Source organism: Arthrobacter cheniae, from assembly GCF_003602275.1.
GTDB classification, from domain to species: Bacteria; Actinomycetota; Actinomycetes; order Actinomycetales; family Micrococcaceae; genus Arthrobacter_D; species Arthrobacter_D cheniae.
In genome coordinates this window covers 1-57,671 of the sequence record NZ_QZVT01000006.1, presented here as the reverse complement: position 1 = coordinate 57,671, position 57,671 = coordinate 1, and the positions used below count along the sequence as shown (strand labels likewise).

Annotated in this window: 42 protein-coding genes (1 of these 42 running past the window's edge); 27 read left to right on the top strand and 15 right to left on the bottom strand. The window is 63.6% G+C overall.

What is annotated here, in order from left to right; translation table 11 throughout:
• Positions 1–1,325 carry the 5' portion of a DUF7847 domain-containing protein gene (locus tag D6T63_RS18960; protein ID WP_182976983.1) on the bottom strand. Its footprint begins 355 nt before the window's first position, so 1,325 of the gene's 1,680 nt are visible here — the first part of the coding sequence; it begins with the start codon at positions 1,323–1,325; its stop codon lies beyond the left edge, outside the window.
• Between the two features lie 201 nt (positions 1,326–1,526).
• On the opposite strand from D6T63_RS18960, the gene mtrA reads away from it, so the two are divergent.
• From mtrA to secA, 7 genes are all read left to right on the top strand, one after another.
• Entirely contained in the window at positions 1,527–2,204 is a 678-nt protein-coding gene (gene mtrA / locus D6T63_RS12230; protein ID WP_120149338.1) for an MtrAB system response regulator MtrA, read from the top strand.
• Between the two features lie 97 nt (positions 2,205–2,301).
• Positions 2,302–4,149: an MtrAB system histidine kinase MtrB gene (mtrB, locus tag D6T63_RS12225; RefSeq protein WP_235830723.1), complete on the top strand. Its 1,848-nt coding sequence runs from the start codon at positions 2,302–2,304 to the stop codon at positions 4,147–4,149.
• Positions 4,139–5,902, top strand: a complete 1,764-nt coding sequence (locus D6T63_RS12220; protein ID WP_182976982.1) for an LpqB family beta-propeller domain-containing protein — start codon at positions 4,139–4,141, stop codon at positions 5,900–5,902. The genes mtrB and D6T63_RS12220 overlap by 11 nt, the downstream gene beginning before the upstream one ends.
• Before the next feature lie 61 nt (positions 5,903–5,963).
• Positions 5,964–7,106: a ComF family protein gene (locus D6T63_RS12215; RefSeq protein WP_120149336.1), complete on the top strand. Its 1,143-nt coding sequence runs from the start codon at positions 5,964–5,966 to the stop codon at positions 7,104–7,106.
• Positions 7,107–7,211: 105 nt separating this feature from the next.
• On the top strand, positions 7,212–7,946 hold the full coding sequence (hpf, locus tag D6T63_RS12210) for a ribosome hibernation-promoting factor, HPF/YfiA family (protein WP_120149533.1): 735 nt from the start codon (positions 7,212–7,214) through the stop codon (positions 7,944–7,946).
• A gap of 86 nt (positions 7,947–8,032) precedes the next feature.
• Positions 8,033–9,280 carry a winged helix-turn-helix domain-containing protein gene (locus tag D6T63_RS12205; protein ID WP_235830722.1) on the top strand — a complete coding sequence of 416 codons (1,248 nt, stop codon included), beginning with the start codon at positions 8,033–8,035 and terminating at the stop codon, positions 9,278–9,280.
• A 123-nt stretch (positions 9,281–9,403) separates the two neighbouring features.
• The gene (gene secA / locus D6T63_RS12200) at positions 9,404–12,106 is read left to right on the top strand and encodes a preprotein translocase subunit SecA (RefSeq protein WP_120149335.1); all 2,703 of its coding nucleotides are present in this window, start codon (positions 9,404–9,406) and stop codon (positions 12,104–12,106) included.
• Here secA and D6T63_RS12195 read toward each other — a convergent pair whose 3' ends face one another.
• Together D6T63_RS12195 and D6T63_RS12190 are read right to left on the bottom strand one after the other, a co-directional pair.
• The gene (locus tag D6T63_RS12195) at positions 12,107–12,739 is read right to left on the bottom strand and encodes an Rv3235 family protein (protein ID WP_147394363.1); all 633 of its coding nucleotides are present in this window, start codon (positions 12,737–12,739) and stop codon (positions 12,107–12,109) included.
• A gap of 123 nt (positions 12,740–12,862) precedes the next feature.
• Positions 12,863–13,711 (bottom strand): LysM peptidoglycan-binding domain-containing protein, encoded by an 849-nt coding sequence (locus D6T63_RS12190; RefSeq protein WP_120149333.1) that lies wholly within the window; start codon positions 13,709–13,711, stop codon positions 12,863–12,865.
• 154 nt (positions 13,712–13,865) lie between these two features.
• Between D6T63_RS12190 and D6T63_RS12185 the strand changes: the two genes are divergently transcribed.
• Positions 13,866–15,326, top strand: a complete 1,461-nt coding sequence (locus D6T63_RS12185; RefSeq protein ID WP_120149332.1) for a recombinase family protein — start codon at positions 13,866–13,868, stop codon at positions 15,324–15,326.
• Between the two features lie 242 nt (positions 15,327–15,568).
• On the opposite strand, the gene D6T63_RS12175 is transcribed toward D6T63_RS12185, so the two are convergent.
• On the bottom strand, positions 15,569–16,393 hold the full coding sequence (locus D6T63_RS12175; RefSeq protein ID WP_120149330.1) for a hypothetical protein: 825 nt from the start codon (positions 16,391–16,393) through the stop codon (positions 15,569–15,571).
• Between the two features lie 145 nt (positions 16,394–16,538).
• On the opposite strand from D6T63_RS12175, the gene D6T63_RS12170 reads away from it, so the two are divergent.
• A complete protein-coding gene (locus D6T63_RS12170; RefSeq protein WP_120149329.1) occupies positions 16,539–17,510 on the top strand; it encodes an AbiTii domain-containing protein in 972 nt (323 codons plus the stop codon).
• Between the two features lie 109 nt (positions 17,511–17,619).
• On the top strand, positions 17,620–18,522 hold the full coding sequence (locus D6T63_RS12165; protein WP_182976981.1) for a toll/interleukin-1 receptor domain-containing protein: 903 nt from the start codon (positions 17,620–17,622) through the stop codon (positions 18,520–18,522).
• A gap of 2 nt (positions 18,523–18,524) precedes the next feature.
• On the opposite strand, the gene D6T63_RS12160 is transcribed toward D6T63_RS12165, so the two are convergent.
• From D6T63_RS12160 to D6T63_RS12140, 5 genes are all read right to left on the bottom strand, one after another.
• Positions 18,525–19,190 (bottom strand): recombinase family protein, encoded by a 666-nt coding sequence (locus D6T63_RS12160; protein ID WP_220725932.1) that lies wholly within the window; start codon positions 19,188–19,190, stop codon positions 18,525–18,527.
• A 769-nt stretch (positions 19,191–19,959) separates the two neighbouring features.
• Positions 19,960–22,011, bottom strand: a complete 2,052-nt coding sequence (locus D6T63_RS12150) for a bifunctional DNA primase/polymerase (RefSeq protein ID WP_182976980.1) — start codon at positions 22,009–22,011, stop codon at positions 19,960–19,962.
• Positions 22,012–23,038: 1,027 nt separating this feature from the next.
• Positions 23,039–23,704 (bottom strand): hypothetical protein, encoded by a 666-nt coding sequence (locus tag D6T63_RS18955; protein WP_147394362.1) that lies wholly within the window; start codon positions 23,702–23,704, stop codon positions 23,039–23,041.
• Positions 23,701–24,207: a hypothetical protein gene (locus D6T63_RS18950; protein WP_147394361.1), complete on the bottom strand. Its 507-nt coding sequence runs from the start codon at positions 24,205–24,207 to the stop codon at positions 23,701–23,703. Before D6T63_RS18950 ends, D6T63_RS18955 begins: the two co-directional genes overlap by 4 nt.
• An 86-nt stretch (positions 24,208–24,293) precedes the next feature.
• The gene (locus D6T63_RS12140; RefSeq protein ID WP_120149324.1) at positions 24,294–25,385 is read right to left on the bottom strand and encodes a hypothetical protein; all 1,092 of its coding nucleotides are present in this window, start codon (positions 25,383–25,385) and stop codon (positions 24,294–24,296) included.
• Between the two features lie 188 nt (positions 25,386–25,573).
• Here D6T63_RS12140 and D6T63_RS12135 point away from each other — a divergent pair, with 188 nt between their 5' ends.
• Positions 25,574–26,119, top strand: a complete 546-nt coding sequence (locus D6T63_RS12135; protein ID WP_147394360.1) for a hypothetical protein — start codon at positions 25,574–25,576, stop codon at positions 26,117–26,119.
• Between the two features lie 97 nt (positions 26,120–26,216).
• On the opposite strand, the gene D6T63_RS12130 is transcribed toward D6T63_RS12135, so the two are convergent.
• The gene (locus tag D6T63_RS12130; protein ID WP_120149322.1) at positions 26,217–26,444 is read right to left on the bottom strand and encodes a helix-turn-helix domain-containing protein; all 228 of its coding nucleotides are present in this window, start codon (positions 26,442–26,444) and stop codon (positions 26,217–26,219) included.
• 184 nt (positions 26,445–26,628) lie between these two features.
• On the opposite strand from D6T63_RS12130, the gene D6T63_RS12125 reads away from it, so the two are divergent.
• The 4 genes from D6T63_RS12125 to D6T63_RS12110 all read left to right on the top strand — a co-directional run bounded on the left by D6T63_RS12125 (position 26,629) and on the right by D6T63_RS12110 (position 35,110).
• Positions 26,629–27,285: a hypothetical protein gene (locus D6T63_RS12125; RefSeq protein ID WP_235830721.1), complete on the top strand. Its 657-nt coding sequence runs from the start codon at positions 26,629–26,631 to the stop codon at positions 27,283–27,285.
• Complete coding sequence (locus D6T63_RS12120; protein WP_120149321.1) at positions 27,282–28,559, top strand: AAA family ATPase; 1,278 nt, start codon at positions 27,282–27,284, stop codon at positions 28,557–28,559. The genes D6T63_RS12125 and D6T63_RS12120 overlap by 4 nt, the downstream gene beginning before the upstream one ends.
• A gap of 97 nt (positions 28,560–28,656) precedes the next feature.
• Positions 28,657–33,486, top strand: coding sequence for an NAD-glutamate dehydrogenase (locus tag D6T63_RS12115; protein ID WP_120149320.1), 4,830 nt, complete (start codon positions 28,657–28,659; stop codon positions 33,484–33,486).
• 145 nt (positions 33,487–33,631) lie between these two features.
• Positions 33,632–35,110: a sensor histidine kinase gene (locus D6T63_RS12110; protein WP_120149319.1), complete on the top strand. Its 1,479-nt coding sequence runs from the start codon at positions 33,632–33,634 to the stop codon at positions 35,108–35,110.
• A gap of 120 nt (positions 35,111–35,230) precedes the next feature.
• Here D6T63_RS12110 and D6T63_RS12105 read toward each other — a convergent pair whose 3' ends face one another.
• Entirely contained in the window at positions 35,231–35,479 is a 249-nt protein-coding gene (locus D6T63_RS12105; RefSeq protein WP_055769355.1) for a WhiB family transcriptional regulator, read from the bottom strand.
• A 245-nt stretch (positions 35,480–35,724) separates the two neighbouring features.
• Here D6T63_RS12105 and D6T63_RS12100 point away from each other — a divergent pair, with 245 nt between their 5' ends.
• Positions 35,725–36,147, top strand: coding sequence for a hypothetical protein (locus tag D6T63_RS12100; protein ID WP_120149318.1), 423 nt, complete (start codon positions 35,725–35,727; stop codon positions 36,145–36,147).
• Here D6T63_RS12100 and D6T63_RS12095 read toward each other — a convergent pair.
• Positions 36,110–40,300: an FtsK/SpoIIIE domain-containing protein gene (locus D6T63_RS12095; protein WP_120149317.1), complete on the bottom strand. Its 4,191-nt coding sequence runs from the start codon at positions 40,298–40,300 to the stop codon at positions 36,110–36,112. The two genes, D6T63_RS12100 and D6T63_RS12095, sit on opposite strands and share 38 nt — an antisense overlap.
• Positions 40,301–40,576: 276 nt before the next feature.
• Between D6T63_RS12095 and D6T63_RS12090 the strand changes: the two genes are divergently transcribed.
• The 5 genes from D6T63_RS12090 to D6T63_RS12070 all read left to right on the top strand — a co-directional run bounded on the left by D6T63_RS12090 (position 40,577) and on the right by D6T63_RS12070 (position 47,709).
• The gene (locus D6T63_RS12090; RefSeq protein ID WP_235830720.1) at positions 40,577–42,559 is read left to right on the top strand and encodes an acyltransferase family protein; all 1,983 of its coding nucleotides are present in this window, start codon (positions 40,577–40,579) and stop codon (positions 42,557–42,559) included.
• Positions 42,560–42,889: 330 nt separating this feature from the next.
• The gene (glf, locus tag D6T63_RS12085) at positions 42,890–44,077 is read left to right on the top strand and encodes a UDP-galactopyranose mutase (RefSeq protein WP_120149315.1); all 1,188 of its coding nucleotides are present in this window, start codon (positions 42,890–42,892) and stop codon (positions 44,075–44,077) included.
• Positions 44,074–46,083 (top strand): glycosyltransferase, encoded by a 2,010-nt coding sequence (locus tag D6T63_RS12080; RefSeq protein ID WP_120149314.1) that lies wholly within the window; start codon positions 44,074–44,076, stop codon positions 46,081–46,083. Before glf ends, D6T63_RS12080 begins: the two co-directional genes overlap by 4 nt.
• Before the next feature lies 1 nt (position 46,084).
• Positions 46,085–46,978 carry an ABC transporter permease gene (locus D6T63_RS12075; RefSeq protein WP_120149313.1) on the top strand — a complete coding sequence of 298 codons (894 nt, stop codon included), beginning with the start codon at positions 46,085–46,087 and terminating at the stop codon, positions 46,976–46,978.
• Positions 46,979–46,983: 5 nt separating this feature from the next.
• Positions 46,984–47,709 carry an ABC transporter ATP-binding protein gene (locus D6T63_RS12070; RefSeq protein ID WP_120149312.1) on the top strand — a complete coding sequence of 242 codons (726 nt, stop codon included), beginning with the start codon at positions 46,984–46,986 and terminating at the stop codon, positions 47,707–47,709.
• An 80-nt stretch (positions 47,710–47,789) separates the two neighbouring features.
• On the opposite strand, the gene D6T63_RS12065 is transcribed toward D6T63_RS12070, so the two are convergent.
• The gene (locus D6T63_RS12065) at positions 47,790–48,767 is read right to left on the bottom strand and encodes a glycosyltransferase family 2 protein (protein ID WP_235830719.1); all 978 of its coding nucleotides are present in this window, start codon (positions 48,765–48,767) and stop codon (positions 47,790–47,792) included.
• Positions 48,768–48,987: 220 nt separating this feature from the next.
• On the opposite strand from D6T63_RS12065, the gene D6T63_RS12060 reads away from it, so the two are divergent.
• From D6T63_RS12060 to rfbA, 5 genes are all read left to right on the top strand, one after another.
• Entirely contained in the window at positions 48,988–51,243 is a 2,256-nt protein-coding gene (locus tag D6T63_RS12060; RefSeq protein ID WP_120149311.1) for a hypothetical protein, read from the top strand.
• On the top strand, positions 51,240–51,791 hold the full coding sequence (locus D6T63_RS12055; protein WP_235830718.1) for a GtrA family protein: 552 nt from the start codon (positions 51,240–51,242) through the stop codon (positions 51,789–51,791). Before D6T63_RS12060 ends, D6T63_RS12055 begins: the two co-directional genes overlap by 4 nt.
• Positions 51,788–52,648 (top strand): glycosyltransferase family 2 protein, encoded by an 861-nt coding sequence (locus tag D6T63_RS12050; RefSeq protein WP_120149310.1) that lies wholly within the window; start codon positions 51,788–51,790, stop codon positions 52,646–52,648. The genes D6T63_RS12055 and D6T63_RS12050 overlap by 4 nt, the downstream gene beginning before the upstream one ends.
• Positions 52,645–54,624, top strand: coding sequence for a DUF7657 domain-containing protein (locus D6T63_RS12045; protein ID WP_120149309.1), 1,980 nt, complete (start codon positions 52,645–52,647; stop codon positions 54,622–54,624). Before D6T63_RS12050 ends, D6T63_RS12045 begins: the two co-directional genes overlap by 4 nt.
• Before the next feature lie 72 nt (positions 54,625–54,696).
• On the top strand, positions 54,697–55,587 hold the full coding sequence (gene rfbA, locus D6T63_RS12040) for a glucose-1-phosphate thymidylyltransferase RfbA (RefSeq protein WP_120149308.1): 891 nt from the start codon (positions 54,697–54,699) through the stop codon (positions 55,585–55,587).
• A gap of 40 nt (positions 55,588–55,627) precedes the next feature.
• On the opposite strand, the gene D6T63_RS12035 is transcribed toward rfbA, so the two are convergent.
• Together D6T63_RS12035 and D6T63_RS12030 are read right to left on the bottom strand one after the other, a co-directional pair.
• A complete protein-coding gene (locus D6T63_RS12035) occupies positions 55,628–56,023 on the bottom strand; it encodes a DUF2304 domain-containing protein (RefSeq protein WP_120149307.1) in 396 nt (131 codons plus the stop codon).
• The gene (locus D6T63_RS12030) at positions 56,020–56,724 is read right to left on the bottom strand and encodes a glycosyltransferase family 2 protein (protein WP_120149527.1); all 705 of its coding nucleotides are present in this window, start codon (positions 56,722–56,724) and stop codon (positions 56,020–56,022) included. Before D6T63_RS12030 ends, D6T63_RS12035 begins: the two co-directional genes overlap by 4 nt.
• A 332-nt stretch (positions 56,725–57,056) precedes the next feature.
• Between D6T63_RS12030 and D6T63_RS12025 the strand changes: the two genes are divergently transcribed.
• A complete protein-coding gene (locus D6T63_RS12025) occupies positions 57,057–57,506 on the top strand; it encodes a GtrA family protein (RefSeq protein ID WP_120149306.1) in 450 nt (149 codons plus the stop codon).
• Positions 57,507–57,671: the final 165 nt, after the last annotated feature.

The following is a 57,671-nucleotide window of genomic DNA, read 5'->3' as shown; positions in this document are numbered from 1 at the left end:
CCGAAGGTCCGCCACCAGTTGCCGCGGGTGAGCTGCCATGACCGCTTGATCGAGCTCCACGGACCTACGCCCTCGAGCATGAGGGCAGCGGGTGCGACGACGAGCTTGACGGAGATCCACACCATCAGCACCAGGGCGCCGATCACGAGCGGGACGATCACGAAGGCTGAGTACGTCTCGAGCCCGCTGATGGCCAGCGCCGAGATGCCCACCAGCAGCAGCAGCCCGACGAGGCCTGCCGCGAAGGACAGGAGGCCGAAGCCGAGCAGCGGGAGGATGCGGCCCCTCGCGAGCCGCCAGGCCTGGCCGAAGGACGTCTTCTGGTTGATGACGGCGCGAGCGATCGGGATGACGAGGATCCCCTGCAGGACGAGCAGCGCCACGGCCGACACCACGCCGGCCACGGTGGCGAACACCCCGAGGCCGGCGACAGCGCCGATGATGCTGTCGGTCGAGGGATTCGCCTGCGCGAACACCTCGACCGAGGACAGGAGGTTACCGAGCAGGAGGACCGTCACCAGCGCGACGACGGCCTGCAGGAGGATGGCGGTGCCGAAGGTGGCTACGGGATTCCGGCGGCACGCCTGGAACGCCCCATCCAGGATCTCGCCGAGACCGAGCGGTCGCAGGGGGATGACGCCCGGCTTGGGTGGCGCCTGGTACTGGTTGGCGGGCGGGAATCCCCGGCCGCCGTAGGGTCCGCCACCCTGCCAGGGCGGCGGGTACTGGTTGCCCCAGCCCTGTGTGGCGGGGCGACCGCCGGCGGATGCGGGGGGAGCCGCATCGAGCGGGCCCTGGTAGCCGGACGGGCCCTGGTAGCCGGACGGGCCCTGGTAGCCGGACGGGCCCTGGTAGCCGGACGGGCCCTGGTAGCCGGACGGGCCCTGGTAGCCGGACGGGCCCTGGTAGCCGGACGGGCCCTGGTAGCCGGACGGGCCCTGGTAGCCGGACGGGCCCTGGTAGCCGGACGGGCCCTGGTAGCCGGACGGGCCCTGGTAGCCGGACGGGCCCTGGTAGCCGGACGGGCCCTGGTAGCCGGACGGGCCCTGGTAGCCGGACGGGCCCTGGTAGCCGGACGGGCCCTGGTAGCCGGACGGGCCCTGGTAGCCGGACGGACTCGGGCCACCGCTCACACCGGGGGACTGCCAGGGTGCTGCTGGGGGACCCGCGTCACGGCTGGTCCCGCCCGACGGCTGCGACGGCTGCGACGGCGTCGGGGCCCGGCCGTCAGGTGTGTCCGATCCTGCTGTCGTTCCGTCGGGAGGCACTTCGGCGTCGTCCGGCACTGTCGCGTCGTTCGGCTGACCATTCACCTGATCACTCATAGCGTCCCCTCGGTCGATGCTGCCGGGAGGCATGGAGTCAGCGTCCCCTCCTGCATCATAGTGAGGACCGCCACCCAGCCGGGCAGCAGCACGCCCGGTCGCCACCCGCATCGCCCCGCTTCCAGGCCCTTCTCCTGTGATCCGGCCTCCCTGCGGTGGGGCTGGTGGGACTTTGCGTCCCCGATGGGACAGTATTGGGGTATGAAGGCTCGCATACTGGTCATCGATGACGACGAGGCCCTGTCCGAAATGATCGGCATCGTCCTCCGCAATGATGGGTTCGACCCCGTGTTCTGCGCCGACGGTGCGGCGGCGCTCGGCGTCTTCCGCTCGTCCCACCCGGATCTCGTGCTGCTGGATCTCATGCTTCCCGGCATCGACGGCATCGAGGTCTGCCGCCAGATCCGTGCCGAATCGGACCTCCCCATCGTGATGCTCACCGCGAAATCCGACACGTCCGACGTCGTCCGGGGCCTGGAATCAGGTGCCGACGACTATGTCCCCAAGCCGTTCAAGCCCGCCGAGCTAGTGGCGCGCGTGCGTGCGCGGCTCCGCCCCGCCGAGTCGAGGGCTCCGGAGACGCTGAGAATCGGTGATGTGAGTATTGACGTCGCCGGACACGAGGTGAACCGCGCGGGCACCCGGGTCTCGCTGACACCCCTCGAGTTCGATCTGCTGGTGGCACTGGCACGTAAGCCGTGGCAGGTCTTCACCCGCGAGCTCCTGCTCGAGCAGGTGTGGGGCTATCGCCACGCCGCCGACACCCGGCTCGTGAACGTTCACGTGCAACGGCTGCGCTCGAAGATCGAGCGGGACCCCGAGGCACCCGAGATCGTCCTGACGGTGCGTGGTGTCGGCTACAAGGCCGGGCAGAGCTGACGCGGGGAGCGGTGGCGCACGCGCTTCCGTTCCCGTCACCGCCGCAGTCGACGGACAAGCCGGGCTCCCGGAAGACGCGGAATCCCGTCCCGCTGTCGTGACGGTGCCCGCAGCACGGCTGCCCAGCAGTGCTGCTACAGGAACGCGGGGACTCGTCAAAGCTGACTCCGGTGACGATGGCACTCCGGGCGCGGACGGTGCCACCACGAAACTGACACTCGCGGCACGCCTCACTGCCGCCCGGTCGGGCGCGCGCAACCTGGCGGGCTCGGTCGCCCGCCGCTGGCGTCGGTCCCTCCAGTTCCGGACCGTCGTCGCGACGATGCTGCTGACCTCGGTGTCCTTCGTGGCCGTGGGCGGATTCCTGTCCAACCAGATCACCGGCGCGCTCTATGACCAGCGCTTCGACCAGTTCAGCGCCGAGGCCACGGAGGCCCTGAACCGGGAGAAGGCCGTCTTCAGGAATTCCTCAGCGGCGGACACGGACACCACCAGCCGGCTCGTGCTGGACTCCGTCACGGGATTGGTCGGGAGTGATTCGGACGCCCCACGCCAGGCGATGCTGGTGCCGATATCCACGGCCGAGGGGTTCCTCATCTCGACGACGGTGAGCCAGGAGGGCGCAACGGCACGGATGCTGCCGCAGGACCTGCAGTCGGCCGTTGCAACCGGTGAGGACATCTACTGGGCCCCGTTCGTGATTCCGGTGACGGAGAGCGGAGCGACCGACGCGCCGGGCCTCGCCTTCGGCACGCAGGTGGCACTCCCGCCCGAGCAGACGCCGTACGCGCTGTACGTCTACTACGATCTCTCGACGATGCAGTCGACCCTCGATGACATCCATCGGGTGCTGTGGCTGGCCGGCGTGGTCCTCCTCCTCGTCATCGGCGCGATTGCCTGGTACGTCACTCGTAGCGTGGTCCTGCCGGTCAGCCACGCTGCAGCCGTGTCCGAAAAACTGGCAGCCGGTGAGCTCCAGGAGCGTATGGAGGTGACAGGGGAGGACGAGGTGGCACGGCTGGGAGCCTCCTTCAACCACATGGCCGGTAGCCTCCAAGACCAGATCACCCAGCTGGCCCAGCTGTCCCAGATGCAGCAGCGCTTCGTCTCCGACGTGTCCCATGAGCTCAGGACGCCGCTGACCACCGTCAGGATGGCCGCCGAGGTGCTGCACGACGCGCGTGAGGAGTTCAACCCGGTCAACAAGCGGTCGGCGGAGATCCTCTTCGACCAGGTCGAGCGCTTTCAGGCACTCCTCGCCGATCTGCTGGAGATTTCCCGGTTCGACGCCGGCGCGGCCGTGCTCGAGGCGGAGTCCGTCGACATCGTCCAGCTCGTCCAGCACGCAATGGACGGCGCCCACCCCCTGGCCGAGCGGCTCGGATCGGACCTCGTCATCGTCTCGACGGAGACGATGTGCGTCGTCGACGCCGACGGGCGCCGGATCGACCGCATCCTCCGCAACCTGATCGTCAACGCGCTCGAGCATGGCGAGGGCAGGCCCGTGGAAATCCACATAGCCTGCAACCCGGAGGCCGTTGCCGTCGCCGTGCGGGATCATGGCATCGGCATGACGCCTCTCGAGGCCTCTCGCGCCTTCGACCGTTTCTGGCGGGCTGATCCGGCGCGGGCCCGGACCACCGGTGGCAGTGGACTGGGACTCTCGATCGCCATGGAGGACGCCCGGCTACACAGTGCATGGCTCGAAGCCTGGGGTGATCCCGGAGCCGGCGCATGCTTCCGCTTCACGCTGCCCCGGCGCCAGGGTACCGAGCTGACGTCCTCACCCCTCGCGCTGCCGCCGTCGTCGGGGCCGCACGGTGAGGCGTCGGGGCCGCACCGTGAGGCGTCGGGCTCCCACCGTGACGCGCCGGGCGCGGAGGGTTCCACCGCTCTTTCAGGACACGACATCGGGGATGGAACGAGGCAGGGCAGTGCGAGCTGACATTCTGACAGCGGTCGAAGCCGTTCGGGTACGCGCAGCAGGCAACCGTGCGCAGGAACTCGTCGCCGCGTTGCTGGTGGTCTGCTTCCTCCTGCTCACAGGGTGCTCGGCGATCCCGACGACGGGGCCGGTGGGCGTCATCTCGGCGTCCGAGGGGGAGCCCGACGTCGTCGCCCCCGTGTTCGATCCCGAAGGGCCCGCGCCCGGAGCAACTCCGGAGCGGATCCTGCGCGACTTCATCACGGCAGGAACCGGCGCCAGCGAGGGCTACAGCGTCGCCCGGCAGTTCCTGACCCCCGAACTGCAGGAGACGTGGCAGCCCGAGGAGCGGATCGTCCTGTTCCGTTCCGATCCACGCGTGGAGAAGCGCGAGACCGAGGGTGTCTACCAGATCCAGCTCGAAACGACGGGCACCGTCGACTCCAGGGGAGTACGGACCAACAGTGCGGCCCCCTCGACGGAGACCCTCGGCGTGCGCATGGTGCAGGCCAACGGCGAGTGGCGGATCGACGAGATTCCTGACGGCATCATGATCGCGCAGAGCAGTGCCACCGACCTGCTGATCTCGCACAGCCTCTACTTCTACAGCAGCAACTATCGCTACTGGGTACCGGATGCCCGCTGGTTCGTGCGACGCACCGGCGTGACGGCGCGCATCGTCGGTACCATGCTCGCCGGTCCCGCTCCCTACCTCCAGGGCTCGGTGACCAGCGCCTTCCCCGAGGGCGTGACCCTGGCCCGGGACTCGATCCCCATCACCTCGGGCAAGGCATCGGTCGAACTCTCGCCGGAGGTCCTCGAGAACGCGACCGACCTCGGACTGCAGCAGATGAACCAGCAGCTCCAGGTCAATCTCGTCGGCCTCAATGACGTCACATCGGTCGAGATGACCAGCGGCCAGCCCATCCAGCTCGGAGAGGAGGTGCCCGACCTCATCGTGCCCGAACTCACGCCGGATGTCGGGGGCGAACAGGTGGCGATCGCCGAGGGCGAGCTGGTGCGCGTCCGAAACGGCGCCATCGTCCCGATCGACGGTCTGCCGTCCGTGTCGGAGTTCGAGCCGAAGGCTCCCGCGACGTCCGTCTCGGGAAGCGCCTACTCCTTCGTCAGAGCTGACAGGACCGCGCTGTTCGTCACGGCACCGGGTAGCCAGGTGCGCGAGGTCGTTGCAGGTGCTGCCCTGACGCAGCCCTCGTTCGACCCCGAGAACTGGGTCTGGACGGCGCGCTCCGCCCGAGGTCGGAGCGAAATCCTCGCCCTGCCACCGGGCGGGACGGAGGCAGACGCAGTCACCCTCGCTGCCGGGTGGCTCGGCGACCGGAGCGTCAAGGACCTGCGCATCTCCCGCGACGGGTCCCGAGCGTTGTTCGTGACGGACCGTGGAGGATCGAGCGAGATATTGCTCGCGGGAATCACGCGCTCCGCGCAGGGGGCTCCGCAGACTCTCACCACCCCCCTGTCGCTTCCTGTCACCGGACCCGCCGGTAGGCCCATCGAGACGGCCAAGTGGGCCGGCCAAAGCACGATCGTCGCCTCCTCCCTCGGCGCCGGTGAGGAAGCAACTCCTCTGATCCTTCAGCTGAGCGGCGAGCAGGAGGCAATGGCGGGGTTGGTCGGTGTCCTCGGGATCAGTGCAGGCTCGGATGCCGAGGACACGTTCTATGCCCAGGCCGGTGACACGCTCTACCGGCGGATCGGCACGAGTTGGGTGGACGAGGAACTCAAGGTCGTCGATCCGGCGTTCCCCGGCTGACAATGTCCACATAGAGCTTCCCGCCGTCTCTGCGGCCGTGGAGGCGTGATGATCTGGGCAGATGTCCCCTGATCCCCTTCACCTGCTGGACCGGATGGTGTTCGGTCCGCCATACCGGCGCGTGGCAGCAGCGGTCGCAGCCTTTTTATCCCTCGTGTTGCCGTCCTCGTGCGTGCTCTGTGGCAGATGGGACACATCCCTCTGCCCGGACTGCCTCGCCGCCTTCCGGCGTGCTACCTCGCGGCCTTTTCGGGCCGAGGCCGGCGCTGAGTCACTGCCCGACGTCGAACTGCCCGGCGTCGAACTGCCCGGAGTCGAACCGCCCGGTGTCCACCGGCCAACGACGACGGGCGAACATGTCGAACCCAGTTCGGCTCTCGGACCTGCCCTCCGGGCCCGGCCCAATGCCGGGCCTCACGCCCGGACGACCCCTCCTTCCTTCGGGCCGTTGCCCGTGATCGCCGCCGGACGGTACGGCCGGGCCGTCTCCGGGATCCTGCTCGCGTACAAGAATCACGGGCACGTCGACATCGGATCTCCCGTAGCGGCGGCCCTGGCCGGAGCGTTGCACCACGGGATCGCCGATCTCGCGGGCATTCAGGCATCGGCGGAACACCCCGTCCTGCTGGTCCCTGTTCCCGGCCGTTCCTCCTCCAGGCGCCGCCGTGGGTACGACCCCCTGATGCTGCTTCTGTCACGGCTCGATCGGGCAGATTCTCTGCCCGCAGGTACGGTGCTGGTCCCCGCCGTCCAGCAGGTTCCGGCCAGGACGAGGCTCGGGACCGCGCTCGCCCGGACGAGTGTGCGGGCCGCAGTCCGAGGGGGCATGGCCACGGCCCTTGCGGGCTGGAACGGCGGGCAGAAGGGCCTCGGCAGACGACGACGGCGGACGAACGTCCTGTTCTCGATGACCGCCGTCGAGCGCGGCCGGAAGCGCCTCGCCGGGCGCTCGTGCGTGATCGTCGACGACGTCCTGACCACGGGCGCGACGATCAACGAGGTGTACCGCGTCCTCCATTCCAGCGGTGCCAGCGTACTGGGGGCCGTCGTCGTGGCGGCCACCTCCCCTCCTGCCGGAGGCGGCCGCAGTGCCCTACCCGGACGGAGTCCCGGCTCATTCTCCGCGGCGCCGGAAGCACCAGGCAGGTCCATCGAACTACCCGAAGTTTTGGAGCATGGAGGGGTGAATAAAACCTACCTGTGAACTACCGTGAAGTATGGGTACCACAGTGACGACACGTACCCGTCGGCGGCGGCTCTGCTCTACGCCTCGGCCGCCGTTGTGTCACTTAGCGATGTGGAGGGCACCATGGATTTTGTGATCAATGGCCGGAACCTGGCGGTATCAGACCGGTTCCGTGAGTACGCTACCGAGAAGATCGACAAGATAGAGCAGCTCGGTGACAAGGTACAGCGCATCGACGCGAAAATCACCAAGGAACCCAGTGCACGCTCGGCGGACACCTCGCTCACGGTCGAGCTCACAGTGATGTGCAGGGGACCGGTTGTTCGGGCAGAGGCATCGGCGGCCGACAAGTTCGCGGCCTTCGACCTCGCCTACGGGAAGCTACTCGAGCGGTTGCGCCGTGCACGCGATCGCCGCAAGGTCCACCACGGCAGGCACACTCCGCTCGCCGTCCGCGTCGCGACAGCCGACCTCGAGCCGGCCGATACCGCTCAACCCATCTACCTCGAGACGCCGGCCATCGAACCGACGTCCCACGAGCCGAAGGCGGGCCCGGAGGACGTCGACCCGTACTCCTCCCCGGACGACGTGCCTGCCGGTGATTCGCCGGTCCTGATTCGCCGCAAGGTATTTTCCGGTGAACCGATGACCCTGGACGACGCCGTCGACAACATGGAGCTCGTCGGCCACGACTTCTACCTCTTCGTGGATTCAGCCACCGGAGCACCGTCCGTGGTCTACCGCAGACAGGCATGGAACTACGGCGTCATCACTCTCGACGCGAAGTGCGCGGAGGGCACCGAGGAACCCCACGAGGAACTGCTGGCCTACCGGGCCAAGGAAGCAGCCACAGCCTAGACCCTCCACCGCGCCAAGCACGGACGTACCCGTGCACCCGATCCATCAACAGGAACTGCCTCCGCGTACTGCGCGGAGGCAGTTCCATGCAGGAGACCGCTCAGCACATCATGCAGAACCTCACCACCGCTCAGGCCCGGCGCGTCGTCCTCGCTGCCCAGGGGCTGCATCGTCCGCGGCTGGACGCGCCGACGTCGCGCCGCGCCGTCCGCGCCGCGGTTCAACGACTGCAGGTACTCCAGATCGATTCGGTGAACGTCCTGGTCCGGTCCCACTACCTTCCCCTGTTCTCGCGACTGGGGTCCTACGAGCGGAGCCAGCTCGACGCGATGTCCTCCGCAGATCCCCGCTCGCTCGTCGAGTACTGGGCACACGAGGCGAGCCTCGTCGCTCCGGAGTTGTTCCCCTACCTCCGGGTGTGGCAGCGGCGCACCTGGATGGGAGCGGGGAGTGTACCGGCGGCGCAGAGGGAGGTGCTCGAATTGGCCATTCTCGACCTCCTCGACCGTGGTGCCCCACTGACGGCGTCCGGTGTCCAGCGCCTGCTGGGCGGAGACGCAGAGCGCCCCGCCGACGGGTGGGGCTGGCGGTGGACGGCGGCCAAGCGTGTGCTCGAAGACCTCTTCGCCCGGGGGGAGGTCGGGTCCTCGGGTCGGACAGCACAGTTCGAACGCCTCTACGCGCCGATCGCGGACGTGCTTCCTGATCCAGTGCTCGCGACACAGGCGGTGGGGAAGGTGGAAGCCCTCGCCGTGCTGGCCGAGCGCGCCGCCGGTGCGCTCGGCGTAGCCTCCGCTCGTTCCGTCGCCGACTACTTCCGTACGCCCGTGCAGGAGACGCGGACGGCGCTGGAGACACTCGTCAGGGCGGGGTCCGTGCAGCACATCACCATCGATGGTGGCGCTGAACCGTGGTACCTGCACCCGGCTGCTGCGGTTCCGAGGAAGGCTCTCGGGAGGGCACTTCTCAGTCCCTTCGATTCCCTCGTGTTCGAGCGCGACAGGCTGCACCGGCTTTTCGGCTTCCACTACCGCATCGAGATCTACACGCCGTCGGAGCGTCGGATCCACGGGTACTACGTACTGCCCTTCCTCCTGCGTGATTCCATCGCGGCGCGTGTCGACCTCAAGGCGGACCGCGCGAGCGGCAGGCTGCTCGTGCGGGCCAGCCACGCGGAGGAGGACGCTGCCCCGGACACCGCTCAGGAGCTTGCGGCAGAGCTGCGCCTGCTTGCTCGCTGGCTGGGCCTGGACGAGGTCGTCGTGGAGGACCGCGGGAACCTCGCGTCCGCGCTCGGCACGCAGGTCGGCATGCAGGTCGGCACGCTACCCTGAGCGGACACGCAGTCTCGGGGCCGCCGCATCATGCCGCAGGGGAACCATATCGGGGGACGGAACGTCTCTCCCGTAGACTAGAGACGCCATCTTTGGGCAGCATCAGATTGGGAGCAAATACCAGTGCCATCACTGCTTGAACGAGTACTCCGCACCGGCGACAAGAAGACACTGAAGCGACTCCGGAACTACGCTGACGCGATCAACGTCCTCGAAGACGAATTCCGCGAGATGTCCGACGCAGAGCTGCGTGGGGAGACCGAGCGGCTGAAGAAGCGTCTTGCCGACGGAGCTACTCTCGACGATCTCCTGCCAGAGGCCTTCGCGGCCGTGCGCGAGGCGTCCAGCCGCACCCTCGGACTACGCCACTTCGATGTCCAGCTGATGGGCGGAGCGGCCCTCCACCTCGGTAACATCGCCGAGATGAAGACCGGCGAGGGGAAAACCCTTGTGGCGACCGCACCCGCCTACCTGAACGCCCTCAGTGGTAACGGGGTGCACGTGGTCACGGTCAATGACTACCTGGCCGAATACCAGTCGGACCTGATGGGACGCGTGTACCGCTTCCTCGGCCTGACGAGCGGCTGCATCCTGTCGAAGCAGGATCCCGCGACACGTCGCGAACAGTACGCCGCGGACATCACCTACGGCACCAACAACGAGTTCGGCTTCGACTACCTCCGCGACAACATGGCGTGGAGCGCAGCCGAGCTGGTGCAGCGCGGTCACAACTTCGCCATCGTCGACGAGGTCGATTCGATCCTCATCGACGAAGCCCGCACGCCGCTCATCATCAGCGGCCAGGCGTCCGGCGACGTCAACCGCTGGTACAACGAATTCGCGAAGGTCGTCCAGAAGCTGACCGTCGAGGCCGACTACGAAGTGGACGAGAAGAAGCGCACGGTGGGCGTGCTCGAGGACGGGATCGAGAAGGTCGAGGACTACCTGGGCATCTCGAACCTGTACGAGTCCGCCAACACGCCCCTGATCGGGTTCCTGAACAACGCCATCAAGGCGAAGGAACTGTTCAAGCGGGACAAGGACTACGTCGTCCTCAATGGTGAGGTCATGATCGTCGACGAGCACACCGGCCGCATCCTCGCGGGCCGACGCTACAACGAGGGCATGCACCAGGCCATCGAGGCGAAGGAGGGTGTGGACATCAAGGCCGAGAACCAGACCCTGGCCACCGTCACGCTGCAGAACTACTTCCGGCTGTACGAGAAGCTGTCGGGCATGACAGGCACCGCCGAGACCGAGGCCGCCGAGTTCATGTCCACCTACAAGCTCGGTGTCGTGCCCATCCCGACCAACAGGGAGATGGCTCGCACCGATCTCTCGGACCTCATCTACAAGAATGAGGTCGCCAAGTTCGACGCCGTCGTGAAGGACATTGTCGAGCGCCACGAGACCGGCCAGCCCGTCCTCGTCGGCACCACGAGCGTGGAGAAGAGCGAGTACCTGTCGAAGCAGCTTGCGAAGGCCGGGGTGCGCCATGAGGTGCTGAACGCGAAGAACCACGCGCGGGAAGCGGCAATCATCGCGCAGGCCGGGCGCAAGGGTGCCGTCACCGTCGCTACGAACATGGCCGGACGAGGCACCGACATCATGCTCGGCGGCAATGCCGAGTTCAACGCCGTCGCGGCCCTCGAAAAGCTGGGGCTCGACCCGGCGGACAACGCGGAGGAGTACGAGGGCAAGTGGCCGGATGCCTTCGAAGCCGCGAAGGAAGCAGTCCGGACCGAGCAGGAGGAGGTCCGCGACCTCGGCGGCCTGTACGTGCTCGGCACCGAACGCCATGAGTCCCGGCGTATCGATAACCAGCTGCGCGGCCGTTCCGGTCGCCAGGGAGATCCCGGACGATCGCGCTTCTACCTGTCGCTGACGGATGACCTCATGCGCCTGTTCAACTCCGGCGGAGCCGAACGCATCATGAACAGCGCCACCATGCCCGATGACGTCGCTCTCGAATCGAAGCTGGTGTCGAAGGCGATCGAGAGCGCCCAGGGCCAGGTCGAAGGCCGCAACGCCGAGCAGCGCAAGAACGTCCTCAAGTACGACGACGTCCTCAACCGCCAGCGGGAAGCCATCTACGGTGACCGCCGAAGGATCCTCGAGGGCGGCGACCTCAAGGAGAAGGTGCAGTTCTTCCTCGAGGACGTCATCACCGCGATGGTCGACGAGGCTACCGAACAGGGTCATGGCGATGACTGGGACTACGAACTCCTGTGGACGAACCTCAAGACGCTGTATCCGATCACCCTGACGGCGGACGAGGTCATCGAGGAGGCCGGCGGCACGTCGAAACTCACGCGGGACTTCCTGCACGACGAGATCCTCTCGGACGCCAAGCTGGCCTACCAGGCGCGTGAGGAGGCCCTCGGTGAGCAGACCATGCGTGAGTTGGAGCGCCGCGTGGTCCTCTCGGTCATCGGGCGCAAGTGGCAGGAGCACCTCTACGAGATGGATTACCTGAAGGAGGGCATCGGTCTCCGCGCCATGGCCCAGAGGGATCCGCTCGTCGAGTACCAGCGGGAGGGCTTCATCCTCTTCCAGGCGATGATGGAGTCGATCCGCGAGGAGAGTATCGGTTACCTGTTCAACCTGGATGTCGAGGTGTCCGCACCTGCACAGACGGGGCTGCCGGGTGTGAAGGACGGACGGGGAATCGTCCAGACACCGACCATCAAGGCTGCTGGACTCGATGCGCCCGCGAAGCCCGCCACGCTCAGCTTCACGGCTCCGAACGCCCAAGGCGACGCCGAGATGCATGTCGAGCGCGAAAAGGCGCAGGCCGCGCCCGGTAAAAAGGCTAAGAAGAAGTAGTCAGCCGATCTCGAGGGCGGTCACCCGCCACACTCCGCGCCGTTGCTCGATTCGAAGAGCGACGGCGCGGACTCGTCTCTGGTCGAATGCGACGACGGACGCCTCAAAGACACCCGGGCTGATCGGACACACCCGGGCCGAGCGCACCACGACTTGACGTAGAGCACTCACCCGCGGTGTCTGCCCCGTGGTGGGGGTGCTGGCGATACACCGTGCGAGGTTGGTGCGGAGTTGCAGGCGTTCATAGTTCTCGGGGTCGAGCCAGCGTGCCATCTGCTGCAGGGGACGCGCGCCGCCCAGGACCTCCAGAGCGCCCTGGGCCACCGACCGCGCGATACCGGAAATACGCAGGGTGGTGTCCGCGTCGGATCCTTCCGCCACGCTGAATTGCTTGACCGGCAGATCCGGATTGCACAGCGGTCCTGTCAGCAGTGGATCCGCCTGCTGCGGTATCGATGCAGGAGGACGTCCCGGGGCCACCTCCGGTTCCGCCGCCGGTCTCAAGGGAATCACGGTCGCTCCGCCGGACCTCGCAGACCGGACTGGTGCGGACACCAGGGGTCGCGGCGCTCCGCTGGCCTCGGCGAGCTGGCGGGCGGCGGTTATCTGTCGGAGTTGGGTTACGGCTGACATGCGATTCCCTTTCCATGGGCGGTGAATCGGCGAGCGAAACTTCCTGCCCATAGAAGGGCGCGTCGGAAGGAGAGAGGTCGAAGACAGGGCCGCGGCCTTGGTGGCGCCGGAGCTACCGATGGGTCAGGTCTGTGGAACTTTCAGGACCTGACCCGGGAGGAGGAGTGATGGGTCGTCGCCGATGGTGGCCATGTTCGTGTCGTACCAGGCGGGCCAGGCTTCCGCTATATCAGTCGCCGTCGCCAGAGGTCCCAGTCGATCAGCGGCGATCGACCAGAGCGAGTCGCCCGGTGCTACGACCACTTCACCGTCGGCGATGATGGTGCGGGTCGGTGAACGGAGCAACGCACCACCGTGAGCGGGCATCGGAGCCGGCTGCCAGGCAGGCGAGACCGGCGATACCTGCTCCTCCCGGGGATCGTCGCGCTCGGTCACCCCGTTGTCCTTCGAGGCGCCCGGGGAGTCGCCCGTAGGCATGGCCGCGGAGACCGCAAGCGGGGACCAGTATGGAGCCTTCGAGAAGGACGCCGCTTCGGTCTGGGCGGAGACGGACGAGTAGGACTGCTCGGTAGTGCAGATCGCGGTGGCCCCGGCGGATACGACTGCCACACACACCGCGTCGGGTCCGCCGGATGCTGCCTGGGCTACCGATGGCACCACGATGAGGTTGAGGCCGAGGAAGGCGGCGGCGAGGCGGCGCATCAAAGCTGGGGTACACCGCTGGGCACGACGAGCCGCAGTCGAAGGTCCGCGTCTCAGCACCACTTCTGCGACGACAGCAATGAATAGCGTCAGCACCCACCATCCGACGAGGGTGAGTCCGAGAGCGGACATCCCGAGTCCGAGGACGCCTTCAAGGGAACCTGCTCCCGTCCCACGATGGAGGGCTTGTCCGGCGCGTGCCATGACGGTCGCGCATCCCAGGATCACCCCGGCCAGCAGCGCATCGGCAGTTTTCAGCTTTGCTTCCATTCGATCAGTTTGAGCCTGTTCGACGCAATTTGTCTACGTTTGATTGTTTTAAGTCTTTTTGGTTTTGATTGACGAGGTGGAGTTTCAGTCCTACGTTGGGACGATGCGCTGGGATGCCCTCTTCAATAACGTCATCTCCAAATACAATTGGTAGATGGAAGCAATCATCTACACCCGCCAGTCGGTTGCCAGAGAAGAGACCATCTCGCACGAGATCCAGGAGTCGGCTTGCCGTCGCTACGCCGAGACTCAGGGCTACAACGTGTTGAGGGTGGAAACAGACCCCGGATTCTCAGGGCTAGATATGTCCAGACGGCGCGCGCTGGGACGTGCCGTAGAAGCCATAGAACACGGAGAGGCGGAAGTCCTCCTTGTCTGGCGGTGGAGCCGTCTTTCGCGGAGGCAGTTCGACCAAGCGTTCCTGCTGGACAAGATCGAGCGCGCTGGTGGGCGTGTGGAGAGCGCGCTAGAGCCGGTGTCTGCAACAGCTGCAGGGGAGTTCAACAGGGACGTGATGCTGGCCATGGCGTCGTTCGAATCCCGGCAGAAGTCGGAGACGTGGAAGCAGGCGCAGAGTCGTCGCGCTGACAAGGGGCTGCCAACGCAGGGCCATAAGTATTTCGGGTACATCAAGAGACACGAGTCCTACGAGATCGATCCAGCGACCGCGCCCTTTTTGCGTGAGGCCTACCAGCGGTACATCTCAGGGATTGGGTTCAATACAGTGGCTGCCTATTTGAACAGCGAAGGAGCTTCGTCTATCCGATGGCTCAAACAAGACGGCACCGCTGCTAAGTTGAACCGTCACTGGGACAGCAGCTCAGTACGAAAAACGCTGGACAACCCGTTCAACGTTGGGAAGTTCCGGAGGAACGGCACTTTGGTCGTCGGCGCACATTCGCCTGTCATCAGTGAGTCGACGTGGCAGGCGTACTCAAGGGTACGGTCGGAAAAGGCAGGATTGGCACCGAGAACCAAGGCTAGCGATTGGTATTTGGCAGGCCTCGTCCGGTGTGCGCTATGCGGTGGGTCAATGGGCAAGAATGCGAGCGGCAAGAACAACTACCTCATGTGCACGCGACAGCGTAAGGGCGGCGGATGCACAGGCGTGACGGTTCTACAGGAACACGTTGAATGGGTGGTCACTCTATGGTTCGGAAGCCATCTCGAAGATTGGGCTGCTGCCTTGCCGTCCGACGATGCGGCTATGAATGCTTCCGAAGAGGCTGTAGGCCTCGCAGAGCATGCCGTTGAACAAGCGACTACAGCTGTCACGGATCTCCAGCTAATGGCTGTACGGCAGGGCTGGAAGGACAGCCAGGTGGCCTCGGCAATGGCAATCCTTCAGATGGAATTAGACAACGCATCGGCAGGGCTTGAGACTGCGCAAGCGAACCTTGGCGCATTCGTGCCGGCCGGTTCCGTGCTGGAGCAGATTAGACGCGGTATCGAGTTACGCGGCTGGTGGGGAGATGACGACGATGAGAAGCCGACCGAGCAACAAGCTCAAGAATGGAAGGCGCTCGTTGGTCAGATCATCAAAGTGGTTCGCTGCACGCCGCGTGTTAAGAACGAGCCATTCAGTCAGGAACAGATTGAGGTGGTGACGAGGTGAGCGAATGGAAGAAGTCGGTGTACGCCAACTGGGGCGAGTGGTTCCGCTCCGTGGAGATGGCCCACATGATCACAGGAGAGCCTTTGGACGAATTGGTGCAGAGGCATCCAAGGTACCTACGCAACATGCCACGGCCTCCTTGGAAACCTAACCCTGCGGTCGCAATGGCGGTGCGGTTCGGAGCATCCTTCGACACTATCCTCAGAGATCAGTCCGAGTACTTAGGTCAGCAGTAGGCGGAGTCAGCCGAAAAGCCACTGCGGAAGGAATATGCCGCCGACCCAACCGCCGAAGGTGACGAGTAAGCCAAGAACTAGACTTCCTCGGACTTTTCCTCCCGGTTCGGTGAGCTCGAACGCAGGCACTACATACTGCAGTAGCGCCGCCAGCAAGCCCCCGACAAAGACACTCACAAAACTGAAACTAGTCGCGTCCGCCGTAGCGTCCTGAGCGTTTGCAAGAAAAAGGATTCCGATGAATACCGCAATCGTGAAAGACAGATGAGCGACATACCACTGGCGCACCCACCAGTACCAAGGTCGGTTTCTAAACAGCGCTCTTTCCAGTTCTGTCCGGGCATGACTAACCCACTGCTGCTCAGTGCTTCGAACGGTTACTCGAGCGCCGTCGCTCCGGGAGAAGTAGATTGTTAGGCCGGTGGAGGATTGCTGGAATAAAGATCCAGTTGTTATGGTGACGTCGGTAGTTCTCCTAGCATCGATGTCGGCCAGCACCAGGTCAGGCTCTCCGCTTATCTCTCTGTCTCGCCGCATCTTCACAGTTAGTTCCGGTCTGACGCGAGCAAGCGTTTGTTCCAGATCATCGCGATAAACTTTCTCCAACGCAACACGGTAGTGATCGGGCCAATTTCTGGTCGTTTCGCTGGTGCCCGGTTCCGCTTTTTCAAGGAGTTGCTCGGGGTACTCTGCCCTATGTGCATCAACTATTTGCTGCCGAACCTCATCCATCAGTCCATCGCAGACAGCCACCACCCTACGCATGTCGTCCAGCGAACCGGCCCAAGCTCGGACCTTGAACTTTTCTGATGATGTGCGTTTGCCTGCCATTCGACTCATGCTACTGAGAGGCGCGGACATTCGGAGCCGACACGCGCCGGAGTACACACCGGCGGCGGGAGCCTGACGCGGTCAGTCGGAGGCCGCGGATACTCTTGAAGGACAGAAGGCTGATCGCGAGCAATGGGGAGCTACGTTGAACCACGAAGAACAGGGAGAGGCGCTCGCTCTTGCGAAGGATCTGCTCGACGACATCGAGTTGAGCCGTACACCTCTTGACCGGCAGATCTTGAAGGCGTCGAGGCTCGCACGAATGCTCGGGGATGAAGAGGTTGCTCATTGGCTCGGCCAGGAAAAGGGCGGCTACTACGCCAACAGTGAGAAGACGGATGAGTACTTCAAGCTCACTGGGAGGCATGGCAAGACCGCAGGCGAGAATATCTACTCGGGAGCGAACCAACTAGAAGGAAGTATTCGGACTTTCAAGTTGCAGCTGGCGCAGCTGACGGTGCCAAACGTATCGGGAGATATGGCTTTACTCGCGACCAGGGCGGTCACCGATACCATTATCGGTTACGGCAAGCTCGTAGAACGGTACACGCGAATTACAACGAAGGTTGAGGCACTACTGCACAACTTCGTTGCTAAGAGTTATCTATCGCTCAAGTTCAGCACGAAGCAAGACAGTATGTTCGAGAAAGCGAAGAAGGAAATTGACACTGAACTGCTTCGTTTAGATGAATCGACGCTCCGCAAAATCGACTCGGCGTACTCGAGTCTTCGGGTTGGCGACGCTGAATCTATATCGGCAGCGATGAACAGCGTTCGCCGCCTGATTGTGAGTTTTGCCGACCTAGTGTTCCCGGCGACGGACGAGACGCGCCCTAACCCTGGTGACGGGAAGCCGATGAGGCTCGGCTCTGAGCAATGGCTGAACAGGATCAAGGCATTCATCGTCGACAACGCTCAGAGCTCGGGGCGCCAGACGCGACTGAGGCAGGGTATCCAGGGGATATCGGATCGCGTGTCCACTGGAGTGCACAACGAGGTGTCGAAGTCTGAGGCTGAGTTCTTGTACATTTCTGCTTACATCCTGCTGGGTGAGATGCTCTCGCTTCGCACAAACAACGATGAAGAACTGGTCACGGCCACGGTGGGCGAGGCATAACTGGTTGGGGGTTCTGTAGCCTGTAGGAAACTACCTGCAGTCCAGACAGCGTGACGGCTCCTCGAGCACTCCATCCTGGTTGGACATTGGACCCAAGGCAAGGATGACCATGAAGGTTTTTGTTAGCTGGTCTGGAGGCACGAGCAAGGCTTTCGCCAAGGAGGTCGTGTGGTGGCTGAACTCGGTTTTGTTTCCCGTCGAGCCGTGGATGAGCGACAGCGACATCTCGCCGGGGGATCGTTCCCTAGCGGAAATCGAGGCAGGGCTGAATGGTGCTCAGTTCGGCATCCTATGCGTGACCGCAGAAAACCAGACCGCTCCTTGGCTGAATTTTGAGGCTGGTGCCATTTCGAAAGAGGTCAACGGAGAAACAGGCAAGGTCGTACCACTGCTTATCGATATGTCCCGTCCCACTCAGCTCACACAATCGACCTTGTCACAATTTCAGGCGGTTGTCGCGGACAAGGCTGGCTTTGAGAAGTTGGCGCATGCGGTCAATAGTGCGATGGGTGACCACCATCGAACAGTCGAGCAGCTGAATAGTGCGCTAGAGACCTACTGGCCGCAGTTGCAGAAACGACTAGCCGCAGTTCCAAAGGGGACCGCACCTGTAAAGCCGCGCCGGAAGGTCGAAGATATGGTGGAAGAGGTTCTAGAGATTGTTCGAAAACTCCAGCGGGAGGAGGATCAGATACCTTCGTCTCCTTTCCTACAGGGCGGGTCTGCGCGTGCAAAGCTTCACGCAGTAGATGACTTCCTGAATCTTCATCCAGACGGAGTTGAAGAGATTACGAACGTAGCGCGAAGTGCATTGAATGAGACGGGTTACCCAGGAGAAATCGTCAGCATAGAATTAACGAACTCTGGACATGGCGCTTATGTAATGGTGGTGACGACGACACCCTTGCCAGAAAGGGTCACGAAACTAGTGAGAAAGCGACTACTAAATGCCTTCCCCATGCTCGGAGGAGGTATGTTCTTGCCTCAGCCATCAGGCTTCGAGGGCCGATAGGCTCAGCCCATTATCTTCGCGATATTCGCACTCGTCCATAACGTGCCCGATCTATTCAGCAGACTGTCAGCATTCAGTCGGGTGGCAACCTCTGGCCAACTTAGACCGTCAAGCCGCCAACCCTGGACTCGGGCTAGGACGTCCTGTTCGGCAGGTACGGGTCCCTGCTTATTCCAGCCGTAGGGGTAGCTGCCGCTAGCTTTCCCGCCTGCTCTGGCCTTGGCTGAGCGTCCATCCTTCATGCGCTTGATGACCATTGCTCGATCAAGCTGCGCGAAGATGCCGGCCATCTGCCGCATTGCCGTTCGCATGGGATCGTCAGGGTCGTCCTGCTTCCATTCCCCGGCATCCGCTGTGTGCATCGCCGCCTCGGTGTTCCAGACCTCGGCAAGGATCGCTTCTTGTGTGGTGAGGGCGCGAGCCAAACGGTCCAGCCTCGCGGTGACCAATGCGTCAGCATCGGCAAGCAGAGACAGCGCATCGGTTAGCCCTGGTCGTTCATGGGCTGGCTTAGCTCCGGACACTCCTTCATCCCGTCGCACTGCGTAGATCTCCATGCCCTGCGCTGTGGCGTACCTCGTGCAGTCGGCAAGCTGCGCGGCCAGCCCGTAACCGTCGGTCGCCTGGGCGTTCGTTGATACGCGGAGATAGACAACGGCTAGCACCATGACTGAGACCTCCTGCAACGGGCGCAGGTGACGTTGTCGTCACCGGTCGGATCAATGCTGAGTAGCTGACCAGCAATCGTCTCAGCGAAGCCCTCCGTGCCACAGAGGGCCCGACCTGCCAAGTCCTCGGCAAGAAGATAGGGGAGTGCGGCGTGGACTACGTCCGAGTCGGTCGTGAGGATAACGAGTGGCGTGGAGTTGCTGGCTTTCTGGGTTGGGATTGCAGAGTGATTCATGTTCCTGCTCCTTGTCCTATTACCAGGGACCCCCTGGCGATCGACAACTAGAACAGGCAGATGAGGTTGTGTAAAACCTCTTTTGTAGAAGAGGTTGGATGAGGCTGAGCGGCCATCTAAAGCCCTTGGTTACGACGGCTGATAGATTACCCAACTCCGGTCTCAAAGCTTCTGGGGGCCTGAACTGGCACGATTCGGCAGGGTTGTAGCCGTTGCGGCCTGGTGCCAGAAGTTTCTAGGGGACGTTGGTTGCGGGTGGGACTACAACGACAGCCTCTTCTGGCTTGCTGTTTCCTGGCATCTACCGTACTCAAGTAGTTCCTCGAGCTCTGTTGTTAGGTACGAGAATTCGAGTACATGCTGCCAATTCATCTACTTAGCGAATTGAGCTGTTCGCCGTTCTGGATCAATAGAGTCCAGAACGGCTAGAACTACTAGCTCGGACTAAGACTAGAATGGCTCAGAATGACTAGAACGGCACAACCTCAACTAGCCTCTGACTAGGGCAATCATCTGTACTAAGTCATTCTGTGTCATTCTGGCTTGATCCCTGCGAGCCGTTCTAGATCCTCCGGAATGACTACGTCTCGGGCGTGGATTGATCGAACCCAATCCGTGAGGTCCTGGCCATCAGATAGATAGTGCTGCACGCTATTTCTCGCGCCGGTTTCGGTCCTAATCAGGCCTTTGAGCTTCGCCATCGCTATGACGTCACCGAGGCGTTGACTCTCGCCGATTCCCGTAGCGCTGGTGATGCCCTTCTTAAGCGCACCGACGATGATTCCCGGCGTTTCCTTCACCAATCTGTACACGGCCAGGCATGCTTGAATGTCCTGTAGGTCCTCTCGGAACTGGGCTGCAATCCGTGCCGGCGGGTCGACCGATATAGTGATCTTGCTCGCTTGTGTAGAGTCGACAAAGACAGTAGCGATTTCCTGGGTCTTGTCTCCCGCGCGCCAATTATCACCATGTGGCCTCACGCCACCCGGCCGGTCTTTTGCAACACGAATTAGGATTGATCCTTTCTTCCCGGGTGCTAACGGCTCACCTGTCTCGAATGTAAAGGCCGCTCCAGTTATAGCGGCGAGCTTTGCTTGGGCTCCCAGTGCGTACCTACCGCGGCCTTCCCTGGACTTGGTCACATGATCCACCATGACAACTGCAGCGCCGGTTTCTTCGCCTATTCTGCGCGGAACCTGACGAATCCACTTAGTGACTTCATCATTGTCGATCGACTTCACGTTTGATTGGCTAAGCGCCTCCGTCACGCCGTCCACGACTGCCAGGGCGTATGCGTGGTTTAGCAGGGTCTTTAAGCCTCTGTTAGGAGCGGCATCCGGACGAAGATAGACGAAACCTCTTCGCACTGCCTCTTTATCTACCCCCATGAGCAGTAGGCGCTCGACAACTGTGCCCCGATCCGACTCGTAGTCCAGATAGAGCACACTGCCACCATCTCTGAGAACTTCGGCAGCTGCCCATTGTGCGACGAACGACTTACCCGACTCCGGCTCTCCGTAGAAAGCGTGGATTAGGCCCGGATACAGCATTGCCACGCTGTCACTCCGGCGGAGAATGGCCGGCTGAGGCGTCAGGTACTGGCCGCTCAAGACATCGTCAAGATTCTCCGGGACCCATGAAGGGTCAAGATCTTCGTCACTTACAAAGCCGTCCGGGTCATAGATCGGCAGTGTCTCATCCGGGTGATCCATCTTGAAGGCCTGCTCAACCTTGATGCGAGCTTGGTTCTCGGGGAAGCCGGAGTTGTTCGCAGCCTCCAGTACAAGGAGCGTGACGACTCTTCGACCCTTGTCTGCGTCCGTGGAATGTTGACGACGCAACCTACACGCCCAGCGGAATAGCACGTCGTCGCGCTCACCTTCTGGAATGCCCTCAAGGATGCTGAGACTGTCCTTCAGGTCGGTTGAATAGTCCTTGCGGGTGGAACTACCACGGATAGATTCGATAAGCCCTAGAGGCGGTTCTATGATCTCTACTTCCTCGTTCTGCCACGAGTAGCGTGCACCAGAACTGTGCAAACTAGGCGCTGCGACGACGTAGCCTCCATCTGATCGGACGTCGACACCTCTGAGCCAACCGACCTTGTTACCCAAGCGGACGCCATCAGCGGGGTACTTAAATAACAGGTGCTTGCCGCCACCCCCGGTGATGACGCTGAGGGTCTCAGGAAGTTGTCCGAATGCGCCGATGCTTTCGAAGCCGCCGCTTTTTGCATCAACATCCACAGCGAAGAAGCCGGACACTTGGCCGCAAGCTAGACCAATGTTTGCGTCGGGCCACTGCGTCCACCAGGCCCTTACAGTTTGCGGATCGGTAGTTGCACCGTTGACGCCATTCGACGTCCTAGGATGCTTACCAGCGTTGTCGCATTTGATGCCGTCTTTGCACGTGCAACGTCCCTGGACAATGCCATATACCGGGAATACTGGCCAGCCTTTTGCTGCGTACTGCAGCGCATAGTGCAGGGCTTGAGGAGGATCTACAGTGCTTGACGCCAGGCCCTCTGCGAGGGTGGGGGAACCAGTCTCAGAACTTGTTTCCGAGATACAATTGCTATTGCTCATGTTGTTCGACCCTTGGAACTGCAAACCAAGACCGGAATCGCCCTCAGCCTGTACCCGCCGGCTGGGGGTTTTTTCGTTCGTTGAATCAGGCATCGTGGGTCACCCCAGGAAAGTTCTCTAGGGCCGGGTTGAGCCAATCTTCCTTTGGGCGCTGTTTTCCACCCGGGCCGCGGCGAGGATCATACTCAGCGGCGAGTGCACCTTTCGTGAACAGATCGTTCGCGTCTACCGATAGAAGGACTGGTAGACGGTCGCGAACTGGTTGAGAAGGCGCTGTACGTCCATATAGGACTGCATATAGATGCAGCTCGGGGACGCCTATCTTGTCAGCCGCTTTCGCGATACTCCATCGCTGTGACCGAAGAACTTCTCGTGCTGGCTGAACACCAAACTTTGTATGCATGACTAAACTCCAGTGAGTAATCTCAAACCGGAGTTTCTTCCCGCCAGCCACTACTGCGGGGTGCTGAAACTCGTGCGCCTAGCTTGTGTTAACAAGTTGCGCTCGCCTTGCTTCGGTAATTACATTATATCCTATAATTGTCCTTCTTGACAATGACTTGCAATTACATGGGTTTGCAGCAATGAAGGGTCGCGCACAGGCTTGCTTCCATCAGCTTCTAGCATTGAGGGGAACCGATGGATCATGTTGGGCCGACACGGCCACGGAACCGTAAGTGGTTCGACGTAATTGTTCATTGCCTGTCTCCCGGCGAAGACCAGCGGTTCCTCGAGTGGATCAGTGACAGTTGGAAGGATGACTCGATGTCGGTGATCCTAGGGAAGCTGCTGCCGGATGCGAAGGTGAAACTTCGGATTCAGTACGACGTAAGAGGTGGTCACCCTTCAGACATACGTCGGAAGCTGGGGAGGGCGCTCTGTGTTGGGCGTGCCGCAAATAATGATGAAGTGACGATCACGTACCTAGGGAAGGCTCGATTACCAGACACCGGGTACCAGGACTGGCTTAGGACTGCAGACGGTGTGCTGATTGGTCCAAGACAGGCGACCCTGCCGGGTGTCATACCTAACGGTGGTTCTTCGGAGGATTCTTTGAGCCAACGATCCTCGTAGGTATTACGTCACCGCCGTAAACTTCTTCTTCGAAGTGCTGATAGGTCAGTTCTGCGGCTGAGGCCTTCTCGTCATCGAGGTCTTGACCTGCGTCGAGTGCGGGCTGTTCAACAGTCTCGCCCATGTCTACGAGAAGGCCGTCAACCATGTTCTGCCAGGGCTTGAGTTCAACCTCTGCAATGACGCCGCTGGTCGCATGGTTACCCGTCCGGTCCAGCACCATCTGGATCGCTCGCAGCCGGTCAGAGTCACTGGTGGTTTCCTTGCTTAGGATCTTCTGTAGCTCTGCCAGCGCGGGATTCAGAAGCTCGACCATGCGTTCTTTAGCCTTCGCCCTCACGTTCGGCAGGCTGCCACCGTGCGACCTGCAAACGAAACTGCCTTTGATGGCGTACTTCTTGCACCGTTCACCAGTCGATCGCACCGCAGTGCATCTCTGCGCTGGATTGATAAGGCGGCGCTGCACGGCATCTGGGGTTGTAGTCAGCTCTATCCCGCCATGCTTCACGCAGAAGTCAGCACCGTGGACAGCAGGACGCTGACACGGCTTGCCGAAGTTCTCATATTTCGCCGTTGTCACCGTCGCTTGGCATGGGCGCTTGACCGTATAGCTGCTCACTCGACTCGTCCCCTACCGAAGACAAGCGGGCCGAAGGATTCATCGAGGTAGTCCGCGCACTCGGGGCAGAGGGAGAAGCTGACGATGATTGCTCCCGCGTTCACCCATAGAGTCTTCGACTCTTCTGACCTGTGAACTCCTTGGCCGGATACATTCCACCTACTCCAGCACCGATCGCAGCATGTTGTCCCGGTATCGGTCGGGGCGCCGTACTGAGTTGTCCCTACGTACTCGGCAGGGGATGCAAAACTGCCGGCTGGGACGACTTTTACCTGGAACTCGGTCGGAACTACAGCGGGTAGATATACGCCCGTCTGACGGGCATTTACGGACATTTCGATCAGTTCAGACAGGATGGGGTCGTTCACAACGGTGTCGTTGTGCGGCCAAGCTTCGTCAGCATCGGCAATGACTTGGAGCACCCCGTCAGCCATGTACCCTGCGTGTACGTCAGGGTTAGTCCCTCGGCGATTGGGGTCCAGAATCCAGTTCCACTTGTTCATGAAGGTTCTTCCTTTGCCAGCGGCATAGCGGCTTTTGAGCGGTGTGCTGACAGAGCCGCTGAGAACTGTCAGCACACCGCGGTCCATCAGATGGCAGGGCTGGTGTAGGCCACGTTCGTGGTGACCTGCATGACAGCAGCCGCGCCACGGTTTGCGGCACCGACTCCGAATCCGCGTGCGTAGTACGAATTCATGAGGGGGTAGTCGGCTGCGCCGGGGATCTGCCGTAATCCCTGGAACTCGGGGCGTGGGTGTTCGCGAAGCGCGAGGGGGTTCCGCGGTGAGCCGGGACCGCCCGATGCAAGAGAGATGACGTACCCCTGAGGAACGAGGTACGACTCAACGATCCACGCTTCTCCGAATCCGCCGAGCACCTTCAGCCCGTTGAATTCGGCAGGAGGACGGTCACCGACAAGTACCTCATTGGTCAGGTAGGACGGTGCCCCCGCGCTGGGGATGAAGTCGAACGGAGAACCGTTGGCTACCCGGAGGTTTTGGACGGTCTCGCCCTCAATCGGGTTGACCAGAATCAGCATCTGGTCGCCCTTGGGGGAGCCGTAGCCGTGATGGGTTACGTGCCGGATGAGGTCGCGCAGATCGACGCCGTCAATGGTGGCGGACTGTGACGTGAGGTAATGCGTATGACCTGCCGCATGGTTGTTGCCTTCGAACTTTGGCGGGACAGAGTCAGCTGCGCCGTCCCACAACGCGTAGATCGGGGTCCCGTCCTCATTCTTTGCGCGGGTGGCTACGGTGGTCTGCACCAGCAATGCTCGCAACACTGCTTTGAATACGAGCCGGTTGTCCGACTCCAACGCGCGAGCGTGAACAGCTTCGACCTGCGCAGCGGGCGCGTCTCGGAGAAAGGCAGTGGTGAATCGGGTAGCAGCGTCGAACCAGCGGAGCGGGAAACCCACCTTGATGATTTCGCAGCCGTTCCTGATTGCCTTCGGGACGCCGAATTCGGAGGACTCCTCGAAGTCGTCCTCGCTGCCCGCCGTCTGAGCAACTTCCTCAGCTGGTGCGTTCGTCGTGTAGGTGAACAACGAAGCAAGACCGCTCCGCTGTGTGTTGACGATGGACAGAGTCTCTTGGAACTCTCTCCAAATCTGGTTGAGGTCTACGCCGTCGGTCGTGGTCTTCACGATGTCGGCGAAGGCGTTATAGCCACGTGCCATTTTGAGCTCCTTATATAGGGAGGGAATCTTGAGTGGGGGAAACGCGCTGTAGCCGCTGGCCTGCGCGATCTAGGTTCCGCCGCTGGCGGGACACCTGTAGGGCTCCGCATCCTCTGGATCCTGGCAACCTCTGAGATCGATAGTAGACACAGGGGAGGACGCTCGTTGGCCTGTGTACTTTGGGGACGTTGTCCAATGACCTCGAGTCGCAACTTCACTCCGCGACCACTGCTCAGCAGGAGAGTGAGATCCGGGACCGGACGCGCTCCGAGCAGGCCCGGCTTACCCTCGTGCAGCGACTGGTAGGGCAGGTCGGCCGGCCGCTGGGGTTGACGACGCACGGGGGGAGGACCATTACGGGAATCCTGACGAATGTCGGGTCCGAGTGGATCGCGGTGGTTGTCGACGACCGCTCGGTCATCGTGCCGCTTTCCTCGCTACTGGTCCTTCGAGGTCCGAGTCGGAATGTGGGCCAGCCTCTGGCCGGAGTCGCGGCAAGGCTGGGTCTGGGATCAGTCCTGCGCGTGCTATCGAGGGACAGGGCGAATGTGTCGCTCTGGTTGGCAATGGCGCCTTCGCCTCATGCGGGCTTCATCGAGAGGGTGGGCGCAGACTTCTTCGAGCTCGGGCTGGTCGCTCCCGGTGATAGCCGGCAGCCGTCGTCGAAGCGCGATGTCTTGACGGTGCCCTTCGATTCCATCGATTCGATCGACTCTGCGCGGTTCGCGGACTAGAAGGAGTACGTGTTCACGGGCCCATCACGAATGGGCGCTCGCGGGACAAGCGTCCGCGGAGTCGGCTGACGCCCGAGGGCTAGGAGTCAGGTGCTGGTCAGGTAAGACTCGAGCTCCCGGTTTCTGCCTTGAGCGCCGACGCAGTCTTCTCGTATGCCTTGGCGATGTACTCCTCGAGCACTCGCGTCTCTACCCGCCACTGGCCCCGGCCTCCTACCTGGATGGCTGGGAGCTCGCCGGACCGGACGAGCGCATATGTCTGCGACGAGCTGATGTTGAGCACCTCGCCGACATCCGCGAGGGTGAGGAAACGCCGTTCGGCCATGGGTGCGCCTTTCCTGTCATGTCCGGTACGAATCCATTCTGTCACCGTAAGTGCTCCTTGATGGAGGTATCCACAGTTTGAGGCAATTTGTGGCTCTTCGGTTCCCTTCGCGCTCCCCTTGCACGAGACTGGCTGTCGGACGTGCGATCCGATCCGGACCGCGCCGTGTGCATGGGGGACGACAGTGAGCATCGACACGCGCGCGGCGCAATCGCCGACCGAGGCACTGCGGCTGAAGAAGCCCTCATGGAAGGACCCGCGCCTTCTCACCGGCTTGTTGCTGGTCCTCGCATCGACGGCCGGTGTCATCGCGCTCCTGCAGAGCCAGAACACGACTACACCGGTATATTCGGCCCGGGAGAACCTCGCCGTCGGATCCACATTGACGGCCGAAGACCTCGTCGCCATATCCGTGAGGCTCGGCGATGCTGCGGATTCATACCTGCTGGTCGCCGACGGAATACCCGAGGGTGCTGTCGCGACCAGACTCGTCACCCGCAGTGAACTGGTGCCCGCTGCGGCCGTCGGTGCTGCCGATGAGCTGGACCGGAAGCCTGTCGGGCTGACGGTCGAGGACCGCCTGCCCACTGGTACGGCAGCAGGGGACCGCGTGGATGTCTGGGTCTCGCTGCGCACCGACACGAACACCTACGAGGAGCCGCAGTTGCTTCTGGAGGCAGCCGAGGTGGCCGAACTGACGCTGGGGGAGTCCGCCCTCGGCGCGAACTCATCCACCCTTGTCCAGGTGCTCGTCGACGACGCCGCGATGCCCGAACTTCTCAACGCCCTCTCCAATGACGCCCGGATCGCCGTGGTCCTGAATCCTGGCGCCGGTTCGTGAGTATTCCCGTCATCACGTTGGGAGCGATGGCAAGCGCCTACGTCCCGGGCCTCGAGCAGTTGCGCGGGCCGGTCACGGTGGTGCGCCGCTGCGAGGAGCTTTCCGAACTCATCGCTGCGTGCCAGACGGGGCTTGCGAGGGCTGCCATCATCGCCCCCGGCGCGGCGGAGCTGACGGCGTCCCTCGTCGACCGGCTTCGCTTCGCCGGCGTGGTGGTCGTCGCCCTCTTCGACGGGTTGCCGGACTCGCGGACAGCCGAAGTCGACGGCGTCGACTACGTGGAAGCGTCGATCGAGCCTGCCGCGCTCGCCGACGCGGTGACCCGGGCCGTCGAGCGGTTCGAGACCGCGTCCTCCGGCCTGCGGACCTCGCTCGCCTACGCCGATCCCCTCGACGTGCCGTCCAATGTTGCACCACCGCCCGCTGAGTCCGTCGATGCTCCCGGGCACGGGCGCGTCATCACGGTCTGGGGCCCGACCGGTGCGCCGGGCCGCACCACCGTGGCCATCAACATGGCGGCGGAGCTTGCTGCGCACGGTGTGTCCGCCCTTCTCGTCGACGCTGACACCTACGGTGCGAGCATCGGGGCGTCGCTCGGGCTTCTTGATGAATCGGCAGGCGTGGCCCAGGCCTGCCGGATCGCCGACCAGGGTGGTTTCAGCGGCGCGGCCCTCGGCCGGATTGCGGTGGAAGTGGCCATCAAGGGGGGCCGGCTCCGAGTATTGACGGGTATCACCAGGCCGGACCGCTGGCCCGAGCTACGTCCTCCCGCCCTGGGTCACGTCCTCGAGGCGGGCCGGTCGCTCGCCGACGTGACCATCGTCGACTGCGGCTTCTGCCTCGAGGCGGATGAGGAATTGAGCTTCGACACCCTGGCTCCTCGGCGGAACGGCGCAACACTGCGCTGCCTCGAAGCTGCCGACGCGGTGGTAGCCGTCGGCGCGGCGGATGCGATCGGCGTTCCGCGCCTGGTGAAGGCGCTCGCGGAGCTCGCCGAGGCCGTCCCGACGGCGGCACCTCGCGTCGTGTTCAACAAGGTGCGGTCGGCGGCGGTCGGGCGAGCTCCCGAGACCCAGTTAAGGGAGGCCTGGGAGCGCTTCGGACCGCCCGCCCGCATTTCCGCCTTCCTTCCCGCAGACCCTTCTGCGGTGGATCAGGCCCTGCTTGCCGGGACCGCCCTGCTCGAGACCTCGCCGGAGTCTCCACTGCGGATCGCCATCGCGCAGCTCGCCGATGTTCCGGTCGTCGTCGGCAGGCGCCGCGGAGCTCGATAACGCCGTGCGACATGAACTTTCCGGGCAACACCGATAGGCTTCCTCGGTAAGAGGTCGCAATGGAGCGGCCTTTCATTTCGTTACGGAGGCCCTTCCCATGTCGTCTGGATCCAGGACAACGGATCAGTCAAGCTCGGACACGTCAGGGGAGGATTTCGTAGGGCACTACTTCGAGCACCTCGCACGCGAGGATGCCGTCGGATATTCCGCGAGCGACCTTCGCCAGCGGGCTCTCGCCCATCGTGACCTCGCCCAGGCCCGCGAACCCGGTACCGCTGCTATCGGCGTGATGGATCAGGGGATGTCGAGCATCGTGATGATCGTCACCGACGACATGCCCTTCCTGGTGGACTCGGTCACCGCGGAGCTCGTCCGGCAGAACGCCGCGATCCATCTCGTCGTCCATCCGACCTTCCTTGCGGTGCGCGAGGACGAGTCGCATGCTCTGGCCACGCTCACGCGTGTTCCGTCGACGGCGGGCGCGTCCAGCGGAGACACCGCTGCGCTACCGAACGTCGGCGAGCTGGTAGGCCTCGCGGGAAGAACCGCTCACATCGAGTCCTGGATGTCGGTCGAGGTCACGCGGCTCCCGGACGTCGCGGCCAAGGAATCGATCATCGACGGCCTTCACCGCGTCCTGGGAGACGTCCGGGCGGCCGTCGAGGACTGGCCCGCGATGCGGAACACCGTCCGCTCCATCGCAGCATCCCTCGATGCCATCGCCGATGCCGCCGAGATACCGGACGTGCGACAGGCACAGGAACTGCTCCAATGGCTCGAGAACGGCAACTTCACCTTCCTCGGCTACAAGGAATACGACCTCGTAACGGACGAGGAGGGCGCCGATGCACTTCGTGTGCGCGAGGGAAGCGGCTTGGGACTGCTCCGCCACGGGAGTGCAGGGGGTCACCTGCAGCAGCTCACGGCGGCCGGGCGCGCGAAAGCGCGGGAGCGTCGCGCCCTCGTGATCACCAAAGCGAACTCGCGGTCGACGGTGCACCGCGCTGCGTACCTCGACTACATCGGCATCAAGAGCTTCGACGCCCAAGGGAACGTCAGCGGTGAGCGACGCTTCATCGGCCTGTTCGCGACCAGCGCCTACACGGGCTCGGTGCGCAACGTGCCGCTGGTGCGGGACAAGGTGGCAGAGGTGCTCCGCCGCTGTGGCTTCCCGTCCGATTCCCACTCCGGCAAGGACCTGCTGTCCATCCTCGAGACGTACCCGCGCGACGAGTTGTTCCAGATCGACGTCGCCGGTCTGGTCACCACCGCGCTCGGAATCCTGCGCCTGCAGGAACGACGCCGCACCCGGCTGTTCCTGCGCCCCGACGTGTACGGGCGCTTCATGTCGGCCCTCGTCTACCTTCCACGCGACCGCTACACCACCAGTGTGCGATTGCGCATCGAAGACGAGTTGCGGACCACGCTCGACGCCGACTCCATCGACTTCGAGGCCCGAATGAGCGAGTCCGCCCTGGCGCGCCTGTTCTTCCGCATCCGGCTGCAGCGCGGGGCTGAAATTCCCGAGATCGACGCCGGCCAGTTGGAGGAGCGGCTCGTCCGTGCTGCCCGCTCGTGGTCGGAGGGGATCGTCGAGGTCGCCCAGGAGCGGTTCGACCAGGACTCGGCGCAGCGCCTCGCGACGTCGTGGGCGGAGTCCTTCCCTCCCGGCTACCGGGTGGATTATGAGGTGGAGGATGCTCTCGAGGACATCTCACGGTTCGAGGAACTCGCCGCATCAGGTGGCGGGGTCCCTCAGCTGCACGTCTACGTTTCGAGGAGGCAGGACGCCGAGGACGCGCGCCTCAAGCTGTACCTCATGGAGGCGAAGAGCCTCACGCAGATCCTTCCGTACTTCCACAACCTCGGGCTTGAAGTGCTGGACGAACGCCCGTTCGAGATCACCCGTTCGGACGGTCGATCGTTCTTCCTCTACGACCTGGGACTGAAGTACCCCAGCAGCATCTCGGCGCTCGGCACGGCCGCCTTGCTGCAGGATGCCTTCCAAGCGGCAGTCTCGGGGAACAGCGAATCGGACGCCTTCGATCGCCTCGTGCTGAGTGAGGAGCTGGGTTGGCGCCAGGTGGTGATCCTGAGGGCCTACGCCAAGTACATGAGGCAGATGGGCAACACGAACTCCTACGGATTCGTGGCCGACACCCTGCTGCGCAACGCCGGGGTGACGCGCGCCCTCGTGGCCCTCTTCACTGCTCGCTTCGATCCTGACCTCGAGGGTGACCGGGACGTCGCCTCGGGTGCCGCGCGTACAGCACTGGATGAAGGACTCGAGGGGGTTCCGACGCTCGACGCCGATCGTGTCCTGCGCACCTTCGCCAACCTCATAGAGGCGACGCTCCGGACGAACTACTTCCAGGACAAGCGCCACGTCAGCTTCAAGTTCGACACCGCCAGGATCGACGGCGCGCCCTACCCGAGGCCGAAGTTCGAGATCTGGGTGTACTCGCCGCAGGTCGAAGGTGTCCACCTCCGCTTCGGCAAGGTGGCCCGTGGTGGACTCCGCTGGTCCGACCGACGAGAGGATTTCCGCACCGAGGTGCTCGGGCTCGTCAAGGCGCAGACCGTGAAGAACGCGGTCATCGTGCCGACCGGCGCCAAGGGCGGGTTCTTTGCGAAGCAGCTTCCGGATCCCTCCGTCAACCGGCAGGCGTGGCTGGCGGAGGGCCAGGCCAGCTACCGGACCTTCATCCGTGGACTACTCGACATCACGGACAACGTGATCACGAACGGTGTCACCGAGACAGTGCTGGCACCCGCCCGGGTGGTGCGGCACGACGACGACGACACGTATCTCGTGGTCGCCGCGGACAAGGGAACGGCGTCGTTCTCCGACATCGCCAACGAACTGTCGGCGGAATACAACTTCTGGCTCGGTGACGCCTTCGCTTCAGGAGGTTCCGTCGGCTATGACCACAAGGCCATGGGCATCACGGCCCGCGGTGCCTGGGAGTCGGTGAAGCGGCACTTCAGTGAACTCGACGTCGATACGCAGACCACGGACTTCACCGTTGTCGGTGTCGGTGACATGAGCGGCGATGTCTTCGGCAACGGCATGCTCCTCTCCGAGCACATCCGCCTGCTCGCCGCCTTCGACCACCGCCATATCTTCCTCGACCCGAATCCCGACGCGGCACGATCCTTCGTCGAGCGGCGGAGGCTCTTCGACCTCCCTCGTTCGAGCTGGGAGGACTACGACAGCACACTCATCAGCCAGGGTGGCGGTGTGTACCCGCGGCAGGCCAAGTCCATTCCCCTCTCGCCGGAAGTGCGTCGGTCGCTGGGCCTCGATGATGGCATCACCAGATTGAGCCCTCCCGAACTACTGCGGGCCATCCTGCGGGCGCCCGCAGACCTCCTGTACAACGGTGGCATCGGAACCTACGTCAAGGCCACCGACGAGACGAATGCCGATGTCGGTGATCGGGCGAATGATGCGATCCGCGTGAACGGCAGCGAACTGCGAGCGCGTGTCGTCGGTGAGGGCGGCAACCTGGGGATGACGCAGCGCGGTCGTATCGAGGCCGCCCTGTCCGGTGTCATCCTGAATACCGACGCGATCGACAACAGTGCAGGCGTCGACTGCTCCGACCACGAAGTGAACATCAAGATCTTCGTCGACCGGATGGTGCGCGCCGGTCGCCTGCAGCCCGAGGAACGAGCCGCATTCCTGCACTCGATGACGGACGAGGTCGCGCGCCTCGTACTGCAGGACAACATCGACCAGAACGTCCTTCTCCTCAACGACCGTCAGCGAGTCATCGAGTGGAGCCCGAGCTACGAGCGCATGATGGACTGGCTCGAGAAGAAGGTCGACCTGGACCGGGACCTGGAAGCCCTGCCGACGACGGCCGTACTCCACAAGCGGATCGAGGCCGGCCAGGGCCTCACCTCTCCCGAGCTGTCGGTGTTGGCCGCCTACGCGAAGATCGAACTGACCAGGGTGCTGTCCGCGAGCAACCTCGCTGATGACCCTTATTTCAGTGGGACGTTGCGGCGGTACTTCCCGCGCCAGCTGGTGGAGCGGTTTGATGACCTGCTCGACACCCATCCGCTCCGGCGGGAGATCATTTCTACAGTCATTGCCAACGACATCATCAACCTCGGTGGCATCACGTTCGTCTTCCGCGTCATGGAGGAGACATCGGTGCCGGAGCCGGTGATCGCTCGTGCCTTCGTTGCGCTGAGGGAGATCTATTCCTTCGATGAGACCGTCGATGCGCTCGCGGCGCTGCCGGCAGATTTCCCGACGGATCACTGGACCACCGTGCACCTCGACCTGCGCCGGCTCCTGGATCGTGCCGTGCGCTGGTTCGTCAACCATGTGGAGCAGGGGACGCCGGTGAAGGAGGATATCGACGCCTTCAAACCGCTGGTCACCCCGTTCCGGTCCCGCCTCTCGGAATTCCTGCGGGGCTGTGACCTCGAGAGGGCACGCGTCGGCGTAGCAACCGCGACGACGTGGCACCTGCCGAAGGAACTCGGCCGTCACTGGGCCGAGCAGTTCGAGTCCTTCGCGTTGCTGGACATCGCCTACAGCACCCGGCGGGTGCAGGAGCCGGTCGAGAATATCGCCAAGGTGTACTACGCGGTCTACGACAGGTTCGAGGTCGACAACCTGCTGGAGCGGATCACCAAGCTGCCGCGAACGGACCGGTGGCAGGCCCTGGCCCGAGCAGCGCTGCGCGACGACCTGTATTCGACCGTCGCAGATATCACGGTCGCTGTCATGCGAGCGTCGCAGGACATGCAGGACCACGATGCGGGGGAGCGCCTGCAGGCATGGCAGGAACAGAACGCGGACCAGCTCCAGCGGGCGAGCAATATGTTCGCCGAGGTGAATCTGCTCGAGCAGGACGACATCTCGTCGCTGTCCGTGGCGCTACGCCTGCTGCGTTCCATCGTCCGGTAGTCCCTCGCTCCCGGTGTCACTCCCGGTCGGCGTGAGCCGGCCGGGAGTGACAGACTCGACATCCGGTATCGCCGCCGCAGCGCCGGACCGACCAGGGGCGGCGTCGACCGCACTCTGCGCGGCTCCCGAACAACAGAAAGTTCTGATGGCAATCTTCACTGATCCGATTCGCGAATACGCGGGTTTCGAACCCGGTGATGCAGAGTGGCTGCATCTTCTGGTGGGGGACTGGCAAATGGTCGCCGATCTCGCATTTGCCGACCTCGCTCTGTGGTTCCCACTCGACGGCGGGGGATACGTGGCTCTGGCGCATGCTCGGCCGTCCACGTCGCACACCGTCTTCCACAGCGACTTCGTCGGTGAGCGTATCCGGGCGGACCTGCAGCCACTGGTCGACGTGGCGTGGGAGTCGCAGAAGATCGAGCGCTCGGGCGAGACGAACTGGACCACCGAGATGGCGATGCGGGTCGAAGCCGTACCCATGGTGCGGAACGGCCGGACACTCGCCGTCGTAACGACACATATGGATCTGTCCAGCTCCCGCATGCCTTCACGGCTCGAGCTGACCTACCGGCAGTGCGCCTACGATCTCCTCCGCATGGGGACCCTCGGGCTGTGGCCGGACTTCGCGACTCCTACGGGCTCGCGGCGCGGGGCTCCCCGTGTCGGTGATGGGCTGATCAGGCTCGATGTCGACGGAATCGTGCAGTATGCCAGCCCTAACGGAGTGTCTGCCTTCCGACGCCTCGGCGATGTGGAAACCCTGGAGGGCCGCCCGCTCGCGGAGATCACGACAGCTCTCCTCAAGGACCGCAGGATGGTCGATGAGACCCTTCCGCTGGTCGTCACCGGCCGAATGCCGTGGCGTACCGAAATAGGGTCGCGCGGCGTCAGCCTGTCGCTCCGCGCCATCCCGCTGCGGGACGAGAGGGAGCGGTTCGGCGCCCTTGTCCTGTGCCGGGACGTATCCGAGCTCCGGCGCCGGGAGATGGAGCTCGTGTCGAAGGACGCGACCATCCGCGAGATCCACCACCGAGTGAAGAACAACCTGCAGACCGTCGCGGCACTTCTTCGCATGCAGTCCCGCAGGATGGTCAGCGAGGAGGGGAAGCTCGGTCTCGAGCAGGCGATGCGCCGGGTGTCGACCATTGCACTCGTGCACGAGACCCTCTCCCAGGGCCTCGCCCAGAGCGTCGATTTCGATGAGCTCATCTCCCGCCAGTTCCGGTTGTCCGCGGAGGTCGCCTCGCCTTCGCAGGCTGTGCGCACAGAAAGGAGCGGCGACTTCGGGGAGCTGCCGAGTGATCTCGCCACTCCGCTGGCCCTTGTGATCAACGAACTCGTCACCAACGCCGTTGAGCACGGGCTCTCCGGGCGGACGGGAACTGTCTGGCTGATGGCGAACAGGCGCACCGAGGCCGATGGCGAAGATACTTTGCGCGTGACGATCGCAGACGATGGAGTGGGGCTGCCTGCCGGAGGACACGCTGAAGGATTAGGTCTCCAGATCGTGAGGACGCTCGTCACGAGCGAGCTCGGCGGAACGATCGAATGGAGCACGCGCCCCGGAGGCGGTACATCGGTCACGCTCGAATTGGGATTGCGCCTCAACCAGGGGAGCTGAGCCGCTGGTTGAGCGCTTCAACGACGAAGGGCCGCCCGGTGGGCGGCCCTTCGTCTCTGTTCCGGCTCCTCGATCCTGCGGGTCCGGCCGGGCAGCGCTCTCAGCCCGGCTCGGCATTCGTCAGGATGCGCGTCGTGCCCTTGCGGCCCGACGCTTGAGCGCCCGACGCTCGTCCTCACTCAATCCGCCCCATACCCCGGCATCCTGTCCGGATTCGATCGCCCACTGCAGGCAGGTGTCCTGCACCTGACAGCGGCGGCAGACGCTCTTGGCCTCTTCGATCTGAAGAAGTGCCGGTCCGGTGTTGCCGACCGGGAAGAACAGCTCCGGGTCCTTATCCAGACAGGCCGCACGACTACGCCAATCCATGGTGATCACATTCTCCTTCGACCTCACACACGTGCGTTCTGTGAAAACGTTCACGAGGGGGCTCATAGTAAAGGGGGCCGATCTCGGCCCCCCGATTTGCACTGCTTTTAAGGCTGTCACGTTACCCACGGGTAAACAAGGGTTTTACAGGTCTAATTGGCAAGCAGGGTGAGGGTTGTGTCACAGCACGACCGTCATCCTGAACCGGCATGTGACGCCGTTGGGCAGTCGGGTAGGGTTCGAGAGTGGTCCCTGATCCTGTCACCCAGCATCCCCAGCGCCCGCGGGGCGTCCTCGTCATCGCCGCTATCCTGGGGCTCGAATCGGTGGCGCTCGCGCTGCTTGCAGCAGCGTCGGTGGTCACGATCTTCAGCGCGGAGCCTGTCTCGGTCGGTGGTTCGGTCTTCATGGCGGTGCTTTTGCTGTTGGTGGCCGCAGGTCTGGGCGCATTGGCGGTGAAGCTCGCGGGCGGCTTCCGGTGGCCGCGTTCGCCATCCCTCGTGGTCCAGCTGTTCCTTGTTATCCTCTCGTTTCCCTACTTCTCGTCGGGGAACCCGATCGTCGGCTTCCTGCTCATGGTTCCTGCTGCCGTCGTGATCGTCCTGCTGTTCTCGAAGCGGGTCCTCGAGTTCACGGTGCGGACGGCCGCCCCCGAGAGAATGCTGTAGGAATCGGCCGCAGTGCGTGGATCGCGGTCGACGATCCGCCCACGTCACAAGGAGCATGTGCGATCTGCACCTCCTTCACGCCGAACGGTCCGCAGGCGTGTCCCCGTCCGGGTATCCCGGCCGCGTCAAGGTCCAGCCGCACCCCGAGGAAGTCGCCGTCCGCCGACGACTGAGGGGAAAGGATGAGGCCGCGCCCCGTCCCTCGGGCCTGCAGCGACAGGGGCACGCGCGTCATCAGCGAGGCGCTGGGCGCAGCTGCCAATACCGCAGCAGCTCCCCGGGCGACGAGCCCCGACAGCTTCTGTTGCACGTCGGCCGGCAGCTGGTCGGCGTCGTCCACCAGGAGAAGGCAGCTCTGCAGGTCGGCGCCGGACGGGTTCTCGGACACCCCACGCCAGTACGTCGTGGCCTCCGACACCGAAACACCATTCGGCGGTGCCAGCAGGTTCGGGCGAGGCAGCAGACGAGCGGCCGAGCTTCGGAGCACGCTCAGCGCGTTCGTCCGCCCTGACGCCGCGTGCCCCAGGAGGAGGAAGACCTCGCCACTACGGAGCGCGACGCAATAGGGCAGCAGATCGTCGCCGTGCAGGCCCAGGGCAAGTGTCATCCCGTCCAGGCCGGCGGCACCGAGTCCCGACAGCGCGGCCTGAAACTCGTCGGCGCTGACAGACCGGGGCAGGGGGTAGACGGGAAAGGGCGAAAGGGCGGGGGCGATCACCGGTTCGTCCCCGGCTGAGGAGCTGATGACGAGTTGACATATTCCGTCACCCGCGGCGCCCGTGACAGGGCCTTGAGCAAAGCCCCGGCCGATCGCGGCGTCTACAGGCGGCAGCTTCGGCCATGTCATCGTGGTCTCCTGATGTGCCCCGAGGGGAAGATATATCCGATTCGGGATCAGGGCGAAAAACCGTGACGCGGTCAATTCACGGTCGCCGTCGATGAGGACGGTCACCCCGCAGCCGGCACCGTCACGGATGAGCGCGTGCAGGTCCTCCTCCGCACGCGCCAGGCGACCCTGCCGGAATTGGCTGCACCATCGTCCCCAGCCCGTGACAGCCAGGACGATGCACGTTGTTCGGTCGGACCGTCGAGCTGGCAGCGCTGCCAACCGCTCGAGGACACGCGCGGCCCGTTTGGACTCACCGGCTTCGACGTATGCCCCGACGTGTGGTCCCGCTGCACAGTCCGCCAGGGTCCTGTCCCCGTCGAGGAGGTACAGGTGGATGTCGGGATCGGCTGCAGGCAGGCCCCTGATCACGGTGGCCAGTGCTTCGGCTGCACCGCTCCCGGAGAGACCGACCAGAGCCAGGTGGGAGTGTTCACCAGGATGCCAATCGAGGCTCCTCTGGTCCTGGCGCTCCGGCAGATCGATCACGCCGAGGGCGATTGCCGGGTTATTCAAGGCGGACGAGCCCTCGGTGCCGGGCGCGGAAACCGGCGGGAATGCACGACAAGCCGCGGACGTGAGGAGTGCGGGCAGGGGCGCCAGAACGGGCCGGCGTGGTCGGTCGACGCCAGAACCGCCGGCGACATCGACGAGTGCTGCCACCGCCCGCTCGAGGATGTTGCCCTTCGACCCCGGTCCTGGTGCGGTCGCTGTAGTCCTAGATCCGATAGGGAGTGCTATGGGGTTCGAGCCTTCATGGGAAGCCGAGCGGGGATCGACCAGATGCGTGTCGCTCCGATGGGGCACCGACGACGACTGCGCACCGAGGTAAGTGGCGAAGTCCTGCCACCCAGGCGTGTCAGTGGGGACAGGCAGACTCGACGAGGTGGCGATCTGGAAGGCGATCGGCACCTCTGCGCCGCGACGCAGATAGGCCCTTCCCGGACATTCGACCGGTATGGCGGCCGCCACGCCGGAACCCAATAGGTCGTGCGATTCCATCGCGGTCTGGACCCGCAGGAGAATCGACGATGTGATGTTCGTACGCAGGTCCGGAGTGACCGCTCCCTGCACTCTCTGTGTCGCCAGCACCAGATGGACGCCCAGGGAGCGACCAAGTGCCGCCATCTTCATGAGGTCGGAAACCGCCGTCGGCACATCATCACTCAGGATCCTGAACTCGTCGATAACGACTACCAGTCGCGGAGGGCAGGAGGATGGGGACACGCGACGCAGCGCGTCGAGGTCATCCGCGCTGGATGCGGCGCACAGTGCCTCCCCGCGTCGCAACTCGGCGCGGAGAGAGGTGAGGGCTCGAGCTGTCGATTCGGAGGACAGGTCGGTCAGAGTACCTACGCAGTGCGGAAGTGACGCGAGCGCGCCGAGCCCGGACCCGCCCTTGTAGTCGATCAGAAGGAACGTCAAGTGTTCCGGTGGCTGGTTCAGAGCGAGACCGAGCACAAGGGTCCTGAGGAACTCCGATTTTCCTGAGCCTGTGGTGCCGGCCACCACGAGGTGAGGCCCGTCCTTGACGAGGTCGATCGACAAGGGCCCGGCCGCCGATCGGCCCAGGTGCGCCGTCGGACGCTCGGGGTCAGCATGTGCCCACTGGTCCGGAACAAGGCTGCGTAGCGTGTCCGGAGAGAAGTCTCCCGACCACATCGACGCGGATGCGGGTGGAAGGCTGTGGGGCGCGGCCCCAGCAGCCGCGTCGTTCCGGCGGTGGGTAGAGGGCGAGGTCTTGACGGCTGTACGTGCCAGGGCGCGTGCTGTGCGCTCGAATGTCCTCTCCGAAACTCCATCAGGGATGGCCTCGTACTCGATTCCGTCGAGACGCACCAGGGCGGTAGCGGCGCTGAGCATCAGGCAGGACTCTTCCCCCGTCGCGATGCTCGCTGACGGTCCAGGTGTCGCCCGATCTCCTGGCAGGAAACGCACCGCAACCACCGTCGACGCTCCAACGAGTTCCGGGACATCGTCCGAGACGTGGAAGACGAGGAGCACCCCTGCCTGACGGGCGAGCTGCGCGAGCACGTCGGGGTCATGCGTGAGAAGGACGTTCGGCAGGAACCGGGCGTGGTGAGGGAGATCGTACGCCGCTCCCCAGCACACCACGCGCGGTGTTCCCGAGCGAGGATGAGCGGCCTGAAGCAGCAGCGCACGCATGAGCCCCCGCACCGCGTCGGGTTCGCCCGCGACGGTGAACGCGGTGGTTCCACCGCGTTCTGAGGGCGGGCTGCACAGAAGGAGGGGCACATCACGAAGGAGCGGAGGTGCAAACGTATTGTCGGCCCGCTCGACGGACACGCACGCAGGCTGGTGGGCCGTGCCGAGCCGGAGGAGGATCACGTCCGGCCGAGGCTGTCCTGTCGGAGCATCCGCCGGTGACGGCTGGTCCGCAGTGCGAAGAGCATCCAGAGCGGATTGCCCGGGATCGGGCGTTGCCACCATGCGTCGGCATCGATCGTGCTCGGCAGAGTCCTTCAGAGCTGCGGTGAAGCCGATGAAATTGCGGCGATAGGTAAGGAGGGGAACGAGTCCGGTGACCGCAGACAGGCCACTGAAAGCCAAAAAGAACCACATACCGGTCGTCAACGCGAGGACGACGCCGAGCACCAACGGGAGGAGGGCCGTGAGCACGAGGATCTTCGAGGGCCGCTTCGGTAACTCACAACCTACAGGCACGGGTTCGAGGATCTCCTGCGGTACCCCTGGTATCCAGCCCTGCTCGTCGACCAGTGCGACACTGCATCGGCTGGCTCCGAACCGAAGGCAGGATGAGACGCTGATCGACGCTTCGGTGATCGCCTCACCATCGACGAACGAACCGTTCACCGATCCGAGGTCTTCGATGAGTATCGAGTCCTCACCTACCGTCAGAAGCGCGTGGTCGCGGGAGAGTCCTGGATCGGACACGATGATGTCGTTCGAGGCACGACCGATGGTGTAACTACCGCGCGTCAGCGGAACCACTTGGCCGGCGTCGGGTCCGGAGTGGACCACGAACACCAGATGGGGGAGCCGTGTCCGCTTGGAAGGGCGCTCAGGCTCACCCGACACGATGACCGAGCCCGGCGGGAAAGCAGCGCCGTATGGAGTTATAGCGCCCAGCGGCGTCCCGTCGACCGTGAAGGGGCCGGCGTAGCCGGCCACCTGCAGCCGTTCGACCAATGCCGCGCCGGTAGGGATCGTGGTGGTGTCGACGACGATCTCCCGCACGGGGAAGGCCACCGGCGGTGCGGAGGCGAGCGTGACGTGCAGATCCACAGATGCCTCCAGAGGTGATGACTGGGTTCGAGGCTAGAGCGGATCGCGGGTGAGCGGGCTCGGTGGCTGAGGTATGTGGACAACGTCCGGCGCGGTGACCGCGGGTACCGCAGCGTGCGCGGTGACCCGACCCACGTGCCGGGCCCTGGCAGGTGTTCCCGGTAGAATCAGTCAACGTGTCTACCCAGAAAGCTTCTTATGGCGGTCGTTGAATCGAGTCGTGTGGTTGCTCCACGTAGTGGAGTCATTGCCGCAGATCGGGGTTTCAGACCCGAAGTGCAGGGACTGCGCGCTCTGGCCGTGCTGATGGTCGTGACGTACCACGTGTGGTTCGGACGGGTTTCCGGCGGCGTCGACGTCTTCCTGCTGATCTCCGCCTTCCTCCTGGCCCTGTCCTTCCTCCGCAAGGTCGAGTCGGGGAAGCCGCTCGATCTCGCTCGGCACTGGTTGCACCAGTTCAAGCGGCTTCTACCCGCCGTCGTCGTCGTCATTCTGGCGACCCTCGGAGCGACCTACCTGCTCGTTCCGCAGTCCCGGTGGCAGGACATCATCGAGCAGGCATGGGCTTCGCTCTTTTACGCGCAGAACTGGATCCTGGCTTCCAACGCCGTCGACTATTACGCCGATGACCACAGCCTCGCAAGTCCTCTGCAACACTTCTGGTCCCTCTCCGTCCAGGGCCAGGTCTTCATCCTGTGGCCGTTGCTGTTTCTCGCCAGCGCCCTGCTGGCGCGCCGCTTCCAGCTGAAGTTTCGCGGCGTCGTCCTGCTCGTGTTCGGCGCGCTGTTCATGGGCTCACTCTCCTTCTCCGTCTGGGAGACCTCCACGAACCAGGCATATGCCTACTTCGACACGCGCGCCCGGCTATGGGAATTCGCCGTCGGCACCTTGCTCGCGCTGGCTCTTCCTTTCATCCGCCTGCCACGCTTCTTGAAGGTCGTGGCCGGTTGGGTGGGTCTTGCGGCAATGCTCAGCGGTGGCTTCCTGCTCGACGTCCAGGGTCAGTTCCCGGGATACGTGGCGCTCTGGCCACTCCTTGCCGCCGCGCTCGTGATCATCGCGGGGCAGACCGCGAGCCCCTTCGGCGTCGACCGTTTCCTGTCCTCGAAGCCCTTGGTGCGGGTAGGCGACCTGTCCTACGCGCTGTACCTGTGGCACTGGCCTGTCCTGGTGCTGGCACTGATCTGGCAGGACAGGGCGTCGCCGGGCCTCGTGGGCGGTCTGATCGTAATCGCGGTGTCGCTTGTCCTGGCCTACCTGACGATGCGCTTCGTCGAGCGGCCGATGCGGGCCCTGGCATGGGCTGACCGTCGTCGTCGGCGCGCTGTGATCGTGCTGGCCGTGTGTGTCGCGCTGGTTGCCGCACCCCTGACCGGATGGCAGCGAGGACTACAGATTGAAGCCGAGCAAATCGCTTCGCAGGTGGACCGAAACAATCCGGGAGCGAGCATCTTCGAAGTCGGCTATGTCGACCAAGCCGACACCGATGCCCCCCTGATCCCCGCGGTCAGCTCTGCGAGCCGAGATTACGCCAACATTCTGACTCCATGTATTGACCGATTCTCGACTGATGCGCCCTCCCTACAGGGTTTAGGGTGCTCAGTCATCGTCGATCAAGAGGATCCGGTTCGGACAATCGTCGCAGTAGGAAATAGTCACGTTCAGCAGTGGCTGGCCGCGATGAAGCCTCTGGCCGAACAGAACAACTGGGCGTTGGTGGCGCTTATCAAGGGGGGGTGTCAGTACGTCGGCTACGTGGAGCAAGTAAGCGAAGACTGCAACGAGCGGAATGCACAGGCGACTGACTACATACTCGATATCGATCCAGATCTCGTGTTCACCACGGGGACCTACTCGATACCTGAACCGCCCTACGAGCTGCTTGCTGGCGGATTCACGCAGGGAGCGATGGCGCTGATGGCTCAGGGAGTTCCAATGGTGGCGATTAGAGACAATCCACGTTTCGATCGCAACATGATGGAATGCGTCGAGGAGCACGGAGAATCAGCCGAGGAGTGCAACGTTCCCGAGGATGAGATTCGGGACATGAGCGAGGTCTCCCCGATCGAGCAGCTGGCAGCAGCCACGCCCGGTCTCGCAACAATGGACCTCAATGAATACATCTGTTCTGGTGGCACATGCCCGTCCGTCATCGGTAACGTGCGCGTCTACTTGGACGATAATCATTTGACTGCTACATACGCGCAGACGTTGAGCCCCTACTTCTACGAGCAGCTGATTGCTGCGACCGAATGGTAACCGTTCTCTGCAACGACGAGTGCTGATCATCACATCGCATGGCAGGCAGTCGCATCACGTAGTGAAGTCACCGGCAAGGATCGGGATCATGGCCCGAAGTGCAGGACTGCGCGCTGGCCGTGCTGAGGGGTCGGGACGTGTGAGACACCAATTACCTCTCTGGCACATATGAAGTCCATGATGCTGGCGTTTACGGACCGGTTTGATGCCGCCACAAGCCTCTGAGCCTCAGTGAGCGGAGCCTGTTTAGGTCTGTGCCGTGCTGCGCCGGTCCATGCGAAGCGGCGCTCTACGGCATAATTGGGAGTCGAGACCACTCCAGGAGATATTTTGAGCGTAGATCTAGTCGTCGTCGGTTCGGGCTTCTTCGGGCTGACCATTGCCGAGCGGGCCGCAAGCCAGCTCGGCCTCAGAGTGGCAGTCCTCGACCGCCGCCACCACATAGGGGGCAATGCGTACAGCGAGAAGGAGGCCCGAACGGGCATCGAGGTGCACCGCTACGGTGCCCACCTGTTCCACACCTCGAACGAGCGCGTTTGGGATTACGTCCACAACTTCACCGAGTTCACAAGCTACGTCCACAAGGTCTACACCCGGCATAAGGGCGAGGTTTATCCGATGCCAATCAACCTCGGAACGATCAACCAGTTCTTCCGCACCGCTCTGGGGCCGGCCGAAGCCCGCGCACTCATCCAGGAGCAGGCCGGAGAACTCGCCGGGACGGATCCGCAGAACCTGAACGATAAGGGGATCCAGCTCATCGGACGGCCCCTGTACGAGGCGTTCATCAAGTACTACACGGGCAAGCAGTGGCAGACGGATCCCAAGGACCTACCCGCGGAGATCATTTCGCGGCTCCCCGTCCGGTACACCTATGACAACCGGTACTTCAACGACAAATACGAGGGGCTGCCCGTCAACGGGTACACCGCGTGGATCGAGCGGATGGCCGACCACCCGAACATTGATGTCCACCTCAACACGGACTTTTTCGACGAGGGCCACGAGTACTCGCGGTCGACGACCCTCGGTCAGGTGCCCGTGGTGTACACAGGTCCGGTGGACCGGTACTTCGACTTCGCTGAGGGTGATCTCTCCTGGCGCACTATCGACCTTGAGGAGGAAGTGCTGCCGATCGAGGACTTCCAGGGTTGCTCGGTGATGAACTACCCGGACGAGGACGCGGCCTTCACGCGCATCCATGAGTTCCGCCACTTCCATCCCGAGCGCGATTACACGAAGGATGCGACTGTGATCATGCGGGAATATTCCCGGTTCGCGGAGAAGGAGGACGAGCCGTACTACCCCATCAACACCTCGGAGGACCGCGCAAAGCTTCTCGCCTACCGTGATCTCGCTCAGGGAGAGAAGTCCGTATTGTTCGGTGGGCGGCTCGGCACGTACAAGTACCTCGACATGCATATGGCGATCGGATCCGCCCTGTCAATGTTCGATAACAAGATCACGCCGCACTTCACGGGCGGACAGAAGCTCGAGAGCGGCGGAGTAGACGCATGACGCAGAACGCAATGGTCAGGACGGCCCGGGACCAGGCCGACGGCGAGAGCCGGCAGTGGCACGAGCTTCAGCGCATCATCCTGCCCCAGCAGAGCCAGATGGACACGGCGGGGCTGTATGTCGACACCGGAAGTGCTTTCGGTATCCAGCTGAACACGACCGACGGAACCGCCGTGAGTTCCCCGGCGGGTTCCACGGCCGATTCCACCCGGGAGCTGCATGTCGAGGACTTCCGGTCCCGCCGGTCGACGTCCGTCCGACCCGGCGAGCGCGTGTCCTTCGGCACCTACTTCAATGCTTTTCCTGCGAGCTACTGGCGCCGGTGGACGAATCTCCGCGAAATCCGGCTGCAGGTCCTAACTGAGGGATCCGGCGTCGTCACCGTGTACAAGTCGAATGCTCGCGGGTCACTGCAGCACGTGGAGACCGCGCGGGTCGACGGCACGACGACCAGTTCCTTCGACCTCTCCCTCCAGCCCTTCGGCGACGGAGGATGGTACTGGTTCGATCTTGTCGCCGGTAGTGACTCCCTCGTCCTCGAGGAGGCGAACTGGCTTGCCGGCGGTGAGGAGCCGCCACGAGGCAGCATCACCCTGGAGATCACGACCCTCAACAAGCCGGACTTCTGCCTGAACAACCTGCGAATCCTCGCAGGCAATCCTGGCGCCATCAAGGACGTGCAGGAGATCCTGATCGTGGACCAGGGCACCCAGAAGGTGGCCGCGCAGCCGGGCTTCGACGCGGTCAGGCAGCAGCTCGGCGACAAGCTGCGCATCATCGACCAGGACAACCTTGGCGGGTCGGGCGGATTCGCCCGCGGCATGTACGAGGCGGTCGAGAACGGCAGCGACTTCGCGCTGCTCCTCGACGACGACGTCGTGGTGGAGCCCGAAAGCATCCCGCGCCTCCTGTCCTTCGCGACGCATTGCAAGACCCCGACTATCGTCGGCGGGCACATGTTCGACCTCTACAACCGGACGGTCCTGCACACATTCGGCGAAATCGTGAATCCCTATCGGTTCCAGCCGGACCAGCCCGTCGCGGAGCAGGTCCTCGGACATGACTTCGCGCGCGCCAACCTCCGTCACACGCCCTGGCTGCACCGGCGCATCGACGTCGACTACAACGGCTGGTGGATGTGCCTGATCCCCACGAAGGTGATCCGGGACATCGGGCTGTCGCTGCCGATCTTCATCAAGTGGGACGACGCCGAATACGGCCTTCGCGCCAAGAAGGCGGGATACCCTACGGTGTCCATGCCCGGAGCGGCCGTGTGGCACGTATCCTGGATCGACAAGGACGACATGGTCGGGTGGCAGGCCTACTTCCACACGCGGAACCGGATCGTTGCGGCGCTGCTCCACAGTCCGTACGAGCGGGGCGGCCGCGTGGTGCGGGAATCCGGCTACTCGGACATCAAGCACCTGGTCTCCATGCAGTACCACACGGCGCGCGGGCGCGTGATGGCGATGCGGGATGTGCTGAAGGGGCCGGACCAGCTTCACGAGATCCTCGACACGAAACTACCGGAGATCAGGGCCATGGCCAAGGACTACCCGGACGCACAGTTCGAGTCGGACCCGGATTCCTTCCCCACCCCGAAGATGGACAAGCCGCCACGCCGCGGACAGGGCTTCAAGGCCCCGTCCTACACGACCCTGGTTCCGTGGGCGGTCAAGACGATCGTCCGGCAACTCAGTGCACCCATCTCCTCCGCGAGCCAGAAGCGGCCGCAGGCGTTCATCGCGCATCAGGACAACAAATGGTGGCGCATGTCCCAGTACGACAGCGCGATCGTGTCCAATGCCGAAGGGACGGGGGCATCCTGGTACAGGCGCGACCCCCGCGAGATGCGGGAGCTCCTGACCGAGGCGGCGCGTCTCAATGCGGAGATCCTCCGCCGCTGGCCTAGCTTGCGCGAGCAGTACCGCGACGCGCTGGAAGACATCACCTCCTTCGAGTCATGGAAGAAGACCTTTGAGTCCCACTCGTCAAAGAGCCAGTGACGTGGCCGGTGCTGAGCTGACCACGCCGGGCTTCGGCGGCGGCCTGCGGGATGTCCTCCGTTCGCGGTATCTCCTGCGCCTGCTAGTCGCGAAGGAGCTGAAGGTACGGTACCGGGGCTCCGTCCTTGGTCTCCTTTGGTCCTATGTGAAACCGGGCGTGCAGTTCGTCGTGTTCTGGTTTGCGCTCGGAATCTTCCTCGGCATGAACCGGAACACCGAGAACTACCCGATCTACCTGTTCTCGGGCATCGTTCTCATCAACTACTTCAACGAGGCGCTCGGCAACGCGGCGCGCTCGATCGTGGGCAACGGCGGGCTGATCAAGAAGATCTACCTTCCACGCGAACTCTTCCCGATTGCGTCCGTCTGGGTCTCTGCTGTTCATTTCGTGCCGCAACTGCTCGTGCTGCTGGTCGCCTGCTTCATCGGCGGATGGTCTCCCGGGTTCGTGCAGATAGCAGCGGCGGTGGTCGGATTTACGATCGTCACGCTGCTGGCGGTAGGTCTCGGTCTGTTCTTCGGTGCGGCGAACGTCTACTTCCGCGATTCCGAGAACTTCGTCGACATGCTACTCATGATCGCCACGTGGGCTTCGCCCGTCCTCTACTCGTGGGTCATGGTGCGCGACGGCTTGTTCGACGCCTTCGGCGCCGGCACCGCGCAGGTGCTGCACACGATTTACCAGACGAACCCGCTCACGATCGCCGTTGAGCTGTTCCACTTCGCCTTCTGGATGCCGACGACGAGCAGTCCGCGTACCGACCCGCTGTTGGTGGTTCCGCCGAACCTGCTCGACGTCTGGACGCCGATAGGTCTGGGCATCGCCCTCGTGGTGATCCTTGCAGGACAATTCACCTTCCGGCGCCTTGAGGGCCGATTCGCACAGGAGTTGTAGGACCAGTGGCCATCGCAGTCGACGTACAGTCGATCTCCAAGCAGTTCGTGCTCCGGCATACCCGATCCATCAAGGAAGCCTTCGTGTGGATCGTGAAGGGCCGCAAGGGCGACCTCGCCCAAAAGTTTCACGCCCTCAACGGTGTCTCCCTGCAGGTCGAGCAGGGGGAGGCCGTCGCGTTGCTGGGTCTGAACGGCTCCGGCAAGTCGACCCTGCTGAAGCACATCTCGGGCGTCATGCTGCCCGACAGCGGCACGGTGCAGACACGGGGGAGAGTGGCGGGCCTGATCGAGGTCGGCGCCGGATTCCACCCGGACCTCAGCGGCCGCGACAACGTGTATCTGAACGGGGCCATCCTGGGGATGACGGAGGACCAGATCAACGAGCGCTTCGAGAGCATCCTCGACTTCTCCGAAATCGGGCAGTTCATCGACACCGAGGTGAAGTTCTACTCTTCCGGCATGTACCTCCGCCTCGCTTTTTCCGTCGCCATCCATACCGACCCCGAGATCTTCCTCATCGACGAGATCCTGGCCGTCGGGGACGAGCCGTTCCAGAAGAAGTGCCTGGCGAAGATCAAGGAACTCGGTGCTGCAGGCAAGACTCTCGTGGTGGTGAGCCATGACCTTGATCTCGTGTCGAGGGTGTGCAAGCGGGGTGTCCTTCTGGAGCACGGCCAGGTCGTCATGGACGGCGACGTCGCCGACGTCGTCGCACGCCTTAGGAGCTGACAGGTCGTCGGAGCTGACAGGTCGTCCGCCGCCCGACGGCGGGGGCCGGCCTGCAGCGATCCGTCGTCGCCCGGAAACGACTAGGCGGCGTCGTCCTTCGCGCGCTGGATAGGCAAGTGTTCGGCGGCCTTCCTGCTGTCGTAGCCGATCAGGTACAGCGGACGATTGAGCGTGCCCGAGAAGATTCTGCCGATGTATTCGCCGAGGATGCCGAGGCAGAACAGCTGGATCGCGCCGATCGCGCCCACGATCAGGACCGTGGATGCCCAGCCAGGCACGGTCTGCCCCGTGAGGACTCCGAAGAAGACGAAGACGCCTACCAGCACGCACAGCAGCGCGCTGAGGACGCCGAGCCAAGTGGCGAATCGCAGCGGACCGCCGGAGAAGGTGACGATGCTCTCTGTGGTGAGCAGGATCATCTTCGCCACCGGGTACTTGGACGTTCCCGCCACCCGGCGTTCCCGTTCGTAGGTCACCGTGGCACTCGGGAACCCGAACCACGGGATGATGAGGCGATAGACGCGTCCTTCCTGTGGAAGGTCATTGACGGCGTCCAGCACCCGCCGGCTCACGAGCCGGAAGTCGCCGGCGTTGGACGGTACGTGCGGACCGGCCACCTTGCGCATCAGCCAGTAGTAGCCGGCGGCGGTATTCCGCTTGAAGAAGGAATCCGTCGAACGGTCGGATCGGACGCCGTAGACGACGTCGACGCCCTGGTTGACCGCCGTTGCGAGCATCGCCGCGATGGCCTCGGGGGGATCCTGGAGATCTGCGTCGATGGTGACCACGTAGGCGCCCTCGGCGGACGTCATCCCGGCAGTGATCGCGGCCTGGTGACCGCTGTTGCGCAGGAGTCGGATGAGACGGAGCTCGTTCCATCCCTGTTGGAAGACCTGGACGAGCCGGGCCGTGGAGTCACGGCTGCCGTCATCGACGCAGACGACCTCGTAGGGCACGCCAAGGCCGTCGAGGACCGGTCGCAGACGGCTGAACAATGGTTCGAGCACGTCCTCCTCGTTGTACATCGGAACGACGACCGAGAGCGTTACCGGCTTCACAGGGGTTCTCCTTGGGGGTATTGGACTGATCGAGCATACCAAGCGGGGTCATGCGGGCGCGCCTGCGGACCCACCGCCACGGCACGATCCCGGGTCGCCAGCCTGCTAGCCTAGTAGGCTGTCGATGGCTTGACAGAAGCATGCTGCGCCGACGGCGCGCCGATCTTCAAGCGCCCCGGACGAAGGATGACGAAGGCCGATGCAGGTACTAGGACCCCCTATGAAGGAGGAGCGCCGCGTGCCCTCGCTCGGTGCATCAGTGGCGGAGGAACGCGGCCGGCGGCAGGAGCCCACCTTTCTATGGCCCTTGCTGACCGCGGTGGCGACCATCGTCGCAGCCCTCATACCGCTTCTCTTCAACCGACGGTTCTACTTCTTCGATGACACCCAGGCCGGCGCCTACGGGATCTGGGTGGAAATTGGCGAAAAGCTGCGTGCCGGCGACTGGCCCCTATTCAGCATCGAGGGCTGGGCGGCAGGCAACTACGCCGCTGAGGGTCAATGGGGCATCTGGAACCCGATGATCATGGCGATCGGGCTCGGTGCGAGCACCGGGATGAGTGCCGTGCTGTTCTCGTCGATCGTCAAGATCGTCTTCCTCGTGATCCTGGCGCTAGGGGTCTTCAACGTCTGCCGTACCTACCGAGCGACGCCGGAGTGGTCGGCGGTCGCCGGTGTCGCGACGACGTTGACCGGCTTTACCACGTATATGGACGGACCGTCATGGGTCACCGGTCTGATGGTCTTCGCCCTCCTGCCATGGTGCTGGTGGGGATTGAAACGCCTTGCCGACGGCGGCAACCCACTCTCCGCACTCATTCCCGCGTACCTCCTCATCACCATCGGTTACGTGCACGGGACCATCATGCTGGTGATTCTCTTCATCGCCCTCCTGGCCGAGGCGCTGCTGCTGAGGACAGGGAAGGGTGCCCTGCGCCTGATCGTCGCGGGAGCGCTGTGCGGCGCGTTCGCGCTCACCGTGTACTTCCCCGGTGTGGCCACCGCGCCCGTGACCGCCCGGGGAACGGTAATCGGCAACAGTGGCTTTCTGGGCATCGACATCACCGGCCTGGCCAGCTCGCCGATCCCCAGCAGCCTGCCCCAGATCACCGGCTGGTGGGGGGCCTTCGCCCCCGTGCCCGTCCTCTACATCGCCTGGTTCCTGCCCCTGCTCCTGCTGACCCGGCCCACCGTTGCGCAGCTCAGGCCGGCCGCGGCGCTGCTTGTTTTCGGTGCGGCCTCCCTCCTGCTGACGCTCGCGCCCAGTGACCTGGGTCCGCTGCGGTTCCCGGTGCGCCTCATGCCATATTTCGCGATGTCGGTGCTCATCGTGTTCGCGGTGCTGATGTCAACCGTGCTCGTTTCCCGCCTCACCCGGCTCAGGGTGGGTGCGGTGATCCTCGCGCTCGGTTTCTCCGCCTACCTGGCATGGAGCCAGAACCCGGATTTCGTCCGCCTGCATGTCCTGTTCACCGGGCTCGCGGGTCTCGCCATCCTGCTGGTCCTACTCGCCCTGTTCGTCGACCGACCGGTCCTGCGGCGTCATGGGCTGCGCATCGCCGCTCTGATTGCCGTCGTGTTCTGCCTCGCGACCGCTGTGGCCCAGAAGAAGTATTTCCCTGCGGCGCCGCTGCCCGACTTCCAGCTCCCTGCCGAGCCCGGCGCCTACGACGACGTCCTGCCGGATTCGAAAGGATCCATCTTCGTGGTCGGGGAGCCGGCGCAGCTCGGCGAGCAGGTGTGGGACGAGACCCTCGTGTCGAACAGCTGGTATCTTGCGGACAAACCCGTGCACAACCTCTACAGCCCCATCATGTACACGGCCTACTCCGAAGATCTGTGCATGACGAGCCACGGCTGGACCTGCGCGGGAGCGATATTCAAGCTGCTGTCGGTCGACGAGGCGACCGGCAAGACCGTGGCCGAGCTGCTCGACGTCGACACCATCCAGATCCTGCGCGAGCCTCAGGACAGCGACGGCGCGATCCTGCGTAGTCGCGTCGCTCCGGCCGGTTGGACTGAGGTCGAGCGCACCGAGAACTCCGCGACGTGGGTCCGTGACGATGTCGAGGGTGCGGTGGGCGAGCCAGTCGCCACCTCGGCGGGAACGGAGGTCGAGGTCATCTCCAACGGCGAGGAGAAGGTGTCCTTCGAGGTTACGCGCACGGGAGCCGACGGCGGATCCGTCGTCCTCAGCCGGCTCGACTGGCCGGGCTACTCGGTGTCGAACGGCTCAATCGGAGATTCGACGAGAGGGTACCTTTTGACCGTCGACGTCGGACCTGAGTCCGAGGGGCAGGTCGTCACCGTGTCCTTCGAGCCTCCCGCCTGGAATGTCCTCGTACCCCTGATGTGGGTCGCCATCTGTGCGTCGGTACTGTGGGGCGTCCTCGGGGGACTTCTGGCTAGAGTCCTGGCGGGTCGCCGCCGCTCCGCTTCGCGCCGGGAACCGGCCGCCGAGCGGGAGAGCAGGTGAACGTGGAGGACGCCAAGCCCTCGGCGGCCAGCCCGGTCGCGCCAGATAAGGCGATGGGAGCGGACGAGTCGCCGCGGGGGATCGTGGTCGGCGAGCCCGGGATCCTCCTGCGGCTGATCAAAAACCAGAAGGTGGCGTTCCTCGTTGTTGGCGGCGTCAATACGGTGTTGAGCACGCTGCTCTTCGTTGCACTCGAGCTGACCTTTGGCCAGTACGTCTCGTCGCCCGTGGTGCTGTTCGCGGCATGGCTCATGTCCTTGGTCGCGGTCTTCTTCGTCTACCGGAAGCTCGTCTTCAGGGTCAAGGGTCACGTGCTGCTCGATCTCGGCCGCTTCGCGCTCGTGAATCTCACATCCCTCCTGATCAACATGGCACTGCTGTTCCTGATCGCCGACATCCTCGGCTATCCGAGGATCCCGTCCCAGATCGTCATCACCTGCTGCACGGTCTTCATCAATTACTTCGGGCACAAGTACTTCTCATTCCGTCGTCCCCCTCCCGAAGGCGACGCTGCAGCCGTGGCCGCCGACCAGAAGAAAGCTCTATGAATCCGCTTGTATCGATCGTCATTCCCGCGTTCAACAACGAAGACCACATCCGCGAGACGTTGCGCTCCGTCACGGCGCAGACCTACGAGAACGTGGAGATCATCATCGCGGACCATTCCTCGACGGACGGGACTGCCGCGGCGATCGACGAGTTCTCGGCGGATCCACGCGTGCGTGTCCTGTCGCCCACTCCGCGCGGCGGCGGTGCGCCGGCAAACTGGAACCGGGTCACCCAGGAGGCACGCGGGGAGTACGTCAAACTAGTGTGCGGTGACGATCTCCTACGCCCTGATTGCGTCGCGGCACAGGTCGAGGCAGCTGTCGCATACCCGGGCTGCGTGATGGTCGCAGCGAGGAGGGACATCGTCGACGACGCCGGTGAGGTCGTGCTGGGGAGCAGGGGACTTGCCGGGATGCGCGGTGTGATCTCCGCGGGCGTCGCCGTTCGTGAGACCGTTCGCAGCGGTACCAATCCATTCGGTGAGCCCGCGTGCGTCCTCGTCCGTCGGCATGCGCTGCTGGAGCGGGGATGGGACGATACTCACTCCTACATGCTGGACGTCGCGTCCTACATGCACGTGCTCGACCACGGGGACGTGTTCTGCATGGAGGCCAGCTTGGCCAGCTTCCGCGTGAGTGCAGGGCAGTGGAGCGTCCGTCTCATGCGCTCCCAGGCGACGGAAGCGAAGCGACTCTATTCCGAACTGGCAGCCTCGCGGCCTACCGACGTCAGCAGGGGTGACGTGCTCAGAGGATCGGTCCTCGCGCACTTGAACGCGTTGGCCCGTCGTGCCTTCTACATGAAGCTCAAGGTACGGAGTCCGAGGGCGGAGAGTGCGCAGGGCGGTACCGCGTGACGCAGGCCAAGCTGCCCGGGTCGTCGGCGCGAGCGGGCGTGGCCCGCCTTTCGCCGATCGAACGTTTCCTGCGACCGGGGTCCGACCGTCTCGCGACGGGTGCCGTTGTCGTCTCCTACGTTTTACTGGTCCTGCTCGGCGTCACCACCTCGTCCATCGGCATCGACCACCTGCGCCAGGACCCGTCCCAGCCGCTGGGCCTGCAGTTCGGCGAGGCGAATTCGATCAGATCCGACGAGTACAACGCGTACTCTCCGATCGCCCTGTCGGTCATCGCCACGGGTGGGGCTCCGACCCTGAGCCTCCTCGGCGCGCAGGCCGACGTCGTCCACCGGTTTACCTCAGGCGGCTTCTTCGAGTCGTTCGTCTTCTTCGACGGCACGCTGCTGCGGACCGCGGCATTCGTCCCCGACGCGATGGTCTTCGCGGCGCATTGGTGGCTGCCGAGTCTCGTGCTGTTCCTCGCCCTGCCGCGCTGGATCACGGCACTGGGCGGGAAGCGGCACCTCGGCTACCTGGCGGCAGGGCTGATCTTCCTGGCCCCGGCATCTGCCTGGTGGTCCCTCATGCCCGTTGCGTTAATCTCCTACACCGTCGCCGGATGCTACCTCATGATAAAGGCGCACGACCTCCTCGACCGGCGGAAGAACCTGCCGGCCGCCGCCGCAGCCCTCTTCGGCGGCATCCTCATCGCCGGGCTACCGTCCTTCTACACGCCGTGGTCCCTCCTGCTCGGAGTGCCCGTGCTACTTGCCTCTGTGATCCACGTGCTGGCCCGACCCACCCCGTGGCGACAGCGCTGGCTCTCGGTCGCCGGGACCGGCGCCGTGGCAGCTGTCTTCGGGGTCGGCATGCTCCTCGAGAACCGCGCGGGACTCACTGCACTCCTGACCACCGTGTACCCCGGCAGTCGTCGGTCCACGGGTGAGGCGCAGGACGTGGAACTGTTGTTCGGAGCACCACTCCTCGGGGTGATGCAGGACGATGTCCCGCCACTGTTCCTTAACCAGAGTGAGCTGGGGACTGCGTACACTTCGTCGTTCTGCGTCGTCGTCATCCTCCTCGCCGGCGCCCGCTTCGCGATCCATCGGCGCGACGTCGCCGCGACGGCGACCATCCTCGTGAGCGGCTTCGTCGCCCTCCTGTGGGCCAGTGCCAACTGGGGTGCGATCGGAGAGCTCGTCCCGCTTCTCAACCGTGTGACCCCCATCCGGGCCGCACAGGTGGTGGGAGTCCTCGGAGTGATCGGACTGGTCTTGCTCATCTCCAGGCTCGTCGAAGCCAACAGGCTGCGGCCTGCCCTCGTGTCCGGCATCGTCGTGGGGGCCGTCACGGCGTACGCAGGGTCGCGGTTGCAGGCGAACTACCTGCCGGACCTCAGTTTGACCGGCATCGTGGTCGGGTCCCTGGCGACAGGGGCTTGCGCTTTCCTCGTCGTCCGGTACGGCGACCGCCGGTGGGTCACCGCCGTCGTCCTGCTCCTCGCGCTCATTCCCGTCTACCGGGCGAACCCCGTGCTCGTCGGTCTTGGTGACCTCCGCGACTCGCAGACGGCTACGGAGCTTCGGGACGCAGGTGACCAGGCACGTCGGGAAGGGGACGTGTGGGTGTCGAATTCCGGTTCCTTCGATACCGTCATGCTCGCGAATGGCGTGCCGACGCTTTCCGGGCTGCAGCGGTCCGGGCCGGACAAGGAGGTATGGCGGGCGCTCGATCCGGAGAACACGTCCGAAGAAGCTTGGAACCGGGGCGGTGGCTACATCTCCTTCAGCTGGAAGAGTGACGGACCGGCCGAGATCACGACGAACGGCTTCGATGTCACCTACGTCTCGATCGATCCATGCGAACTCGCGAACGCGCTCCCCGCAGTCGCCGTCATCGCGTCCGCCACCGAGCTGGACCTGCCGTGTCTCGAGGCCAAGTCACGACTGCAGTGGGCGGGCAATTCCGTATTCTTGTATTCGGTAGATGGTTAATGTTCTTCGCGTCTCCGCCCGGGAATTGCGCCGAATTTTGATCGACGCCCGCAACAGACGATCATGGAGCCTATGCGTGGAATAATTTTGGCCGGTGGAACCGGCTCGAGACTGCACCCAGTCACACTCGGCGTCAGCAAGCAGCTCGTTCCTGTCTACGACAAGCCGATGATTTACTACCCGCTGTCCACGCTCCTGCTGGCGGGTGTCCGCGACATCCTGATCATCACGACGCCGAGGGACGCCGATCAGTTCAAGTTCCTCCTGGGCGACGGCTCGCGGTTCGGCGCCAACCTGTCCTACATGACGCAGCCGAAGCCCGAGGGACTCGCGCAGGCCTTCATTCTGGGGGAGGAGCATATCGGGCAGGAGAATGTCGCCCTGGTGCTCGGTGACAACATCTTCTACGGACCGGGGATGGGGACGAAGCTTCGCCGTTTCGCCGATCTCGATGGCGGCGCGATTTTCGGTTATTACGTCAGTGACCCGCGGGAGTACGGGGTGGTCGAATTCGACGACGACTTCAAAGCCGTATCTCTCGAGGAAAAGCCCGCAGTCCCGCGGAGCAACTACGCCGTGCCGGGGCTCTATTTTTATGACAACGACGTAATTGGTATCGCCAAGGCGCTCAAGCCGTCGGCACGGGGTGAACTCGAGATCACCGATATCAATCGCACCTACCTCGAGGCCGGGAAACTGAGGGTGGAGGTGCTGCCGCGAGGGACGGCATGGTTGGATACGGGTACCTTCGACTCGCTCAACGACGCCGCGAACTTCGTCCGGACCATCGAGCACCGGCAGGGCCTCAAGATCGGCGTGCCCGAGGAGATCGCGTGGCGTCAGGGGTTCCTGTCGGACGACGAAGTAATCGCCGGCGCACAGTCCTTCCTCAAGAGCGGGTACGGCCAGTACCTCATCGACCTCGTCGGGCGCGAGAGCAGGACCGCGGCGCCCGTCGCTTGATCAGTTCGGCTCGGTAGCTATCCTGGGCTTGCGCATGGTGTCAGGGCTGCGGGTTTCCGCCCTCACGGCCGTCCCGCACCACCGTAGTCCCGTTCGACGACTGTAGGTCCTCGACGGCGGCGCGCAGGAGAGCTACCTCTTCGGCCAGTACCCGGGTCTCGTCCTCGACGAGGGAGAGCTCCCAGGACAGATGGAGGCATACTCCCACGAGGAAGACCAGACCGATCGCGAACAGTAGATTCGAGGGCACTTCGACCCCCAGGACTTCTGACGAAGCCTCGAGGAGTCGTGGAAATCCACCAAGGATCAGGGAGCCCGTCCCCACGACTAACCAGAGCACGGCGTACTTTTCGCGCAATGTTTTTCGCCGCAGCATTTCAAGCACGATGCCGACCATGATGAGAGCGAAGGCGAACGGTGCAATCTGGGCGATCATGCCATTTCCTCTTTCGGCAGTATGTGTGACCGGCGCCGTGTAAGCGCCAGGAACAGGGCCAGCACGGACCTCATCAGGTAGAGAGCCGATTTTGCAGGATTGTGGCTGGGCTGTCCGCCCTGACGTTGACGCATCGCGACGGGGACCTGATGGACCGTACAGCCCGATCGAATGGCCACAACCAGTGAATCGATGGTGTCGCCGAGGTATTCGGCGGGATAGTGATCGATGTATTGACTGATCGCTCGGCTGTTGGCTGCCCTGAACCCCGAGGTGACGTCGGTAAGGGTTGTTCGCGCGAGCCGTGAGATGACCTTCGCGAGGAAGATCATTGCCCACCGACGAGGTCCGCTCACACGATAAGTTCCCGTGTCCGCGAAACGAGCGCCGATCGCGATGTCCGCATGATCAAGGCCCTCCAGTACCTTCGCGATGTCCCGAGGGTCGTGCTGCCCGTCGGCGTCGACCTGGATGACCGATGGATATCCATGTTCCCTGGCGTATTTGAAGCCCGCGCGCATCGCACCGCCCACACCCATGTTGAATGGGAGGCGAAGGACACGAGCGCCGGCCCGGAGCGCCTCGATGCTGGTGCGATCTGTGCATCCGTCGTCGACCACGAGCACGTCGTACCCCTGCTCCTGTCCGAGGACCTCGCGGACCGTATTGCCGACCGTCTCCTGCTCATTCCATGCTGGCATGATGACGAGTACGTTACTTCGAACCATTTCCCCATCTCGGTTTCGTTCCTGAGCCCCTACTGAGACAGCAGGCTCGTTCGGGTCCTTCGCATTCTATGAGTCCGCTGAGTAACACTCCCCGGCATGGCCTAGGAGAAGCAGCCTGATCTAGTCTAGGGGTTGCTGCTCGAGGGATATGTCTCCGGGGGTTGGGCGCGACGGCGGCTAACAAGGAACCGCTGATCACCGGCTGATAACATCGGACGAGCCCCCAGCGTTGTTGCTTCCGACCGCAAGACCCCTCGAAAGCATCGCCGACACCAGCCGAGGATTGAGCACGAGGAAGAATTTGAATGGAACATGACAGCCCGCAGCGAGCCGACGGCGGAGGCGCGGGCCAATCAGTGCAGGCCAGTCGACGCGGCGAGGCACTGAGGTTCTTGTTCGTTGGCGGCCTGTCCTTCTTGATCGACTTCGGACTCCTCGTTCTGCTTCACGAGGTACTAGACCTGGGGCTGATCATCGCAACGCCCGCCGCTTTCCTCACGAGCCTGGTAGCCAACTACGCCTTGCAGCGCCGGTACGCCTTCAAAGCCACAACCGGCCTTGGACCCAGCGCTGTGAAGTACCTTGCCGCAGTAGCTTTCAACACTGTCGCAGCCAGCCTCATCGTTGCGGGATCTGAACAGATTGGTCTCGGTTATCAGGTCGGTAAGGTGCTCTCGACCGCACTGATGACAGTCTGGAACTTTTTTCTCTACAAGCACTGGATTTTCCGCCGGGTCGTAACGACAGTCGGATAACAATCCGGCACGGAGAAAACCCCGGCAGCCCGAAGGCTACCGGGGTTCGTCGCGGACTGTTCCTCCGGTGGTTGGTTAGAGGCGGCCGGTGGTGAGGGCGTGGTTGTAGCCTTCGTTGGTCATTCCGTCGCCGGGGTAGAGCCAGGTGGTGCCGGTGGGTGTGGT

What these genes read in the sequence shown, in the direction of transcription:
- mtrA (WP_120149338.1), top strand. Translation starts at nt 1,527, where the DNA reads ATGAAGGCTCGCATACTGGTCATCGATGACGACGAGGCCCTGTCCGAA.
- D6T63_RS12215 (WP_120149336.1), top strand. Translation starts at nt 5,964, where the DNA reads ATGTCCCCTGATCCCCTTCACCTGCTGGACCGGATGGTGTTCGGTCCG.
- hpf (WP_120149533.1), top strand. Translation starts at nt 7,212, where the DNA reads ATGGATTTTGTGATCAATGGCCGGAACCTGGCGGTATCAGACCGGTTC.
- D6T63_RS12205 (WP_235830722.1), top strand. Translation starts at nt 8,033, where the DNA reads ATGCAGGAGACCGCTCAGCACATCATGCAGAACCTCACCACCGCTCAG.
- D6T63_RS12195 (WP_147394363.1), bottom strand. Translation starts at nt 12,739, where the DNA reads ATGTCAGCCGTAACCCAACTCCGACAGATAACCGCCGCCCGCCAGCTC.
- D6T63_RS12190 (WP_120149333.1), bottom strand. Translation starts at nt 13,711, where the DNA reads ATGGAAGCAAAGCTGAAAACTGCCGATGCGCTGCTGGCCGGGGTGATC.
- D6T63_RS12185 (WP_120149332.1), top strand. Translation starts at nt 13,866, where the DNA reads ATGGAAGCAATCATCTACACCCGCCAGTCGGTTGCCAGAGAAGAGACC.
- D6T63_RS12175 (WP_120149330.1), bottom strand. Translation starts at nt 16,393, where the DNA reads ATGGCAGGCAAACGCACATCATCAGAAAAGTTCAAGGTCCGAGCTTGG.
- D6T63_RS12165 (WP_182976981.1), top strand. Translation starts at nt 17,620, where the DNA reads ATGAAGGTTTTTGTTAGCTGGTCTGGAGGCACGAGCAAGGCTTTCGCC.
- D6T63_RS12160 (WP_220725932.1), bottom strand. Translation starts at nt 19,190, where the DNA reads ATGGTGCTAGCCGTTGTCTATCTCCGCGTATCAACGAACGCCCAGGCG.
- D6T63_RS12150 (WP_182976980.1), bottom strand. Translation starts at nt 22,011, where the DNA reads ATGAGCAATAGCAATTGTATCTCGGAAACAAGTTCTGAGACTGGTTCC.
- D6T63_RS18950 (WP_147394361.1), bottom strand. Translation starts at nt 24,207, where the DNA reads ATGAACAAGTGGAACTGGATTCTGGACCCCAATCGCCGAGGGACTAAC.
- D6T63_RS12140 (WP_120149324.1), bottom strand. Translation starts at nt 25,385, where the DNA reads ATGGCACGTGGCTATAACGCCTTCGCCGACATCGTGAAGACCACGACC.
- D6T63_RS12130 (WP_120149322.1), bottom strand. Translation starts at nt 26,444, where the DNA reads ATGGCCGAACGGCGTTTCCTCACCCTCGCGGATGTCGGCGAGGTGCTC.
- D6T63_RS12115 (WP_120149320.1), top strand. Translation starts at nt 28,657, where the DNA reads ATGTCGTCTGGATCCAGGACAACGGATCAGTCAAGCTCGGACACGTCA.
- D6T63_RS12110 (WP_120149319.1), top strand. Translation starts at nt 33,632, where the DNA reads ATGGCAATCTTCACTGATCCGATTCGCGAATACGCGGGTTTCGAACCC.
- D6T63_RS12105 (WP_055769355.1), bottom strand. Translation starts at nt 35,479, where the DNA reads ATGGATTGGCGTAGTCGTGCGGCCTGTCTGGATAAGGACCCGGAGCTG.
- D6T63_RS12080 (WP_120149314.1), top strand. Translation starts at nt 44,074, where the DNA reads ATGACGCAGAACGCAATGGTCAGGACGGCCCGGGACCAGGCCGACGGC.
- D6T63_RS12060 (WP_120149311.1), top strand. Translation starts at nt 48,988, where the DNA reads ATGAAGGAGGAGCGCCGCGTGCCCTCGCTCGGTGCATCAGTGGCGGAG.
- D6T63_RS12050 (WP_120149310.1), top strand. Translation starts at nt 51,788, where the DNA reads ATGAATCCGCTTGTATCGATCGTCATTCCCGCGTTCAACAACGAAGAC.
- rfbA (WP_120149308.1), top strand. Translation starts at nt 54,697, where the DNA reads ATGCGTGGAATAATTTTGGCCGGTGGAACCGGCTCGAGACTGCACCCA.
- D6T63_RS12035 (WP_120149307.1), bottom strand. Translation starts at nt 56,023, where the DNA reads ATGATCGCCCAGATTGCACCGTTCGCCTTCGCTCTCATCATGGTCGGC.
- D6T63_RS12030 (WP_120149527.1), bottom strand. Translation starts at nt 56,724, where the DNA reads ATGCCAGCATGGAATGAGCAGGAGACGGTCGGCAATACGGTCCGCGAG.
- D6T63_RS12025 (WP_120149306.1), top strand. Translation starts at nt 57,057, where the DNA reads ATGGAACATGACAGCCCGCAGCGAGCCGACGGCGGAGGCGCGGGCCAA.